We start from the raw sequence: 57,671 nt of genomic DNA on the forward strand, positions 1-57,671 counted from the left end.
AACTGGCATCGAAAGCATCAACGGAGTTTTGCGGACGAGGGAAGCGTGACCTCGTCACGCGGTGGAGCAAAACTGGCATCGAAAGCATCAACGGAGTTTTGCGGACGAGGGAAGCGTGACCTCGTCACGCGGTAGAGCAAATAGTCTTCGAAATGCGTCAACGGGAGAGGGGGCGTGAATAAGGCTCTGTCTGGGGATAAGCTGCCGCACCGGAGCCGGCCCGCAGCAGATGCTTCGCATACGCTACGGGATGGAGTGCGGCACGGTAGCTCTCCTGGCGCTGCTGGAGGCGGTGGAACACGGACCTGCCGGGCTTGGTGTTCACCTCGATGATCCAGACCCGGCCGTTCCGGTCCACGCCAAGATCGATTCCGAGCTCCGCCATCCTCCCGTTAGAGGCTTCCAGCGCCGGGGGGATGCGCTCCGACAGAAAGCGGAGCTTGCCGGCGATGTCGGCGGCCCGGTCCGAACCGAACTGGCGCTCGAGGAACGGCAGCACCTCGAAGGCATCCCCGCCACCGTGGAGGTTGGAGGTGATGCTGCCGGTGCCGCCCAGGCGCACGGCCATGCCGGTCAGCTCCCACAAGCCCTGCCCGTTCTTCTGGACGAGGGAGCGGACGTCCCAGGCCGTGCCATCGCCGGATTGAAGCTCCAGATATTGCTGGAGCAGATACTTCCGATTGCCGGTGAAGGATCGAATCCATGCGGTCAGGCCTGCGGAATCGCGGAAGGTCCGCTCGATGGACCGGTTCGTAGAGTCCCTGGCCCGGACCCGATAGCCGGACGGGAGCCGCTCGGCCATGGCGGCTCCCTTGCCTTGGGAGCCCGAGAGCGGCTTCAGGAACACCCGCTCGGCGGTTCGGAGCCATTCGGCGGGCAGGCCGGGCCTCGCCAGCTTCACTGTCTTCGGCAAATAAGGCCGAAGCTCGGGATCCCGTCCCAGGTAGACGAGAGCCTCCCATTTGCTCTTCAGCCCATGCCCCAGACAGGGAGTCGCCTTCAGCTGTTGAAGCCGCCGGACGGCCGCCTTGTGGCGGAGATAATCGCTCCGGTTCACGAAGAAGGAGCGGTCATAGATCAAGTCGGGAAGGGGGAAGATCCCTTCCTCCCAGCCGATTCCGTTCCGGCTAATCGTGAAGCCGCGGACCTGCATACGCTCCGGATCCACCCAGAGCGGGGAGAAGACATAGACTTGAAGCCCGAGGCCCCGCCCTAACCGGCACAAGCGGGCACAGAAGGGGGCTTCGCCGAAGGGCGGAATCCCATCGATATCGTGGGTCATAATGCCAAGAAAGGGTTCGACCGGATTCGAGGCCATAGGGTCACCTTAATCCCGCCGCGTATTGGGAATAGTGGACCAGCTGCTTGACGGAAGGGCGGATCTTGCCGTCCCCGTTGGGCGTATTGTCGTCCTTCGACGGCTTGGAGTTGACCTCCAAGAGCCACACCCGGCCTCCCGAATCCACAGCAAGATCCACGCCCAGCTCGGCGAAATGTCCTTCCATCTGGTTTTCGATGCCTTTGGCGATGTTGACCGCCGCGTTCCGGAGCCGAGGCCCTACCGAGGAGCGGCTGCTCGGCGGAAGATTGGACTTGGCGACGGCTTCGGAGACGGTGCTCAGGGTACCGCCCCGGGCCAAGTTGGAGACGAAAGTGTTGTTGGCGGCGATCCTCGCCATGACCGACGTAATGGCCCACTGGCCCTGCTGATTGCGCTGGACCAGCGCTCGGAAGTCCACGGGGCGTCCGCCGACCTCCATCAGCTTCAGACCCTGCTGGATCTGGTAGCGCTTCGCCTTCATCTGGGAGGAGATCGAGGAGAACAGCTGGGTCAGGGTGGAGTAGTTGATCTTGCGGACTCCGCCCAGGCTGGTGTAAGAGACTTGGTATCCCCCTTCGGCCGGCCGGGTGATGCGGATGATCCCTTTGCCGAGACTGCCGGTTACGGGCTTCAGGAAGACATTCTGATACTTGTTACACATGGACTTCAGCATGGCAAAGTTCTTGAACAGATACGACTCCGGGAGCAGACCGGACAGGGCGCTCTCGTTGCGCAGCGCCTGGAACACATCCGTCTTGTTCAGGTACCTTTCGTTGAAGACGACGGCGTTGTAACGGGATTTTACATCTCGCATGAAATGCTGTACGATGGGTTTGTTCTCCAGCTTTCGCGAGGTCAGCCGGTTGTAGAGGACATCCGGTGCGGGCATGGTCCGCTTGGTCCAACGGCCGTGGAACACCCATCCCGGCACGCTTGACGTTCCGGCGGAGAGGTCCTCCGGCGTGAAGAAATACACGAATCCTCCGTACAGCTCACAGGCATCCGTCAGCTCTCTGCAGAAGGGTGTCATGGCCCCGAAGGGCCGGTCGGGCAGTCCGCTGTAGACACGGCTAACCAAGACCCCGATCAGCGGTCCCAGCACGAGCGTCTTCGTGGAGGGCCGATAGGCTGCGGTGAGGTGTACGCCATGATGCAGCCCCAAGCGCGAGGCCAGAGGTTCGGACATTCGAATGGATGCTGAGCCGGAGGGAACTATCCGGACTTCCTTGCGAACGGAACCGAAACGCAGAGTGACAGTTTGCTGGGAGGGCACTTTCCATTTTTTGATCAGACCCTCGCCGAGGGCTACGGTCTGGTCCTCCGGGTGGCTGCCGCTTGTGATATAGACCGGCAGTTTGATTTTGGCCATGCTACGGTCTCCTTCCCGGCACCTGGCGGTGTTGATCGTAGAAACGTGAACTACTCCATCATATGAGGACATATATCCCTTGGTGATTCGGAATCGGCTGGCTTACCCGCAAATTTAAGGGTACGGGCCCTACACGGTGCCGATAGCTGCCCGTGAATCGAAGGATCCAGAGGAGTCATTTCCCTGTAACGACAAGAAGGAGCGTGAGTGATATGAATCCGGTCCTAACGATCCTGATCAATGTGACGGTCGCCGGCTTCGTCGGCGGCATTACGAACCACTATGCGATTAAGATGCTGTTTCACCCTCGGGAGGAAAAAAGAATCGGGCGCTTCCGCGTTCCGTTCACCCCCGGACTCATTCCCAAACGGAAGGACGAGATCGGACGTTCCTTGGGGAAGGTAGTGGCGGATCATCTGGTGACGGCGGAGGGACTTCGGGGCCTCCTGTCGAAGCCGGCATTCCGCCAACGGATGGAGGAGCGGCTGGCTCATGTGCTCGACGGCTGGATGAGCCGGGAGGACACTGTAGAAGAGCTCCTGCTTCGCATCTGGTCCCGCGAAGAGCTGGAGCGGCGGCTGGACGGGCTGGCCCTTCAGGCCTCCGGGTGGACCAGGGGACAGCTCCGCCTGATGTGGACGGACGAGGGCTGGGCGGAACGCCGACTGGGCGGACTTGTTCCGGGATGGAGCGAGGAGCGGCGCAACACGCTCACCGAGCAGGCGGTGGTGAAGCTGATCGAGGAGCTCCGCAAGGAGCTGGAGTCTCTGCGCGGGGAGCGGATGCTGCGCCAGATCACCTCCTCCTTCATGGAGCAGGCGGGCGGCTTCCTGGGCTCGCTGGCCAGTATGTTCATGGATGCGGACAAGGTGACCGGCAGGGTCAAGGCCGCCTTGCTGGAGCAGCTGGAATCGCCGGCGATGATCGGCTTCGCGTACCGCTTCATTCAAGAACGGCTGATCCGCCTCGAGGAGACGAGCTTGGAGGATGCGGTCCGCTTGGCAAGGGCAGACGCAGAGCCTCTGGAGTGGTTGGAGGAGCAGGCAGGCCAAGCGGTGGCGGGCTTGCGCCGCTACGGCTGGGAGAAGCTCCGCCACCAGACCCTCCGCGGGCTGCTGGAGCCCCGGAGAGGCTGGCTGCAGGAGCGGATTCCCCTTGCGTCCGGCATGCTCCTGGACCAGCTGGTCCGGCACATGCCGCGATTGGTGGAAGCCGTGCAGCTCCCCCTGCTGGTGGAGGAGGAGGTCCGCAAGTTCCCCATCGAGCTGGTGGAGAACATCATCCTCTCCGTATCCGGCAAGGAGTTCCGGGCCATCACCTGGCTAGGCGTGCTCCTCGGCGGGATGATCGGCCTCCTCCAGAGTCTGTTCCTAATCTGGCAGTCATAAGGAAGCGTTCCATTCATAAACGTCTGCCCGTCCGCATAGGCTGTAGGGTGCTAAGCCTGTAAACAAGCCTTCCGGAAGGAGCGGATGTACAATGAAGCGTTGGAAAAATATTCTCTACACCGGACTGGCCCTGGGTATGCTGGGCTATGCCGTCCCTCGCCTGGGCACAGGGGGAGGCTTGACGTCCGAAACGGTCTTCTCCGCCGTATGGATCTGCTTCGCGCTCTTGGTCATCTCTGCGAATCTCCACCATGTGCTGGGGGTGGATGCAGAGGAGCGGGAGCGTCTGCGCCAGGTCAAGCGGATGCGAGGCTGGCAGGCCGAGCGGCGGATGATGTCCCGGATCCGGGTCGGCAAGACCCACTGAAGGGGTCGTCCGTTCCTCTCTCCGCCGCCTGTATCAGCTCGAAAGCCGCCGGAATACCGGTCCTCTTCCGTAAGGAGAAGGACTGGGCCGGCGGCTTTTGTTTTTGGGGCCGGTTGCGTTTTTTCATTGTGCGGCGCACGGTCTTATACTATAATGAACAATAACAGTGTGATACAGATTATAGGACCTGAGGTGTAACAGATGTCCAATATGATCCAAGAGGATTCGCTGACGAAGCACGAGCAGATCCTTCGCCATATCGAAGGACTCAAGGTCGGCAGCAAAATATCGGTTCGCAAGATCGCCAAGGATATGGAGGTCAGCGAGGGAACCGCCTACCGTGCCATCAAGGAGGCGGAGAACCAGGGCTTGGTCAGCACGAAGGAACGGATCGGGACCGTCCGCGTCGAGAAGAAGCAGCGCAACAACATCGACAAGCTGACGTTCTCCGAGGTGGTCAACATCGTGGACGGGATCGTGTTGGGCGGCGCCCAGGGCCTCGAGAAGACCTTGAACAAATTCGTGATCGGCGCCATGCAGGAAGAGGCCATGATCCGCTATATCGAGGAAGGCAACCTGCTGATCGTCGGCAACCGGGAGAAGGCTCACATCTTCGCCCTCCAGCTGGGAGCGGCTGTGCTGATCACCGGCGGCTTCGACACCTCGGACGAGGTGAAGCTTCTGGCCAACAAGATGGGCCTGCCCATCATCTCCAGCAGCTACGACACCTTCACGGTAGCCTCCATGATCAACCGGGCCATTGACGACCGTCTGATCAAGAAGAAGATCATGCTCGTCGAGGATATTCTCCCTGCGAGGGGACAGGTCTCCACGCTGAAGGGCTCCCACACCGCTGGGGAGATGAAGCAGCTTATCGAGGACTCCGGCCACAGCCGTTTCCCCGTCGTGGACGAGTGGAACCGGGTGGTCGGGGTGGTGACCTCCAAGGATATGCTGGGCGCCCATCCGGAGCAGACCGTGGACAAGATCATGACCCGCAATCCGCTGACCGTCCACCTGCAGACCTCCTTGGCTTCCGCAGCCCACTTGATGGTCTGGGAGGGCATCGAGCTCCTGCCGGTCATCGACTCCAACCGCAAGCTGATCGGCGTCATAAGCCGGAAGGACGTTCTGAAGGTCATGCAGTATATCCAGCGCCAGCCGCAGGTTGGGGAGACCTTCGAGGATCTGATCTGGGCCAGCTTCGAGGAGCACCGGTCTCCGGAGGGGGCCCTCGTATTCCGGGGCACCGTGACGCCGCAGATGACGAACCATCTGGGCTCCGTATCCGCCGGCGTGCTGACCACCATGATGAAACATTCGGCCGTCCGCGCCGTGCAGGAGAACAAGAAGGGCGACATGGTCATCGACAACATGTCCACCTACTTCCTGCATCCCGTCCAGATCGAGAGCGAGATCGAGCTGCGTCCCCGGATCATCGAGATCAGCCGTAAGTTCGGCAAGGTGGACGTGGAGGTGTATCACAACGGCAAGATGGTGGCCAAGGCCATGCTGACGGCTCAGGTATTCGACTCCTAAGACCCGCCGCCGGCGACGGCGGAACAAAAAGCCTTTCCCGTCTCCCGGCCGACAATTCGGCTGGAGGGGGAAAGGCTTTTTTTGGGGGGAATGGGAGCGTGTAATCAGCAGGATTACTTGCCCAGCGTCCTGTAGTAGGAGCGGTTCTTGAAGCCCGCGAACAGATTGAACAGGCCGATCAAGGCGAACAGGGTGGCCATGACCAGACGCAGCGTGCTCATCTCGAACAGGGTGGCCTGCATCAAGGCCAGCAGGAGCAGCAGGGCTCCCATGCTGATGTTCATCTTGGCGGCGGACAGCCCCTTGGCGGCGGGATCCCGCTGCCGGCGGTAACGGAAGCTGTAGAAGACCGAGCCGGCCAGAGCAATAAGGATAAGGGTGATGAAGAGCAGTTGGAACCATTGCATAGGGGTTGGATCTCCTCCGTGAACCGTCTTGTCCTTAGCGTACCGATTCCGGAAGGAAAAATCAATTCGGAGCGGGATTATATTCCCCGTACGAAATATAGAGCACGAAGTCCGTCTGGATGACCATCAGCTTCCGGACCGTCACCACGTAATCCTTCTCGAAGACCCCCCGGTACAGCTTCTTGTCCACATGGTCGTAAAAATGCTCCGGCGCCTCCTTCACGGCGCTGACCGAAATCCCGCTGACCTTCTTGATGTCGTTGTAGACCCGGCTCTTCAGCTCGTTCAGGACATTCACGTCGGTGGCGGCGGAGTTTTTGGCGTCGACCTCTACAATCACATCCACCTTGCCGATGTACTGCTGGTTCTTCTTGTATTTGTTCAGGCTCTCGAGGCTGTCCGCCAAGGTCTTGTTCTGGTTGGTCAAGGCTCCTACCTTCTGGTGAAGGATGGACATATTCTGCTGGAAGACGCTTAAGAACACGGCCGCGCCCACAATGCCTCCCGCGATGAAGATGCCGAAGCCGGACATCCAGCCCTTGTACCGTTCGAAGGAAGGGATGCGCATTATTGCACGCCGCCTTTGCAGATCATCTTGATGAGATCATAACCTACTTGGGCACCCGCGAAAGCGCCGGCAAAGAAGAGAATCTGTTTCAGAGCCGGGGAGAGATATCCCTCGGCGAAGTTGGTCTCGATGACCCGGAAAGGGTCGATGGTGCCTCCGACAGCTGCGACCATAGCCCAGACCTTGATGTTGTCGGCGATGGACATCATGGTGCTTGATGGCGGCTTCAGGAGCAGCACCGAGCAGATGCCCGACAAGAGACAGCCGCCCATGACAATGCCGAAGGCGACGAAGAAGTTCAGCCACAGCTTCCACAGAAACAGCTCCATGGGAAATCCCCCTAGTAGACGGTTGGCCTTGCGTGTCGGGTTGTCCCGCAGTACCAATCTATGCCCGTCCCGAAAGGGTTAGACCCGGTGATGAAGGTCAAGCCGCCGGGTGACGGGAACCAAATGGCGGAATCTGCCGAAAACGGATCAAATGTTCGCATCCAGGGGCGCGATGTGGTAAGATGAGGGGAGATGATACGGTCGGCTCGGGAGAAACGGAAGAATGAGGAGGAATGAGCCGTGGGCGGTTTTGTCCATTTGCATGTGCACAGTGAATACAGTCTGTTGGACGGAGCGGCGCGGATCGAAGAGCTGGCGTCCGAGGCGGCGCGGCTGGGGATGCCTGCGTTGGCGCTCACGGATCACGGGGTCATGTACGGCGCAGTGCCGTTCTACAAAGCCTGCGTGAAGCACGGCGTCAAGCCGATCCTGGGCTGCGAGGTCTATATCACCGCGGGCTCCATGGCCGACAAGCTGTCTCGCCAGGAGCAGCGGATCTATCACTTGATTCTGCTGGCGAAGAATGAAGTAGGCTACCGCAATCTGATGGAACTGGTCTCTCAAGCCCATCTGCGCGGCTTCCACTATAAGCCCCGGATCGATTTCACCCTGCTGGCGGCTCATGCGGAGGGACTCGTCTGTTTGAGCTCCTGCCTGGGCGGAGAGATCTCTCAAGCGCTCCTGCAGGATCGGTACGAGGACGCGAAGCGCATCGCACTGCGCTACAAGGAGCTGTTCGGTCCCGATTATTACCTGGAGCTTCAGGATCACGGCCTCTTGGAGCAGAAGAAGGTGAACCCGGGTATTCTCCAGCTGGCCCGGGAAACCGGCATCCGGACGGTGGTCACCAACGACGTGCATTATATCCGGCGGGAGGACCAGGAGGTACAGGACATTCTCGTCTGCATCGGCACGGGGAAGACGGTGGAGGACGAGGAGCGGCTGAAGTTCCATACGGACCAGATGTACTTCAAGAGTGCGGAGGAGATGGCGGAACGGTTCGCTTATGTCCCGGAGGCTTGGGAGAGCACCCTGGAGATAGCGGAGAAGTGCACGCTGGAGCTGGATTTCGGACGCTCCATCCTGCCGGAGTTTGCACCCCTGCCGGAGGGCCTCGATGCAGCTGCCTATCTGGAGGAGCTGTGCCGGGCCGGCATGGCGGAGCGGTACGGGAACAAGCCGGAGTGGGGGCAGGAAGAGTACCGCCGTCAGGTGGAGGAGCGGCTGGCGTATGAGCTCCGCGTCATCGAGCGGATGGGATACTCCGATTACTTCCTGATCGTATGGGATTTCATCCGCTTCGCCCATGAGCACGGCATCGCCACGGGACCGGGACGGGGCTCCTCTGCGGGCAGCCTGGTCGCCTACTCCCTGCGTATTACGGATGTGGACCCCATCCAATACAAGCTGCTCTTCGAACGGTTCCTGAATCCGGAGCGGGTCAGCATGCCCGATATCGATATCGACTTCAGCGACGAGCGCCGGGATGAGGTCATCGATTACGTGGTCCGCAAGTACGGCAAGGAACGGGTGGCTCAGATCATCACCTTCGGCACCATGGCGGCCAAGGCGGCGGTCCGGGACGTCGGGCGCGTGCTGAACCTGCCCTACGGGGACGTGGACAAGACGGCAAAGCTCATCCCGAACCAGCTGGGCATCTCCTTGGAGGAAGCGCTGCAGCTGTCACCGGAGCTGAAGGCTCATACTGTGCAGAATGCCAAGGTCTCCAAGCTGATGGAGCTGGCCCGCAAGGTGGAGGGGATGCCCCGGCACGCCTCGACCCATGCCGCCGGCGTCGTCATCTCGAAGGAGCCGCTAACTCGGTATGTGCCTTTGCAGGCAGGAACGGAGCAGACGGCCCTGACCCAGTTCACGATGGAGAATCTGGAGGCCGTCGGCCTTCTGAAGATGGACTTCCTCGGTCTTAGGACTCTCTCCATTATCGAGCGGACCCAGGGCTGGATCCGGGAGGCGGAGGGAGCTCCGGTGGATTTCGGCCGGGTGCGGGATAACGATCCCGTGACCTATGAGCTTCTCGGACGCGGCGATACCACGGGGGTGTTCCAGTTGGAGTCGCCCGGCATGCGCCGGGTGCTTAAGGAGCTGAAACCCACCGATTTCGAGGATATGATCTCCGTTCTGGCCCTGTACCGCCCGGGTCCCATGGAGTTCATCCCGAAATTCATCGCGGGCAAGCACGGCACGATCCGGGTGGAGTATCCGCATCCCTCCCTGGAGCCCATTCTGGGAGACACCTACGGGATCATCGTCTACCAGGAGCAGATCATGCAGATCGCCTCCCGGATGGCGGGCTTCAGCTTGGGCGAGGCAGACCTGCTGCGGCGCGCCGTCAGCAAGAAGAAGCGGGAGGTGCTGGACCGGGAGCGGAAGCACTTCGTCGAAGGCAGCGTCCGGCAGGGATATTCGGAGGAGGACGCCAACCGGGTGTACGACATGATCGTCCGGTTCGCGGACTACGGCTTCCCCCGGGCTCATGCCACGGCTTATGGTGTTCTGGCGTTCCAGACGGCTTATCTGAAGGCCCACCATCCGGTTCCCTTCATGGCCGCCATGCTGACGGCCGTTATGGGCAGCCACCGGAAAGTGGCGGAATACGTGGACGACTGCCGCCGCTTGGGAATGGAGGTCCTGCCTCCGGACGTGAATGAGAGCGGCGTAGTGTTTACGCCGGTGAAGAGACAACCGGAAGAGGCCGGCACCGATGCGGCGGGGCAGGGCTCCCGGGGCCGGATCCGTTTCGGCCTGGCCGCCATCAAGAACGTGGGCACTCAAGCTATCGAATCCATTATGAAGGAGCGGGCGGACGGCGGCCCCTTCGAGAATCTGCTGGACTTCTGCCGCAGGGTGGACCTGCGGGTCTGCAACAAGCGGGTCATCGAGTCCCTGATCCAGGCCGGAGCATTCGATTCCATGCAGGGGCACCGGGCCCAGCTCCTGGCCATGCTGGACGAGACCGTGGAAGCGGCGCTCAAGTGGAAGAAGGAGCGGGAGGACCTCCAGCTGCACCTCTTCGGCTTCACGGAGGAGGTCAATTGGCGGATCGACTACCCGGATATCCGCCCGTACTCTCAGGGCCAGCAGCTGGAGCTGGAGCGGGAGTTATTGGGGCTCTACCTCTCCGGCCATCCGCTGGATGCCTATGAAGAGCTCCTGGCGCCGCTGGAACCGGTCCCGCTCCACGAGCTGGCGGAGCATCCCGACGGCAGTGAGGTGATGTCTGCGGGCAGGGTGGTGGCCCTGAAGACGATCACCACCAAGAAGGGCCAGACCATGGCCTTCGCCGAGGTGGAGGACCGGATCGAGCGGGTGGAGCTGGTGCTCTTCCCGGAGAGCTGGAAGCGGTATAGCTCCCACATGGAGAAGGGCAGCTTGGTGCTGGTCCGGGCCAAGCTGCAGCATCAGGATGAGGAGGAGCCTGCCAAGCTCCTCGCCGAGCACGTGGTGCCGCTGCACGAGGGCTTCGACCCGGCGCCCTTCGTGCGCTGGCGGCAGGCGGCGGCGGGGGCCAAGCCCCAGCGGGCCTCCGGCGGCGCGAGGCCGGGCCAGGCCGGCCGCCCGGCAGCTGGCGCCCCGGCGGCGCAGGGCCGCGCACGCCCCGCCGCAGCGGCAGGGAGGCCCGCCGCAGCGTCGGCGCCCGCGGCCCAGGCTCCCGGCGGCTCTGCGGCCCGCACGGCCGCTGCTGCAGGCCCGGCGCCCGCGGCCCGGCAGCGCCTCTTCATCAAGATCGGCGAGCAGGAGGAGCAAGCCGGCGTGCTGCCCCGCCTCCAGGCGCTCTTGAAGATGAGCCCGGGGCCACTCCAGACGGTACTCTTCTATGAGCGGGGCCAGCGCACACTTGCCCTGAGCGAGCAATACAACGTCAAGCCGAACCCCGAGCTTCTGAAACGGATCGAGCAGCTTCTCGGTCCCGGCTCGGCTAAAGTGAAATAAACCCGAAACCTCCCGCATACATTTATATCCTAAAGAGCCTCACCGCCCGACAGCTTGTCCGGCGGGAGGCTCCATCGGGATAGGGGAGGTTTTTGTCATGACGGAACGCCATATTATCGAAACCCTGGAAGCGCGCGGCGTGCGGATTCCACAGATTGCGGAGATCGTCTATCGGCTCCAGCTGCCCTATAATCCGGAGCTCACCATGGAGGAATGCGAGGAGAGCGTGCGCGAGGTGCTGAAGAAGCGGGAAGTCCAGTTCACCCTGTACACCGGCATCGCCCTCGACCAGCTGGCGGAACGCAAGCTGCTGCCGGAGCCCCTGCAGTCCATTCTGGAGGCGGATGAGCCGCTCTACGGCGTAGACGAGACCGTGGCCCTCGGCATCATCCATGTGTACGGCATGATCGGCCTGACCAGCTTCGGCTACCTGGACAAGGAGAAGAGCGGGATCATCCGTCAGCTGAACGACGATAAGAACGGAATCCACGTATTTCTGGACGACCTGGTCGCCGGCTTGGCGGCGGCCGCCAGCGCCCGGATCGCCCATCAGAACAAGAACGTGCGCAAGTACTTGGAGAGCTAACCATCGGGGAAGAACCGTCCGGAATTAGGTGCCGAATGGCCGTCCACTCTGTTGCGGGTACAGGTCCTCTGTGATATCATCCATTATATGGCCTAAAATGAGCATCTTGTGTTTCGACAACTGTTTTTCATCCTTTCATATGAAAAACGCCCAGGAGGACCCATTGCATGTGGACGGTAATCTATATTGCTCCGACCGAGAAGATTGCGGACCGGATCAAGACGAAGCTCACAGAGGAAGGATTTCTCGTACAAGTCCGTTCCATCAACTTGACCAAGAACCAGTATGAGATTCTGGTCCCCGAAGGCGAGCTGCAGGATGTGCAGGAAGTGCTGAACTCGATTCTGCCCCAACGCGATTATTGAGAATAAGACCGTCCAACCCTAACATAGGCGGCGGTTTAATCGTCTCCCGGCTTGCGGTTTTCGGTGATATCAGCCCTGGTGAGGTGTAACTGTGTTAAAGGATATCTTTCAGAAGAAAAGAAAATACGCCACCATCCCTTCGGAAAAGACGAAGCGGGAAATTCCCGAAGGGCTTATGAACAAGTGCGGCAAATGCGGGAAGATTCAAACCTCCATCGAATTGGAAAAGAATCTGAAGGTGTGCACGAGCTGCGGCCACCACTTCATCCTGAATGCATACGAGCGAATCCAGCTCGTGCTGGATGAGGGCCGGCTGTTCGAATATGACAGTGAGATGACGGCGGAGGACCCGTTGGGATTCCCCGGCTACAAGGACAAGCTGGCTGCGGCCGTCGAGAAGACGGGACTGAAGGAAGCCATCGTTACCGGCGAGGGTACCATCGGAGGCTTTCCTGTGGTGATCGGCGTCATGACCTTTGAATTTTTCGGAGGCTCCATGGGTGCCGTCGTCGGCGAGAAGATCGTACGTGCCGTGGAATCGGCCATCCAGAAGAACTATCCGCTCATCCTGTTCTCCACCTCCGGGGGAGCCCGGATGCAGGAGAGCCTGATGTCGCTTATGCAGATGGCCAAGACCAGCGCGGCGCTGGCCAAGCTGGCCGAGAAGGGCGGACTGTACATCTCCTTCCTGACGGATCCGACTTATGGAGGCGTTACCGCCAGCTTCGCCATGCTGGGGGACATCATCCTGGCCGAGCCCGGAGCGAACATCGGGTTCGCGGGCAAGCGCGTCATTGAGCAGACCATCCGCCAGAAGCTGCCGGATAATTTCCAGACCTCGGAGTTCAATCTGGAGCATGGTCAGATCGATATGGTCGTGCACCGCAAGGAGCTGCGTTCCACGCTGATCAAGCTTTTGGACATGCATTCGCAGAAGGGTGGGGTTGCAGTTGGCCGGTGAGTTGCCTTTTGAGCAGCCTCTCGCGGAGCTGCGCGGCAAGATCGAGGAATTGAAGAAATTCGGACAGGAGAAGGGCATCGACTTCACCGACGAGATCCAGCGTATGGAGGAGAAGTACCTTCGGCTGTCCGAGGAGATGTATGCGGAGGTTAAGGTCCATCAGAAAATTCAGATCGTCAAGACGCCCCAGCGGCCCACGACGATCGATTACATCCAGAACATATTCACCGACTTCATCGAGCTTCATGGCGACCGTCTCTTCGGCGACGATCTGGCCATAGTCGGCGGACTGGCCAAGCTGAACGGCGTTCCCGTAACGGTCGTCGGCCACCAGAAGGGCAAGGATACGAAGGACAACATCGCCCGGAACTTCGGTATGCCCCACCCGGAGGGCTTCCGTAAGGCGCTTCGGCTCATGAGGCAAGCGGACAAATTCCGCCGTCCGATCATCACGCTAATTGACGTGACGGGAGCTTATCCCGGAGCAGCGGCGGAGGAACGGGGCCAATCGGAGGCCATCGCCCGCAACCTGCTGGAGATGTCCACCATGCGGGTTCCGATCATCTGCGTGGTCATCGGCGAGGGTGGCAGCGGAGGAGCCTTGGCATTGGGCGTGGGCAACCGCGTTCTCATGCTGGAGCACTCCATCTACTCCGTCATCTCTCCGGAGGGAGCCGCCTCGATTCTCTTCAAGGACTCCAGCAAGGCGCCGCAAGCGGCAGAGGCGATGAAGATTACGGCCCAGGACATCCTGAGCCTCGGATTGATCGACGATATCGTGCCCGAGCCGACCGGGGGCGCCCATAAGAACCTGGAGCAGCAGGCCGAGACGCTGAAGACCTACCTGTGGAAGCACCTGGAGGAGCTGATGAAGCTCTCCGACGAGGAGCTGCGCGAGGGACGGTATCAGAAGTTTCGATCATTTGGCAAATATCGCTTATATCAGCCGGTTTGATGGGGAATCCTATGACAAAAGTCATAGGATCTTCCTTGTGTATGATGGTATTTTTGATGTGTTTGAAATCCGTAGCGTATTGTGCCGAACGGTGTCATATGGTACGGTTTCATAGATGAATAGCGCAGAATCGGACGAGAAAGCCGCACAGGTTTTACTGCCCCCGCTTCTGTCAACCCATGTACAAGCTATACGCGAATCTTAGGAGGATAAGGAAACCATGCGCAAAACAAAAATCGTCTGTACCATCGGCCCGGCCAGCGAATCCCTCGAGAATCTCAAGAAGCTGATCCATGCCGGCATGAACGTATGCCGCTTGAACTTCTCCCACGGCGACTTCGAAGAGCACGGCAACCGCATCAAGAACATCCGCCAGGCTGTGAAGGAAACCGGCAAGAACGTAGCGATCCTGCTGGATACCAAAGGTCCGGAGATCCGTACCGGCAAGCTGAAGGAAGAGCCGATCGAGCTGGTGCAGGACGAGACCCTCGTATTGACCACCGAAGAAATCCTGGGCGATAAGAACCGCATCTCCATTACATACAAGGAACTGCCGCGCGACGTACAGGTGGGCTCCACCATCCTGATCGACGACGGCTTGATCGGTCTGACCGTAACCGACGTACAAGGCACCGAGATCGTAACCCGCATCGTGAACGGCGGCACCATCAAGAGCAAGAAAGGTGTCAATGTGCCGGGCGTTAAGATCTCCCTGCCGGGCATCACCGAGAAGGATGCCAACGACATCGTATTCGGCATCGAGCAAGGCGTGGACTTCATCGCGGCTTCCTTCGTCCGCAAAGCCAGCGACGTGCTGGAAATCCGCGAGCTGCTTGAGAAGCACAACGCAAACTATATCCAGATCATCTCCAAGATCGAGAACCAGGAAGGCGTAGACAACCTGGACGAGATTCTGGAAGTATCCGACGGCTTGATGGTTGCCCGCGGCGACCTGGGCGTCGAGATTCCGGCCGAGGAAGTTCCGCTGGTACAGAAGTCCATGATCAAGAAGTGCAACCGTGCCGGCAAGCCGGTTATCACAGCAACCCAGATGCTGGACTCCATGCAGCGCAACCCGCGTCCGACCCGTGCGGAAGCAAGCGACGTGGCCAACGCCATCTTCGACGGCACCGACGCCATCATGCTGTCCGGTGAAACCGCCGCCGGCAAGTACCCGCTGGAATCCGTACAGACCATGTCCCGCATCGCAGAGCGTGCCGAATCCGCTCTGGAATACCGGGAGATCTTCCTGAAGCAATCCCAGTCCCAGCAGACCTCCGTCACTGAGGCTATCAGCCAAGCGGTTGCCAACTCTGCGCTGGACCTGAACGCTAAGGCGATCGTGACCTCCACCGAGAGCGGCTACACCGCCCGGATGGTATCCAAGTATCGTCCGAAGGCGCCGATCATTGCGGTTACGCCGAATGAGCAAGTGATCCGCCGGTTGGCACTGATCTGGGGCGTCATCCCGGTGCTGGGCCAAGAAGCCGCCAACACCGACGCTTTGATCGAGCAAGCCATCGACAGCAGCGTTAATGCAGGCTATGTGAACCTGGGCGACCTGGTCGTCATCACCGCAGGCGTGCCGGTGGGCCGTTCCGGCACCACCAACCTGATCAAGGTTCACCATGTCGGCGAGCTGATCGCCAAGGGCCAAGGTATCGGCACTCAGACCGCTACAGGCAAAGTGGTAACAGCTCGTACGCCGGAGGAAGCCCTGGCCAAGACTACCGAGGGCTGCATCCTGGTTACCGTCACCACAGATAAGGAATATATGCCCGCATTCGAGCGTGCCGGCGCCGTCATCACCGAAGTGGGCGGGATCACCTCTCACGCGGCGGTTGTAGGCCTGTCCTTGGGCATTCCGGTCATCGTCGGCGTGGAGGGTGCACTCTCCAAGCTGAGCGACGGTATGGACGCCTCCGTATACGCAGAGCTCGGCGTCATCTACTCCGGCAAACAAAGCGTGATGTAAGAAAAATGAAGCCCCGACCATTCCCTGGTCGGGGCTTTATTTTTGTATAAGAACGCCCCAGGTAGATTAGGGATTCCTTAGCAATCAAAGGCACAAATGCCTTTGGTTGCTACCGGATTAACGTAAAGTCCGAAATCAACGGCAAATCTGCCGCTTGTTACCACGTAGAAGGTAGCAAGGGGATACTCATTCACAATCAAAGGCAGAAATGCCTTTCATCGAGACTGATGAAGGGGAACATGATCAGCCAAAGGAAAATGTGCCGTTGATCCAGACGGAAGGGGGACGGCCAGCCCTAATGGAGCGCCTTTAGTCACCAACGGCTGAGCCGGTGGCAATCTCTAATCGGCTGGGCCGATATAAGGAACATAGGAAGGGGCGTCGAGCTGTGGACCGGTGACCAGCAGCCTGCTTCTGGAACCGATACCGGTTCCGTAATCCAGGCGGAACCGGTCCGGCTGCCCGCCGAAGGCTCTCGTGCGTTCAACTACGATGCGCCCGAAGGCCGCAAGCTCTTCATGATCCATCGGCTTACCCGTCAAGGTCAGCCAGATACTATCCTCCCGCCGGTAATCCTCCCGGACGGAGTAGAGGACGGAGACGATGGCTTCCACCTTTTCGAAGGGCCGGATGGATTGGGTCAAGAGATAGATCTTCATCTGCTGCTCCAGCTCCTTGCTCCGAACGGTATCCTCCACGGACTTCAGGCCCTTCCGCAGGAGAAGACGGTTCACCTCCCGGTCATCCGCATCCAGGACGGGAATCTCGAAGCGGCCATACGTAACGAGGTATGTGGCGTTGCCGGCATGGAGCGATTGTCCGGCATATTCCTGACGAAGGTAATCCTCCGCGATCTTGACGGCCTTCGAGGTGGAGAGGGGATTGCCGTTCAGGGTTCGGACGGCGGAATAGCCGGTGAAGAGGAAGAACGCCAGAACGGCGGCAGCGGCGAGGGCGATTCCTGTCTTTTGCAAGGCGGCAGCTCCTTTGGGGACGAGGGTGGCGGTCTCTTCTAGTTGTACCAGATCCCCCTCTTATCTACAAGCATATCGGCATGAGAAACAAAAACAACGGAATCCCGAGGAATTCCGTTGTTGTCGAAGATCCGTGATGCGGATTATTGCGCCGGTTCCCACTTACAGCGGATCGGAGAGACGATGGCGTTCTCCTTCTTCAGCTCCGCAAAGGCCTTATCCACCGACTTGCGGTCCAACCCTGTGGCTTGCTCCACCTCACCTGCGGTAACCGGCTTGCCGGCTGCCTTCATGGCGTCCAATACCTGCTCTTTCACGCTCATTCCCTGCACCTCCTCGCTCGGCTGCGATGAAGTCTGCTGCCTATGCCCCTATCATACGGGAACGGTTGTACGCATTCAATGTCCAAATCCCGAAAATTCTTCGAACATTTCCATGATGCTTGTGGCTGACCGGGACAGGCCGGTTTCCGGAGGCTTTTTACTTCGCCGGACCGGGGCATGTATAATGGAGAGAGGAACAGGAGGATGAAGGATGAATCCCTATTATCATACCCTTCGCGTCCGGTACGCGGAGACGGATCAGATGGGCGTGGTCTATCATGCCCGTTACCTGGATTGGTTCGAGGTCGGACGGACAGAGATGATCCGTGCCAGCGGCATGGAATACCGGACTCTCGAGGACAAGGGACTGCTGCTCCCCGTAGTGGATGCGACGATCCAATACCGGAAGCCGGCCCGCTACGATGACTGGGTGGAGATCAGAATCATGATGACCGGACACAGCCATATCCGGCTGGAATTTTCCTACGAGATCCGCAATAAGGACACGGAGGAGCTGCTGGTCACAGGTTCCACCCGCCACATGTGGGTGAACCGGCAGTGGAAGCCTGCACGGATCGACCGGGAAGCGCCGGAGCTCTACCAGTTGTTGAATCAGATTTCCGCCGAATCCGAGTAAGGGGGGCTTCACGATGCTGCGTGTGTTATTGGTCTTATTCATCCTGGTGCCGGCAACGGAAATCTTCGTCTTGTTCTCCATGGGCCGGTTGATCGGAGGCTGGGAGACCTTCGCGCTGATTCTCGTCAGCGGCTTTCTTGGGGCTTATCTGGCCAAGCGCGAAGCCCGCAGAGTGTGGGATTATGCGCAGCACCGCCTCTCCCGGGGCGAGATCCCCACGGACTCGATCCTGGACGGGATCTGCATCTTCGCCGGCGGCCTGCTGCTGGTGACGCCCGGGTTTGTGACGGACCTGGCCGGACTGTTTCTGGTCCTTCCTTTTACAAGACCGGTGGCGAAGCTCCTGCTGCTGTGGATCATCCGACGTATGATCGGTCGGGGGAATGTGAACTTCTACTGGCGGCGTTGACGGCCGCACACCAAAAAGCCGCTCCGCGGGAAGCGGAGCGGCTCTTAGGCATCGGAGGCTTTGCCGTGCCGGATGTATCTCCAGAGATCCCGGAATACGCCGGACCGCTGGAACGTCGTCAAGAGAATCAGGGTGACGGGACCGATAATCAGCCCCAGGAACCCGAAGAGCTTCAATCCCACATACATGGCGATCAGAGTCGGCAGCGCCTCCAGCCCGATGCTGGTGGCCAGAATCTTGGGCTCGAGGATCTGGCGGGCAACAAGGATGATCCCGTACAGAATGCTCAGGCCGATTCCCAGATAGTAATTGTCCTGAATGAAGCAGAAGATGATCCAGGGGACCATGGCAGCGCCTGTTCCGAGATATGGCAGCAGGTCAACGAAGCCGATCAGAAGGCCGATGGTAATGGCATACTCCACACGGAGGATTAATAATCCGATGATGACGAACATGGCCGTGATGGAGATCAGAATGAGCTGAGCCCGCATGTAGCCGAAGAGGGCCTTCTGAAGATCGATCCAGATCAAGCGGACGGGACGGGCGACGAAGCCGGGCGTCCACTCGCCGAGCTTGCGGTTCAGCCGGTTCCAATCAAAGCTGATCAGGAAGGCGGCCAGCAGGGCAACAACGGTGACGGTGGCCATATTCGGCAGGCTCGCGGCCAGGTAGAGCACGTTGTTGACCACGAAGCTCACGGCGCGGGATACGAAGTCGGTGACGGTTTTGCCGGTGGAGTTCAGGTTGGAATTGATGGTATCCTGATATTGCGGATTCTCATTATAATACGTCGTAATCCGGGTGATCAGATGCTGAATGTGGTCGGAGTTCACGAACGCCGTGAAGGAGGTTTTCCACTTCTCCATATTGCTCTGGATCAGGGCGGACAAGTCATTGATCTCCAGCACGATGTTCGTCACGGCTATGGTGATGAGTCCCACCGATATGCCGAGGAACAGGAGCAGGGATACGGTAACCGCCAGCCACCGGGGAGCCCGTGTGCGCTTCTGCAGGAAGTGCACCAGCGGATTCAGAATATAGGCGATCAGCCAACCGAACAGAAACGGCGCCACCAGCGGCGTCAAGTAGTACAAGGCGGCTACGGCTGCGAGCGCCCATAACGCCACCCAGAGTCCCCGCAAGAGCTGCTGCTGCAGGGTTCGATCCATAAGCATTCATCCTTTCGATAAAGGGACTGCAACGGTTTTGTATCATTGTACCATGCCGGGCAGGCGGACAGAAACTGCAGGAAGAAAGGATAAAAGCAGTGAATTGTTAATAAAATGTGAAGAGGGCTCGAAAGTTTACATGATTTTAACAAATCTTGGGTTGCAACTTTACATACTCAACGGATAATGGATTCATAGACATATTAGGACGAAATCCGACGGAGGCATTATGACAACGACCAAAACCCCGGCATCCAACTATATCAACCGCGACCTAAGCTGGATTGAGTTCAACTGGAGGGTGCTGCAGGAGGCGCAGGACAGCACGACACCGCTATTGGAGCGGGTCAAGTTCCTGGCCATTGTGTCCTCCAACCTGGATGAATTCATGAGCGTCCGGGTCGCAGGAATCTATGACCAGCTGAAGGCGGGCTATCAGAAGAAGGATTTCACCGGCTATCTGCCTTCCGGTCTCTTGAAACGGATCATGAAGCGGACGGGCCGCATGGTGGCCGAGCAGTACAAGACGTACCGGGATATCATGCGGCAGCTGTCCAAGGAAGGCATCTACATTACGGATTACGCCGATCTGACAGCCACGCAGAAGAAGGCCATGGACCAATACTTCCACGACATCATCTTCCCGGTGCTGACTCCGATGGCTGTGGACCAGTCGAGACCCTTCCCGCTGGTGCACACGCAGGCGCTGTATATGGCGGTGGTGCTGACGAAGGATGGGGAGGACCCAGAGGAGGAGCCGTATTTCGCCATCGTTCAGGTTCCCTCCAACCTGTCCCGGTACATCGCGATGCCCACCCGGAACAACAGCAAGAAGCATGAGTTCGTCCTGATGGAGGACTTGATCGAGGAGCATATCCATACCTTGTTCACTGGATATAACCCGGTGGCGGTGAACGCCTTCCGGCTGACCCGCAACGCCGACCTGACCTTGAACGAAGAAGGGGCGGAGGATCTTCTGGAGGAGATCGAGAAGGAGCTCCGGCGCAGGCGCTGGGGAGCCCCGGTCCGGCTGGAGGTGGAGAAGGGGATGCACCCGTATGCGCTGGAGATGCTGCGGGAGGAATTCGAGATCGAGGACAATGTGTTCGAGATCGACGGTCCCATCGACCTGAGCTTCTTCATGAAGCTGCAGTCCCAGCTGGAGGGGCTCGCCCATCTGCGTTACCCGGCGGTGGAGCCGGTCTATCCGAAGGAGTTCGACGACAACGACGATATCTTCGAGGTGCTCCGGCACCGCGATGTTCTGGTCTATCATCCGTACGAATCCTTCGAGGCCGTGGAGGACTTCATCGTCCAAGCGGCGTATGATCCCAAGGTGCTGGCCATCAAGATGACCCTGTACCGGATCAGCGGTCAGTCGGTGCTCGTGCAGGCACTGGCTAACGCCGCGGAGTCCGGCAAGCAGGTGACCGTGGTGGTGGAGCTGAAGGCGCGCTTCGACGAGGAGCGGAACATTGCCTGGGCGCGTAAGCTGGAGAAATCCGGGTGCCACGTGGTATACGGCCTGGTCGGATTGAAGACCCACGCCAAGATCACACTGGTGGTCCGGCAGGAAAATGAATCCCTCCGGCGCTACGTGCACGTAGGGACGGGCAATTACAACGGAAGCACCGCGCGCCTGTATACGGATGTCGGCCTGTTCACGTCCAACCCTTTGGTGGGCGAGGACGCCTCCGGCTTGTTTAATGAGATTACGGGGTATTCGACCCCGACCCATATGCAGACCCTGTCCGTTGCTCCGACCAATCTCCGGCACCGTCTGGAGGAGCTCTTCCGGCGGGAGGCGGAGCACGCCAGAGCAGGCAAGCCCGCCCGGATTATCGCCAAGATGAACTCGCTGTCCCATCAAGAGACCATCGACGAGCTCTATGTGGCGTCCCAGGCGGGCGTCAAGGTGGATCTGATCATCCGGGGCGTATGCTGTCTCCGGCCGGGCGTTGCAGGCTTAAGTGAGAATATAACGGTCCGCAGCATCGTGGACCGGTTCCTGGAGCATTCGCGGATCATCTACTTCGAGAACGGGGGGCAGCCGGAGGTGTATATCTCCAGCGCCGACTGGATGAGCCGGAATCTGACCCGCCGGGTGGAGCTGCTGTGCCCCGTCCTCGACATGCCGCTGCAGCGGATGCTGATCCGCATTCTGCAGATCTCGCTGTACGACAACGTCAAGGCCCGGGTGCTGCAGCCGAACGGCATGTACATCCAGCGGGAGCCTGAGGACCAGCCGGCCTTCCGGAGCCAATTCAAGTCGATGAATATCGGTTTGTGGAAGCGTCCGGATCATGCCGAAGCCGAAGGGTTAGTCCCCAGACCTTCTTGAATTCCTTCACAAGACCTTCTATTTCACGAATCTCAATGAGCGGAGTATGGCGGCTGACAAGCTGCAGCTCCAGCTCATTTTTTTTGTGCAGCGCGGTCAGATGGCGGATGGGCTGTGTCTCGCTCCGGTCCAGGGCCACGGCCAAGTGAAGCAGCATGCCCAGCCGGATGATCAGCTGGCAGTCGGATTCGGTCAGGATGTCCTTATGCTCCTGGTACAGCTGCCGGGTCCGGTTCTTATTCTTATAGGAAGCGATCAAGGCACAGATGAGAATCTCCCGGTGGGTCAGACCGTACAGTCGGGAATGGGCAATCAGATAATAGGTGTGCTTCGCATAATCATAATAGAAGACCGTCACCCCGATGCGGTACAGGAGGCTGGCCACATGCAGATAGGTTCGGGTCCGGATGGACAGGTGATGGTTATCCTGCATGTCGTCGAAGAGCTTCAGGGCCAGCCGGTTCACCTGCTCCACATGGCCCATCGGCACGGTCGGGTGGAGGGAGAGCAGGTTCCGCACGCTGTGCTCCAGAACGTTATCGAGCTGCGGACGAGAGGGGCTCAAGAATTCGAAGAAGAGACCGTCCCGAAGACCGGCGCCGCTGATCACATAGTGAGACGCTCCCGTATATTCGTACACCGTCTGTAAAATAATGAGACCGGGGACAATAATATCCGCCCGATTGCCGGTCATGCCGTCCACCTTCTTGCGCTTCTCGACGGGGAGGGGAGCCAGCTCCTCCAGCAGGCGGTCGACGGAGGCCCCATCCAAATGATAATGGTGGGTCGTAGGCAGCGAGTACTTCCGGGCGCGCTGGTCCAGCTTGCTGACGTTGCGCAGAGTGCCGCCGAGACCGATCAGTGGGAGGCCGCGGTGGCCCTTGATCCAGGGCTCCTTCTCCAGGGAGGAGAGCACCATCTGGCGCAGCTGCGCGATCTCCTCCGGGCTAATCTCTCCGTTACGGGTAAACCGCTTGGTGGTGTTGACGGAGCCGAACGGGAAGGAAACGCTATGCACCAGGGACCGGCCGAGGAAGAGAGAGACCTCGGTGCTGCCGCCGCCGATATCGATGACCAGGCCGTCCCGGATCTCCATGGTATTGATCATTCCGAGAAAACCGAGCCGGGCCTCTTCCTCGCCCGACAGTACCTCGATGCTGAGCCCGGTGCGCCGGTTCAGCGTCTCGACGATCTCGGAGGAATTGGAAGCGTTCCGGATGGCCGCCGTGGCGACCGCCCGGAGGCTGGTGGTCCGGTTCGCTTCACACAGCATTTTGAAATGATTCAGGGTCTGGATGATGGCGTCGATATCCTCTTCCTTAAGCCTGCCGTCGGAATCGATCCGTTCGCTCAGCCGGGCGGACTCCTTGCTCTCATCGATGACCCGGTAGGCGGCGAGCCCCGTCACCTCGTAGATCACGAGACGGATGGAGTTGGAGCCGATATCGATGATGCCGGTGCGCTGGGTGTCTGCCATGGGTGCCACTCCTTTTATGGTCGGTTATGGACATGAACATATTGGTATGTATTGTAACACAAAGAGGGGAGGCAATTGGAATGTTTCACCGAATCGTTCGACCGGGATCGACGAAAACCTCTTTTATTCTATGTTGCAGTGATATAAACCATAAAATTCTTTATAGAAGTGATAATAATCTTTAATGTCATAATTTGTTCACAAGTTCGCAAAAAAACGTTATTATGAAGTCATGGGTAAACGATAAAACTTGCTTATGGTTATGTTTGGCACATTGGGTGATCCTATTGTTTATGCCTAAATTCGCAAGCGCAAAGGAGAGACGTGAGAATGACGGCTACCAAAGGTTTGGAAGGCATAGTGGCGACCACTTCCTCCATCAGCTCCATCATTGACGGGGTCCTGACCTACCGCGGCATCGACATCGACGAGCTGGCGGAGCATGCTTCCTTCGAAGAAGTAATCTACTTGCTGTGGTTCGGCAAGCTGCCGAATGAATCCGAGCTGGCCCAGCTGAAGCGGGATCTGAACGCGCAAGCGGCGATTCCTTCGGCCATCGTGGAACAGCTGAAGCTGTTCCCCAAGGATACGAATTCCATGGCGGCTCTCCGTACGGCAGTATCGGCTCTTGCGCTTTACGATGCGGAAGCCAACGATATGAGCGCGGCTTCGAATGTGGCCAAGGCGATCAAGCTCCAGGCGAAGCTGCCGACCATCGTAGCGGCATTCGCACGGATCCGTGACGGTCTCGAACCGATTGCCCCTAAAGAAAACGCATCCATCTCCGAGAACTTCCTTTATATGCTGACCGGCAAGCAGCCGGATCCCGTCGCCATCGAAGCACTGGACAAAGCGCTGGTGCTTCATGCGGACCATGAGCTGAACGCCTCCACCTTCGCCGCACGCGTCACGGTGGCCACTCTCTCCGACATCTACTCCGGCGTCACCTCCGCCATCGGCGCGTTGAAGGGGCCTCTGCACGGCGGAGCCAACGAAGCGGTCATGGCTATGCTGGAGGAGGTCGGCACCGCCGATAATGTGGAATCCTATGTGAACCGCAAGCTGGAGAACAAGGAGAAGCTGATGGGCTTCGGCCATCGCGTCTACAAGAACGGCGACCCCCGTGCCAAGCATCTGCAGAAGATGTCCTACGAGCTGGGCAAGATGACCGGCAACCTGGAGTGGTACAACATGTCCGTCAAGATTGAGGATATGGTTGTCAGCCAGAAGGGCTTGAAGCCGAATGTGGACTTCTATTCCGCGTCCGTCTACACCATCCTGGGCATCCCGCGGGATCTGTTCACGCCGATCTTCGCCATCAGCCGCACCTCCGGCTGGACCGCCCATATTCTCGAGCAGTACGAGAACAACCGCTTGATCCGCCCGAGAGCGGAATACGTGGGACCGGTCAGCCAGTCCTATGTTCCGCTGGCGCAGCGTTAAGATGCAAGGGAATGCCGCTTGACGGGATTCCATCCATACATCATCAATAGCCGGGTTTTCACCCGGCTCCATCACATGTTCAGGAGGGTTTTGAATCATGCCACAATTTGAGCAGTACTCCTTGCCGACCGAGGGCCAGCCGATTACCATCGACAACGGCAAGCTTGTCGTCCCTAACAACCCGATCATTCCCTTCATCGAAGGGGACGGCACCGGTCCCGACATCTGGGCGGCTTCCAAGCGCGTTCTGGATGCGGCTGTGGAGAAGGCCTACAACGGCCAGAAGAAGATCGCCTGGTACGAGGTATTCGCCGGCGAGAAAGCCTTCAACCAATTCAACAACTGGCTGCCGGCCGACACGCTGACCGCCATCCGCGAATATATCGTTGCCATTAAGGGACCGCTGACCACGCCGATCGGCGGCGGCATCCGTTCCTTGAACGTAGCGCTTCGCCAGGAGCTGGACCTGTACGTCTGCTCCCGTCCGGTCCGTTACTTCGATGGCGTTCCTTCGCCGGTGAAGCGTCCGGAGCTGGTGGACATGGTCATCTTCCGCGAGAACACGGAGGACATCTATGCCGGCGTCGAATGGCAGGAAGGCACACCGGAAGTGAAGAAGGTCATCGAGTTCCTGCAGAAGGAAATGGGCGTGAAGAAGATCCGCTTCCCGGAGACCTCCGGCATCGGCATCAAGCCTGTCTCCCGCGAAGGCTCCGAGCGTCTCGTACGCGCTGCCATCGAGTATGCGATCCAGCACCAGCGCAAGAGCGTCACGCTGGTTCACAAGGGCAACATCATGAAGTTCACCGAGGGCGCCTTCAAGAACTGGGGCTACGAGCTGGCGGAGCGCGAATTCGCCGACCAGACCTTCACGTGGGGCCAATACGACCGCATCAAGGCCGAGCAGGGCCTGGACGCAGCGAACAAGGCTCAGAAGGATGCGGAAGCCGCCGGCAAGATCATCGTGAAGGACGCCATCGCGGACATTGCCCTGCAGCAGGTGCTGACCCGTCCGACCGACTTCGACGTCATCGCAACGCTGAACCTGAACGGCGACTACCTGTCGGACGCCTTGGCTGCCCAAGTCGGCGGCATCGGCATCGCGCCGGGAGCCAACATCAACTACGTGACCGGCCATGCGATCTTCGAGGCTACCCACGGCACCGCTCCGAAGTATGCGGGACTGGATGTGGTCAACCCGGGCTCCGTCATTCTGTCCGGCGTCATGATGCTGGAGCATCTGGGCTGGCAGGAAGCGGCCGACCTGATCTATAAGGGTATGGAGACCTCCATTAACAACAAGACCGTGACCTACGACTTCGCACGCTTGATGGAGGGCGCCACCGAAGTGAAGTGCTCCGAGTTCGCCAACCAGATCATCGCCAACATGTAAGCTCGTGACGACCGCCCGGCCCACTCGGCCGGGCGGTCTTTCGCTGTGGCGGACCACGTTTCGTTTGCGGCCCGTCCGGTGATTCGGTATACTACTACTGAGTTCAGGTTATGCCATTTTTTGCATTCCGCGATGGAGGGTTCCAAGTTTATGTACAAATTGATGTTGTTTTTGCACCTGTTGGCTTCCACGGGCATGGGCTTCTATCTGTTTCTTCCGTTTCTGGTCGGACGGCTCGGAGGCAAGGCGGATGCGGCACAGGCCGGCTTCGCCGGGCTGCTTGTGACCTTCAACCGGGTGGGGCAGTACCTTTTGATCGCCCAGCTCCTGACCGGCGGCTACCTGATCGGACAAGGCAGCTATTCCCACGTATGGGCCGGCGTCATCGGCGTGTTGTTCCTGGCCATGGCCGCTATGGCCGGCATGTTAGGCGGGCCGCTGAAGCGTCTGCGCGACAGCCTGTCCCAGAACAAAAACGCCGGAACGGATGCGGGTAAAATCCGCACGTTCGGCGTCCTGATCGGAGTGCTTTATTTCGTGATTCTCCTGCTTATGAAATATCCGGAATGGTTCTGATCCAGCATCAGTCCTGAGTTCCGGACAGCTCGTCCAGCGATTTCTCCAGACTGGGCGCCAGATGCTCCATAAAGTACCGCACTTCGGGCAGATCCAGCTCATCCAGGGTCTGTCCGATTTGTTTTTTCGCCGAGGCGAATTCCCGGTTGCCGGCGGATACCTCTGTCGTGCACTTGATATACGCGTCCAGCAGGTCCGCCGCCTTGATATAGATCAAGTGGGGGTCCGCATTCTTCTTCCCCTCCAGAAGCGGCTTGTATACGGGCTGAAGGGCCTTCGGCAGCATGCCGGAGAGCCGCTTGGCGGCCCGGTCCTCAATCTTGCGGAAGTTGGAGAGAATCTCCGGGTTGTGGTGCTTGACGGGAGTCGGGATATCTCCGGTGAACACCTCGGTGGCATCATGGAACAAGGAGGCGGAGACCAGCTGTCCTGTCGGGATGGACTTCCCGTAGATCTCATTGCCGATGGTGCACAGCAAGTGGGTCAAGAGCGCCACGTGGTAGGAATGCTCGGCCACGCTCTCGTGGGAGATATTGCGCATAAGGCTCCAGCGCTTGATATATTTCAGCCGGTACATGTAAGCGAGAAAATGGTTCTGATGGTCCATCTCGGATCATCCTCCTTTTTGGGGCAGCTTCATGCCCTCCGTATGGTCCACGTCGCTCCGCTCGGGAGGTTGGGTGGTGTACGTCTGGGTCGAAGCATCAAAGTATATCGGCAGCTTCAGAATCAGCTGCAGGTCCTGCAGATCGATGTAGCTCCGGTTGCCCATCACCTTCAGCGGCTCCTTCAGCTTGATCTCGGTCCCATCTGGGCCGATAACCGCAGACTTGTCCGGCCGGAAGCGGTAATCCATCCCGTTATATCCGATATGGAGACTGCCGTCCTCCTTGCCCTTGAACAGCTCGCCGCCGATCTGCTCCACCGTTTCCCGAAGGGGGACCGTATCGTGGGGATGCTTGACCGCCGATACCCGGCGCATGATCATATTGTGCAGCGTCTCCGGCTCCACATAGGGACTTCCCGCGTTGATTCTCGGGATCCGCATGGGGTCGGACTCGCGTGTGGTCATCTTCGGCATGATGGTGAAGGCCATCTTGATGCCTCCCGCCTTGAGAGCGTCCGCCGCCTCTTCATTGTAGATGCCGAAGGGGTAGGCCAAGGCGTTGCCGCTGCCCGGATAGACCTCGTTCACCTTCCGGACGCAGGCCTGCGCGTCTGCCGTAATGCGGCTCTTATACTCATCCGTGTTCTCCGTCCGGTTGCCGGACACGGGGATCCTCTGGGTCAGAAGCGCCTTGCCGTCCAGCTTGTCGTGAAGGGCATCCGTGTGGCATTCGATGTCCGCCACCCCCTTGGCGGCATAGAGGCTCTGCAGCTCCTTGCGGCTCATGAAGGGGATATTGCCGGATAAGGGATCGTCGATGGTCCCCGTGATGATGAAGTTCACGGCGGGAATATGGAGTTCGTTCAGGATGGGATATGCATTCTGGTAGAAGCTCTCATAGCCGTCGTCGAAGGTGATCAGCACGGCATTGGAAGGCACGGGAGATCCCTTCATGAACGCCTTGAGCTCGTCCAGCGTAATGAAATGATAGCTCTTGCTCTTCAGATAAGTCAGCTGGTCGCGGAACAGCTTGGTTGTGACCGTGCCGGAGCTCTTGTCCTGATCATGCACATGATGGTACATCAGAACCGCCACTTGGTCGCGGTAGAGCTCCTTCGGCCGGAAGACGCTGAGCGAAGTTACCGCAACCGTCCCTGACATGAAGAGAAGCAGGCAGATTCTCAATATAAATTTGACCATTATGTGACAAATCTCCTTGTTCTAAGATAGCGGTTTCCCCGGGAGTTCGTTATAATGAGGGGAGACATAAACCATTATAGGGGTATGGGGATCGAAAGACAATGAGAGGAGAGCTAGGGACGATGCAGCAGTTTCAGTTGAGCATGTACCGGCTGATCGTGGAAACCTCCACGAATCTGCCCGGCGACGTACGCAAGCGGATTAATGAAGCGCGGGAGAAAGAGGACCAAGGCACCCGGTCTGCCCTGTCCCTATCTACCATTGCTGACAATATCGAGATGGCGGAGTGCAATGTGTCTCCCATCTGCCAGGATACGGGGATGCCGACCTTCGTGGTCCACGTGCCGGTCGGCGCCAACCAGATCGCCATGAAGGAAGCTATCCGCGAGGCCGTGCGCCAAGCGACCAAGGACGGCAAGCTCCGGCCCAACTCCGTAGATTCTCTGACAGGCGCCAACAGCGGGGATAACCTGGGCCCCGGCACGCCGGTCATTCACTTCGAGCAATGGGAGAAGGACGAGATCGACGTCCGCCTCATCCTGAAGGGCGGCGGCTGCGAGAACAAGAACATCCAATACAGCCTGCCGTGCGAGCTGGAGGGCTTAGGCAAGGCCGGCCGGGATCTGGACGGGATCCGCAAGTGCATTCTGCACGCGGTGTACCAGGCCCAGGGGCAGGGCTGCAGCGCCGGCTTCATCGGGGTAGGGATCGGCGGCGACCGCACGACGGGCTATGAGCTGGCCAAGCAGCAGCTGTTCCGTTCCGTGGATGATGTGAATGCCAACGGGGAGCTGGCCAAGCTGGAGGAGTACATCCTGGAGCACGCTAACCGTCTGGGTATCGGAACCATGGGCTTCGGCGGTCAGGTGACCCTTCTGGGCTGCAAGATCGGCGTCATGAACCGGCTGCCGGCCAGCTTCTTCGTCTCCGTCGCCTACAACTGCTGGGCGTACCGCCGCCAAGGCGCCCTGATCGATCCCGAGACCGGCGCCATCAAGTCGTGGATCTACGGCGGCGAGGAGAAGGTCCCGATGGCGAAGCTCTCCGATAGCGAAGATGCCGCTCCGGCGGAGCGCCGTGAGGTGGTGCTGCAGACTCCGATCACGGAGGAGCAGATCCGCGGACTGAAGGTGGGCGATGTGGTCATCATCAACGGTCTCATCCATACCGGACGGGACGCCCTTCACCATTATCTCATGGAGCACGATTCCCCGGTGGATCTGGACGGGTCCGTCATCTACCACTGCGGTCCGGTTATGCTGAAGGACGATGCAGGCGAGTGGCATGTGATGGCCGCAGGCCCGACGACCAGCATCCGGGAGGAGCCGTACCAGGGCGACGTCATCAAGAAGTTCGGCATCCGGGCGGTCATCGGCAAAGGCGGCATGGGTCCCAAAACGCTGAAGGCTCTGGGCGAGCACGGCGCCGTCTATCTGAATGCCATCGGCGGAGCGGCCCAATATTACGCCAAGTGCCTGAAGAAGGTGGAGGGCGTCGACTTCCTGAAGGAATTCGGCATCCCCGAGGCTATGTGGCACCTTCAATGCGAAGGCTTCGCCGCCATCGTCACCATGGACTCCCATGGCAACAGCCTCCATGCCGACGTAGAGAAGACCTCCATCGAACGGCTGGCCGAGCTGAAGGAGCCCGTATTCAAGTAAGCGGATAGTCGAACACCGGACTCCGGTCAGGGCGAGAACGCCCGGCCGGAGTTTTCTTCTTTACGATTCCTTTACATGTTTCGACATGGAGGAGAGTGGATTTTACCGCTTCGACAAGGTACCATTAGGAAGATACCTGCAGCCGGGAATCGCGCTGCACGGACACTTATCCAACGATGGAGGCATTCATGCATAAATTTCGCGTTAGGCTGACCGTCATCTTCATGCTCCTGATCGGCTCGTCGGTGCTGCTGGCGGGCATCATCATGGCCAAGCTCCTGGAGAACTCCTACAAGGAGGCTCTTGTCATCAATATGGAGAGGGAGAGCCACCTCATCATCGCCATGATGGATTGGAACCGGAGCGGCTCCACGGAGGAGCTGACCCGGTATTACTCCGAAACGGCGCGGAGCCTGAAGAAATCTGCCGACGCCCGGGTAACCATCATCCGCTCGGACGGAACCGTCATCGGGGAGTCCGATGAGGATCCGGGTCATATGAACAACCACCTGGACCGGACGGAGGTCCGTGAGGCCGAGGCGAAGGGCGTAGGGAGCAGCGTCCGCTTCAGCAGCACGTTAGGCCACAATATGCTGTACGTGGCGGTTCCCATCCGCAAGGGAGAGAACGAGACCTTCGGCTATCTCCGGCTGGCCACGGACCTGATGGACGTGGAGAAGGCCGTGCGCAAGCTGTGGATGTTCCTGCTGGCCGGCTTAGGCATCCTGTTCGTCGTCGCCGGGATCATCAGCTACCGGATCGCTTTCGGCTTGACCCGTCCCTTCGAGAAGATGACGCGGGTGGCGCGTCAGATTTCCAATATGAACTATCAGTCCCGGGTGACGATCCGGACCAAAGACGAGATCGGCGAGCTGGGGGAGGCCATCAATACCATGGCGGACAGCCTGCAGCTTCAGGTGAACCGGATCAAGGAGAATGAGGGCCGGCTGAAGAGCGTCCTGGAGAACTTAATGAGCGGGGTGCTCATGATCGACCGGGAGGAGCGGATCGCGCTCTTGAACCGTTCGGCGGAGGAGATTCTGGGCTTCACCCAGGAGGAGCTGCTCGGCCGGAAGTACAATGAAGCCAAGCAGCCCTTCGAATTCACCCAGCTCATCGGGGAATGCATCCAGACCAAGGAGCCGATCCGCGATGAGATGATCTTCTACTTCCCGGAGGAGCGGATTCTGGAGGTCAACCTGAATCCCATGTTCCAGTCCCAGGAGGAATGGGCGGGGATCCTGATCGTGCTTCACGACATTACGGCCGTGCGGAGGCTGGAGCGGATGCGCAGCGAGTTCGTCGCCAACGTCTCCCACGAGCTGAAGACGCCTATCGCGGCGGTCAAGGGCTTCGCGGAGACGCTGCTGGCAGGAGCCTTGAACGATACGGAGACGGCCCGGTCGTTCCTGCAGATCATCTTCGATGAGAGCGAGCGGCTGAACCGGCTCATCGGGGATATTCTGGCCCTGTCGAAGATCGAGTCGAAGCGGATTCCGCTGCATTTTTCCCCCGTGCACGTGAAGAGCTTCATGGAGAATACCGTGAACGTCATGCGGGCGGAGGCCGCCAAAAAAAGAATCGACCTGGAGCTCCAGGCCGAGGACGATCTCTATATGGAAGCCGATGAGGACCGGCTGCGCCAGATCATGATCAACCTGCTCTCCAACGGCATCGCCTATACGCCGGAGGGGGGCAAGGTGAAGGTCCGGATCTATGCCGCCGACGGCGGGGAAGGCCAGGATCCGGAGACGATCCGCTTCATCATCTCGGACACGGGCATCGGCATTCCGAAGAAGGATCTGCCCCGGATCTTCGAGCGGTTCTACCGGGTGGACAAGGCCCGTTCACGCAGCTCCGGCGGCACCGGACTGGGACTTTCCATCGTGAAGCACCTGGTGGATCTGCATAAGGGACACATTGCCGTAGAGAGTCAAATCGGCGCAGGGACGACTTTTATCCTCGATCTGCCTGTCCTTCATTGACAAGTCGTTCCAAACGGCTATACAATTTTAATAGATTCTAAATAATTCCGGCATCCCAGCCGGATACCGAATAATTTGGGGGATCCCATGGCGCAGAACATATTGGTCATCGAAGACGAACCGACGTTAGCCCGCCTCTTGTCTTATAATCTGTCGCAGGAGGGTTACGACACCAAGGTGGTGGACCACGGCGGAGAAGGGCTGCAGGAGGCATTGCAGCAGTCTTACGATCTTATCATATTGGATATTATGCTGCCCGGCATGAACGGCTTCGAGGTGCTGACGAAGCTCCGGCAGAAGGGCTCCAAGACGCCGGTCATCATTCTGACCGCCCGGAATGCGGAGGAAGAGGTGGTCCAGGGGCTGAAGTGCGGGGCTGACGACTACATCACGAAGCCCTTCGGGGTGGCGGAGCTGCTGGCTCGTGTGGCGGCCGTTCTCCGCCGCAGCTCCTCCGAGGATGAGGGATCATCGGACAAATCCGCTTCCTCCGAGAAGGTCATCAAGGTCGGAGACCTGCGGATCTATCCGGAGAAGTACGAGGTACAGCTGAACGGGGAGCTGATCCCGCTGCGGCCCAAGGAGTTCGAGGTGCTGCTCTATCTGGTCCAGCGGCCCGGCGTCGTGGTGACGCGGGACGATCTCATGAACATCGTCTGGGGCTTCGATTACATCGGCGGCCAGCGGACCGTGGATGTTCACGTGAGCTCCCTGCGCAAGAAGCTGGAGATGAACCAGCAGTCGGTCCAGATCGACTCCATCCGGGGCGTCGGCTACAAGCTGGTTACCCAGGCTGTCATGAAGCCGTAGCCCGGAGCGCTGCGGCAATCGTTAGATACAGCAAGAAGGCCTTCGGTCCGCACGCAGCGGAACGAAGGCCTTCTTGCTGCCGGCGGTAAGGCGAACCCGACGTAAGCTTGAAGCGGTCAGGCATTCCAGCCCCGCTTCTTCCGGTATTCGTTGGGCGAGATCTGGTTGATCTTCTTGAATACCTTATAGAAATGGGCCATGTTCGGCATGCCGATGCTCTCCGCCGCCTGGGCGACGCTGACGTCCTGGGTCAAGAGAATGCGCTCGGCCTTTTTGATTTTCTTGTAATTCACGTATTCGAGGAAGGACATGCCCATGACCTTCTTGAAATATTTGACAAAATAGAAATAGCTTACGTTGGCCACCCGGCACGCATCCTCTACCTGGATCCGTTCGTCCAAATGGGCCTCCACGTAATCCAGCACGGGTTTCATGCGAAGCAGCTCCCCCTGCTCCTTGAGCCGGATCAGCTTGCGGCTGTCGCCGCGCAGCAGAACCAGGACGATCCTCTTGATCAGGAGGCTGACGGCCATCTCGTAGCCCTCCCGCTTCTCCTTCACTTCCTGCTGAATCTCCTTGATCGTCTCGAACAAGGTCCGGCGCGCCTCCGGATTCTCCCGGAAGATGTAGTTCAGCCGGTGCAGCGGGAAGCCCGGGTCCGATATGGCACGGTAATAGGGAAGCGTGCTGTTCTCCAGATACTGCTCGATGTCGAATTGGAATACGATGTAGGAGAGGCCGTGCTCGGCGAACGAACGGTCTCTGTGCAGCTCCTTGGCGCCGATCAGAACCACGTCCCCGGACTGAAGGGTGTAATGGTCATCCTCCACATCCAGCTCCAGCAGTCCGTCCCGAATGATGATGATCTCCAGCTCCTTATGGTAGTGCCACTTGGTGCCGCCGTCTCCCTTGGCGTCCAGCTCGAAGACCCGGACGGACATGAAGGGATTCTCATAGGCGATCTTTTCGTTGTAGGCTTGCTCGGGCGTAAGCTGCATGACCAACCTCCAAATGGCAAAATAGCATACAAGGACAACCAGAACGGCAATTTCTTTTTGCGGTTGGCGGGTCTATACTACAATTGTAGTCGGAACAAGACATCTTTTAAAGTGGGATTCAAAAGGAGGAGCTTCATTCCATGGCACAAAAGCTGAAAGTAGCGATTATCGGCTGCGGCGGGATCGCCAACGGCAAACACCTGCCCGCACTTGCGAAGCGAGACGACATCCTGGAGCTGGCCGCGTTCTGCGATATTATTCCGGAGAGGGCCGAGAAGGCAAAGGCCGAATACGGCACGGAGGAATCCCTTGTCGTCGCGAATTACAAGGAGCTTCTTGACAACGCTTCCATTGATGTGGTGCATGTCTGTACGCCGAACGATTCCCATGCGGAAATCACCATCGCCTTCCTGGAGGCCGGCAAGCATGTCATGAGCGAGAAGCCCATGGCCAAGACAGCCGAAGCCGCCCGCCGCATGCTGGAGACAGCTGAACGCACCGGAAAGCTCCTGACTGTCGGCTACAACAACCGGTTCCGTCCGGACAGCCTGTACCTGAAGACCATCTGCGAGCAGGGCGATCTGGGTGAGATCTACTTCGCCAAGGCCCATGCCCTCCGCCGCCGCGCCGTCCCAACCTGGGGCGTATTCCTCGACGAAGAGAAGCAAGGCGGAGGCCCGCTTATCGATATCGGCACCCACGCGCTGGACCTGACCCTATGGCTTATGAACAACTACGAGCCGAAGGTGGTTCTGGGCAGCTCCTTCCGCAAGCTGGCGCAGCGTGAGAACGCCGCCAACGCCTGGGGTCCGTGGGATCCGAAGGAATTCACCGTGGAAGATTCCGCATTCGGCATGATCACCATGAAGAACGGCGCTACCGTTTATCTGGAATCGAGCTGGGCGCTTAATATCCGCAAATCCGGCGAAGCCATCGTCACGCTTTGTGGCACCGAAGCCGGAGCCGATATGTGGGATGGCCTCTACATCAACGGCGAGAAGCACTCCAAGCAATATGTGGAGGAGATCCAGCTGGGAGCAGGCGGCGTGGCTTTCTACGAAGGCAAGAGTGAGAACAATGTGGACGTAGAGATGCGCTGCTGGTATGACTCCATCCTGAAGGGCTCTCCGTTGGTGGTTACACCGAAGCAGGCGCTGGTCGTATCCGAGATTCTCGAAGCAATCTATGAGTCCTCCAACACCGGGAAGGCTGTGAGCTTCGAATGATGAAGCTGGGAATCATCGCCGAATGCAAGGTGGAGAGCTTCGAAACCGCCCAAGCCAAGGGACTGGAGTTCGTCGAGTTCTGCATCAATGTGGGGCAAGATCCGGCCATCCTGAGAGATCAGATTCCCGCATTCAAGGAAGCGATCGCCCGGACCGGCGTCACCGTCGGCTCCATCGGGCGATGGGGCTCCAACCGCATTGCGGAGGACGGCTCCCTGGTGGAGGAGGAGCTTCAAGCCTCCTATCGGCTGATCGATGCGGCTGCGGAGCTGGGCTGCCCCAACTTCGTCTGCGGCGTCAACTACGTGGAAGGCCTGTCATTCTATCAGAACTGTACCTCCGCCATCGCTTACTTCTCCACCCTCATCGGGTATGCTTCCGCCAAGGGCGTGACCGTGTCGGTCTACAACTGCCGCTGGAATAACTACGTGCACAGTCCGGACACCTGGAGGATCATCGCGGGCCATCTGCCGGAACTCGGGATCAAGTACGATCCGTCCCACTCCCGTTATGACGGCGGCGATTATCTCCAGGAGATGAAGGAATGGGGACATCGCTTCAAGCACGTTCACATCAAGGGCTCTGTACGCATCGGAGGCGAGCGCTTCGACGATCCGCCCGCCGGTCTGGACCAGACGGATTGGGGCACGTTCATGTCCATTCTATACGCCAAGGGCTACGACGGAACACTCAGCATCGAGCCTCATTCCAAGACTTGGTCGGGGGAGCTTGGCGATAAGGGCGTTCAGTTCACGATCGATTATATGAAGAAGCTGCTGTTCCGATAAAGTCTCTTATATCCAAATTTTCCGTTGTAAACGGAGGATGGTACGGGTACAATAGAGGGGAATAAGTGTTTCGAGGAGATGGATGTATGTCCGGGGTCGTTCTTAACTAAGCGAATTTCATATTCCGATTGCTTGGATAGGCCGTTTGAGCTTGCCGTTGTTTTCCTTGTCAAGACGAGGGGGTACGGTACGCTTCTATGACGATGCCTCACTCCGGGTAGCGGTATGATTTCCGGTTAAGAACATACGGACCCTGATCCATATCCGAGGCAGCCTGCTTCGAAGGATGAATCAAGCCGTGCTCTTGCGCACGGCTTTTTTGTTTTATCCTTCCGCACGACAGGTTTGCCCGGTGTATACGAGCAGAGGACGGATGGCCGTTCTCTGCTTTTTGGCGTTTCCACTAATATATTGCGGAGGGATTCGAACATGATGAAAGAAAGCATGCTGCTGCGTTTGGAATATCACAAGGTTACGGCCAGATTAGCCGAATACACGGTGTCGGACATCGGAAGAAGAACGGCGGAGGGCTTGACGCCCTCCAGCATGCCCGGCCAGATCCAAGCGCGCTTGGATGAAGCGGAGGAAGCCTTGGATCTCTATCACAGAAGCAGCAGCATTCCGCTTCCTTCCATGGAGGGTATGGAGTGGGTGCTGGGCCATCTAGGCAAGGGGTATGTGCTGGCGGAGAACGATTTCGCCTCGGTGCTGACCTTTCTCCGGTCCGTGTCGCAGCTGAAACGGTTTATGTCCCGATGGGAGAGCGTCTCCCCCAGCGTCAGCCTGTATGCCCGCTCGCTTCGGGATTACAGCAGCCTGGCGGAGGAGCTGGAGCGCTCGATCCGCAACGGACGCGTGGCCGATGCGGCAAGCCCGGAGCTGTCTAAGGTGCGCAAGATGATTATGGTCCAGGAGGAACGCCTGAAGAAGAAGCTGGATTCCATCCTGAACAAGCACAAGAAGCTGCTGCAGGAGACCATCATCAGCCAGCGCAACGGCCGTTACGTCATCCCCGTGAAGAAGGAACACCGGAAGCTGCTTCCCGGTACGGTGCTGGATGAGTCGTCCAGCGGGCAGACCGTATTCATCGAGCCGGCGGAGCTGGCGGTTGTCCAAACAGAGATGAACGAGCTCCGGTTCCAGGAGAGCATGGAGGAGCAGAAGGTGCTGGCCCGTTTGACCGAGCTGGTGGAGCAAGAGGAATATGCCATACGGTCGGACATGGAGACGGTGGGCCATTACGACTTCCTGTTCGCCAAAGCCAAGCTGGCAACGGACATGGGCGCCCGCTCCGTACGTCTGAACGAAGAGGGACGGATCGTCATCCGGCAGGGGAGGCACCCCCTTCTCGGAAGCAAAATGGTGCCGCTGGATTTTGCCATCGGTGGTGATTGCAGGGCACTGATGATTACCGGCCCCAATACGGGGGGCAAAACGGTGGCGCTGAAGACCGTGGGTCTCCTGACCCTGATGGTCCAATCCGGCATGCTGGTTCCCGTACAGGAAGGCAGCGAGTTCTCCGTCTTCCGGGCGGTGGAGGCGGATATCGGCGACGGCCAGAGCCTGGAGCATTCGCTCAGCACCTTCTCGGCCCATGTGAAGCAGCTCATCACCATATTGGGTGAGGCGGACGCGGGCACCTTGATTCTGCTCGACGAGCTGGCTACGGGAACCGATCCGGGGGAGGGCATCGGACTGTCCATCGCCGTGCTCGAGGAGCTGTACCGCCGCGGCGCCACCATTATCGCCACTACTCATTACAATGAGATCAAGGATTTCGCCGCCGTGACACCGGGCTTCCGGAATGCCCGGATGGAATTCGATACGGAGACGCTGTCCCCGTTATACCGCCTGACCATCGGAGAAGCGGGCTCCAGCTATGCGTTCCAGATCGCGCTGAAGCTGGGGATGGACCCGGCCGTCATTGAGCGGTCGAAGGAGATCACAGGGGCCAAAGCCCGGAACACGGACGTCTTCCAGGTCCCCCCGCCGTCCACCGCACCCGGCACCCTGCAGAAGAGGACGCAGCCCGGCCGGAAGGACGGTAGTCCGAAGCGGGAGCAGGAGAAGGAGCGGATGCAGCAGGAATTCGCGGTCGGGGACAGCGTATGGATTCATCCGCTGAAGCGGGCCGGCATCGTGTACCGTGCCGCCGACGAGAAGGGAATGGTCGTCGTGCAGGTGAAGAAGGAGAAGCTGGTGTTCAACCGGAAGCGGCTCGCCCCCTATATTCCGAAGGAGGAGCTGTACCCCGGAGCGGACTATGATCTGGATATCGTCTTCGAAAGCGTGGATGTCCGGAAGGCCAGAAAGCAGATGGGCAAGAGACATGTAGAGGGGCTGCAGATCGAGCAAAACTTTTCGATTGACGAGTGACATTCATCACAGATAACGAATCTTGGGCCATCGTATACTGACTTCGAAATTATTTTCCGATGCTGGGAATTTTTCGGGGGGTGTGGGCTTGCAGGAACGGGATCTTTATTACAAGCTAGAATTGCTTACAGACAAGCTCCACCGGATTGTGGATGAGAAGAAGGGAAACCTGCGCGACCCCGGCGTCCTGGAGGTCAGCCAAGAGATGGACCGGCTGATCGTCTCCATCCAGAAGAGCCGCTTGCAGCTTCTGAAGCCCTGAAGTGCCCATGATCCGGTTCCCCCTGCGCCCGCTGCGGCATACGATGTAGGGTCATACCATATAGACGGGAGACCTGCCGGATGGAAGCCTGCCGCTTGCCTTTATTGGTGTTGGTTTTGTTTGTTTTGTTGGTGCTGGTTCTTATACTGTGGATGTAGCTGCAGCTTCGGCAGCCCGGGTAACCGGGCTGTTTCTTTTTTGGTATTCATAAATCTTGAAGCGGCTGTAAACAATTAGTGAAACAGCATCTGTACAGAAAGGGAGTAACGCTACAGTGCCGGACTGGGGATATATGGCCGTTCGGGCTCTCGGCTCGATCACGTTTCTGTTTGTCTTGACTAGAATCCTCGGGAAGAAGCAGATCTCTCAGCTCACGTTCTTCGAGTATGTCACCGGCATCGTCATCGGCGATTTGGCGGGCTTCATGTCCACGGATCTGGAGAATAACTACTGGCATGGAGTTACCGCCATGCTGGTCTGGTTTATTGTGCCGCTGGCTGCTGAGAAGCTGGCCATGAAGAGCAGACGGGTCCGGGGCTGGCTGGAGGGACGCGGGACGGTAGTGATCCAGGACGGAAGGGTGCTGGAACGCAATCTCGGGAAGGAGCGGTATACTGCAGACGAGCTGCTGGAGCAATTGCGGACGAAGGGGGTCTTCAACCCCGCAGATGTGGAATTTGCCATTCTCGAGGCAAGCGGAGAGCTAAGCGTCCTCTTGAAGGATGAGAGACAGCCGTTGACTCCTGCCTCCCTCGGTATGAAGCCCGGCCGCAAGAAACCCCCGCAAGCGGTTATGATGGACGGGGAAGTGCTGGAAGATGGGCTTGAATACCTGAATCTGGATCGCACCTGGCTGATGAGGGAACTGGAGAAGCGGCAGTTTGTGCCAGGTCAAATCTTCCTGGCCGTAGCGGACCAGGACGGCGGCTTGTATATCGATGTATACCGGGATCAAGTGCCTCCCCGGAAGCGTCGGCGGCTTCGCAAAAACAACTGGTGAAAGGAGCGGGGAGTCTTGGGAAACGGGAATGGATCGGGCAAAAAGCAGCAGCGGGAATACCAGAAGCTGGCGAAGGAAATGGAGCCGAAACGGCCGGTTTTGCGCAATTGTTTGGTCGCTTTTGTGGTGGGAGGCCTCATCTGCATCTTGGGTCAAGCTTTGATGGAGCTGTTTATTCGCATCTTTCATTTCAGTGAGAAGACGGCCGGCAATCCTACGGTAACCACCTTGATCTTGATCTCGGTGATTCTGACGAGCCTAGGCGTCTACGATAATATCGCCCAGAAGGCGGGGGCCGGTACGGGGGTTCCGGTTACGGGCTTCGCCAATTCCATGTGCTCCGCAGCGCTGGAGCACCGGAGCGAGGGCTTGGTGCTGGGCGTCGGGGGCAATATGTTCAAGCTGGCCGGGTCCGTGCTGGTATTCGGTACCGTTGCTGCGTTTTTTGTAGGCTTGCTGCATTGGATCTTTACTTACGGAGGGTGATGCGGGATGCTGGTGGGACGCCAGAGCTGGAGCTTTGACCGGGGCCCTGTAATTCTCGGGGCAGCTGCCGTGGTCGGTCCGGAGGAAGGAAAAGGGCCTCTCGGACAGGATTTCGATATCGTGCATGACACCATGGAGATCGGCGAGAAAACCTGGGAGAAAGCGGAGAAGAAGCTGATGCTCGACGCAGCTGACGAAGCGGTAAGGAAATCTGGAGTGGATCGGGATTTCATCAACTTCTATGTCGGCGGGGACCTCCTGAACCAGATCATCAGCAACAGCTTCGCGGCGCGCACATTGGGGATTCCTTACTTCGGCATCTTCGGGGCATGTTCCACCTCCATGGAGGGACTCGCCTTAGCCTCCATGATGGTCCATAAGGGCGCGGCCCGGCATGTCCTTGCGGGTACCTGCAGCCATAACTGCACGGCGGAGAAGCAGTTCCGCTATCCGACGGAGTATGGGTCCCAGAAGCCCCCCTCGGCGCAGTATACGGTAACGGGGGCGGGTGCGGCGGTCATCGGCACGGAGGGGGACGGGCCCCGGGTCGTACGGGCGACGATCGGCCGGATCGTCGACTTGGGAATCAAGGACCCTTTCAATATGGGGGCCGCCATGGCTCCTGCTGCTGTGGACACGATCATGACCCATTGCCGGGATTTCGGCATCACTCCGGGGCATTATGATCTGATTGTGACCGGAGACTTGGCGGCTGTAGGGTACGACATCGCGCGGGAGCTGTTCGCCCGCCATCATTTTCCCATCGGAGAGACGGATTACCGGGACTGCGGCCTCATGATCTTCGACCGGGAGAGGCAGTCCGTTCAAGCCGGCGGGAGCGGGTGCGGGTGTTCAGCCACCGTCACCTATGGCCCTCTGCTGCGCAGGCTGCAGGCCGGAGAACTGAAGCGGATCCTGGTTGTGGCGACCGGGGCGCTATTGTCGCCCATCTCCTTCCAGCAAGGAGAGAGCATCCCGGGCATCGCCCATGCGGTGGCCATTGAGAGCGGGAGGGGGTGAGAACGTGGATACCGTCATGATGTTCGTAAAGGCCTTTCTTGTCGGCGGCGCCATCTGTGTCATCGGCCAGCTCATGATGGACGTGCTGAAGCTGACGCCGGCTCATACGATGAGCACCCTGGTGGTAGTCGGTGCGCTGATCGACGGCTTGGGCTGGTACGATCCGCTCATCACCTTCGCGGGTGCTGGGGCAACCGTGCCGATTACGAGCTTCGGCAATGCGTTGACCCATGGGGCTCTGGAGCATGCGGACCAGCACGGCTTCATCGGCATCGTCATGGGCATTTTCGAAACGACCAGCGCGGGTATATCCGCCGCTATCGTCTTTTCCTTCCTGGCGGCATTGTTTTTCCGGCCCAAAGGTTGATGCAGTAATATTAAACGACAAAATTCGATAATAATTGTCATGAAGCCCACCCGGAAAGCAGGAGTGAGGCTTTTTTTGTCGTATACAATTAGGGAGTCGATACCGTTCTAAAAGGAGAGGATCATCATTGCTATAACGACCGAGTACCTCTTCTTTGCCGTCATTCTTGGAGTCATCTTCGTGATCCTCCATCTTTCGGTTCTCCGAATGTACAGGGCGGAAATGCGGAGCAACGGAATTCACCTTCCGTTTCGGAGGCCCTTCTTCACTGCTCTTTCAGCCCTGCTGCTGCTGACCGCCGCGGGGACAGCCTTAGCCGGGGCGCTGGAAAGATCGGAGCGTGAGGAGATGAAGCGCTCCGTCGAAGCATTGGCCGTTGCCTACGCCGGCATGCTGAGCCAATTCGAGCTGGAGCCGTTGAATGAACGGACTCCCGACGTCAGCAACTACTACACATACTTGAATGAGATGCTTCGCAAGTGGATGATGGAGCAGCCCGGGATCCAATCCATGTATGTGTTGAACAAGGACGGTTCGGGGAGACCCTATTACATATTGGGACCGGAAAAGGATTATAACCGGAATGGACGCATTGACGGCCGGAGGGAAAGCAGAGTGCCTCTCGGAATGCGCTATTACGCCCGCCTTCCAGAGCTTGACCATGCGTTCGCCGGATTGACCAGCACGCAGAGCAAGCCCACCGATGACGACCGGGGACTAAGCTTAAGCACCTTCGCCCCAGTCCGAAGAGATGACGGCAGCGTTGCCGCTGTCATAGCCGTCGGACTGGACGGCAAGAAGGTGAACGCTCAAATGGGGATGGAGCGGTTGAAGGGCTACGGCCTGCTCCTGATCCCTTATCTCGTGATCTTGGGTACATACTGGCTGTATCTGCGGACAAGAATGGAGAAGCTGATCCTGTCTTCCAAGCAGCGGGAGCTGCTTCGGCATGAGGAACGATACAAGACGTTGTCTGATTCCAATGTGGAAGGCATGGTCATCCACCGCAACGGTGTTATCCTGGAAGTAAACCGGGCGCTCTGTGCCATGTTCGGCTATACCGCCGGCGAGATGATCGGCAGCACGATCTTCCCGCTGATCCTGCCGGAGGACTACCCGATCATTGAATCGAAGATGAAGGCGAACGTCCAGGAGGTCTACCGCCTCCGCGGCCGACGCCATAACGGCGAGGTTATGGATCTGGAGGTTCATGTCAACATCTGCCTCTTCAACGGCGAGACGGCGAGAGCGGTGGCGCTGCGTGACATCACCGACCGGCGGAGGCAGGAGGAGACCATTTATCGTCTGGCGTATTACGACGAACTGACTGGCCTGCCCAACAAGAAGCGGTTCCTGCGCAGCTTGAACCGCTGGCTATCCGCGGCAGGGGAAGGGCGGGCGGCGGTTTTCTTCATGGATCTGGACAAGTTCAAGCCCATCAATGACAGCCTGGGCCATTCGGCAGGCGATGCCGCCCTGAAGGCCTGCACCGAGCGCTTGTTGAAGGAGCTGCCCAAGGGGGGGCGGCTGGCCCGGTGGGGCGGGGACGAGTTCATCGTTCTGCTGCCGGATGTTCTGGGACGCAGGGAAGCGGGGGAATTGGCCGCCCGGTTTGTCCGGGCGCTGGAAAGGCCGATTTATTGCAAGGATATCCCCGTGAAGGTGGGGATCAGTGTGGGGATCAGCCTATACCCGGAGGACGGAACCGATGAGGAGACATTGATCCGCAAGGCAGATGCGGCCATGTACATCGGCAAGAGAACAGGCGGCGGATCGGTTCGATTCTACGATTCGAGCCTGCAGGAGAAGGCGGAGCAGCGGGTTCGGCTGGAGCAGGAGCTAAGATTGGCGCTTGCGCAGGGACAGTTTGAGCTGCACTACCAGCCCCAGGTGCTGATGGAAACCGGGGAGATCACGGCGGCCGAAGCCTTGATCCGGTGGAAGCACCCGGCCAAAGGGTACATTCCGCCAATGGAATTCATCCCGATCGCCGAAGAAACCGGGCTGATTCTGGAGATCGGCGATTGGGTGCTCCGTCAAGCCTGCCGCGATATGAGCCAGATGCAGCGGGAAGGACTGTCTTCGCTTCGAATTGCCGTGAACTTGTCCGCCCTGCAATTCGGCAAGGAGGACCTGGCTGATACGGTCCGTTCCGTTCTGCAGGAGACGAAGCTTGAGCCCCGGCTGCTGGAGCTGGAGATTACGGAGACGATGATGATGGATCCCGTCCATGCGCTGGGGGTGCTGGTGCAGCTGAAGAACTTGGGGGTCCGGATCAGCATCGACGATTTCGGAACAGGGTTCAGCTCGCTGCACTACCTGAACCGGTTCCCGATCGACAAGCTGAAGATCGACCGCTCCTTCGTCACCGACCTGAACGGGGGCGAGGCGCCGATTACGACGGCCATCGTCTCGCTGGCCCGGACGCTCCGGCTCGAGACCATTGCGGAGGGGGTCGAGACCCCTACCCAGGCGGAGCATCTTCAGAAGCTGGGCTGTACGCTGGCCCAAGGATACTTGTACTACAAGCCGATGACGAAGGAGCAGCTGTTCCAGCTCCTTCACAGCCGGCTTGCCGGATGACGGAGGGCCTTGGGCCCTCCGTTTTCCATTGAACTCAAATCCGGCCCCGGCCGGATTTTTTGCATGTCCGGCGAAACGGCGCGTCAGCGGGCGGGCCCGGTGTTTTGTGCAAGATGACGAAAAATCTCAAGGGCCGGATGGAGATTCCTACAAAGTTTTTGCCAATGCCTGCTTGTATACGAACTTATTACAAATCTGTAATATAGAAATGATATAATGAGAAAAACTTCATCGGACCAACGGGAGCAGACAGACGAGGAAACGGGATGAAGGTAATCTTGCCATAGATGCTACAGCATTACACACGAGGAGGAACAGACATGGAGGCCGTACTGCAGGAAGACATCCTGATGATGAATCAGATCAAAGCGAATCTCGAAGCCTGTATTATGGGAAAAAGTCAGGAAATCGGACTTCTTCTTACCGCGCTATTGGCGGGAGGCCATGTGCTCTTGGAGGATGTGCCCGGAACCGGGAAGACGGTCCTGATCAAGGCGCTGGCCCGTTCCATCGAAGGTCAGTACCGCCGCATCCAATGCAATCCCGACCTGCTTCCTACGGATATTACAGGCGTTTCCATCTATCATCCGAAGAATGAAGCGTTCTTGTTCCGGCCGGGCCCGATCATGACCAATGTGCTGCTGACGGACGAGATCAACCGTGCGACGACCAAGACCCAGTCTGCCCTGCTGGAGGCCATGGAGGAACGCCACGTGACCGTGGACGGAGAATGCTATGAGCTGCCGCAGCCGTTCCTGCTTCTCGCCACCCAGAACCCCATCGACTTCGAAGGGACCTATGTGCTGCCCGAGGCCCAACTGGACCGGTTCATGATGAAATTCAGCTTGGGATATCCGGATGAAGCGACGGAGAACAAGATGATCTTCTCCCAGAGCAAGGGCCATCCGATTCATGAATTGAAACCGGTTGCGGCCGCTGAGAAGATTCTGGAGCTCCAGGACAAGGTGCGAGCCCTCCACATGGATGAGGCCGTCGGAGAATATACGGTGACCCTGGTCCGCAAGACCCGGGAGCACCCCTCCGTCTTCCTTGGGGCCAGTCCGCGGGCCACCCTTGCACTGGTCCAAGCCGCGAAGGCGTATACGTTCCTGCAGGGACGGGATTACGTCATCCCCGACGACGTCAAGGTGCTGGTGCCGTTCGTCTTGGGCCACCGCATCCTGCTGCATGTGGAAGCCCGGATGGACGGAGCGACGGTGCAATCCGTTCTGGAGTCCATTTTGGGGCAGGTACGCGCACCGGTCCGATTGGAGCGTTGATCGTATGATCTCCCATGCCAAGATCGGAGTCCGGCAGCCCGCCCGTTCGACGGCCAGAACCGTGCTCGTGCTCGGATGTCTGGGAGCCAGCCTTTTCTTTATGATGTTCCAGGGCGGCAAGCTTGCCTTGATGGTGTTCGTCATCGTAGCGGTATTGAACTTATACTTATTCTTGGGCCGGTACAGCGGGATCACCCGGGTGTCCGGACAGCGGATCTTGGACTCGGAGTCGGCGGAATCCGCCGTGGAAGCGGGCTCTCCCGTGCGTGTCCGGATCAAGCTGCAGATTCCCGGCTTCTGGCCGGTGCCCTATGTGATGATCCGGGACCGGCTCGTGCGCAAGAACGGCGGAGGCCATGACTTCGAAGCCTCGCTCATTCCGGATTGGAGCCGGAAGGGGGAGCTGGAGTACCAGACGCCGCCTCTCATGCGGGGATATTACCATTTTGAAGGAACGGACTGCTCCACGCAGGATATCTTCGGCATCTTCGAGCACAGCGGCAAGCTGAACCTGCCGCTCTCGTTCACGGTGCTTCCCCAGACCGTGCCCGTTAAGGAGTGGAAGCAGCTCCACCGGATGCTGAAGGGCATGCACCACCATACCGTGACGACCCGGGCCAACCGGGAGACCACGCAGATCAACGGCGTGCGCGAATACAGCTACGGCGACCGGCTGTCCAGGATTCACTGGAACGCCACCGCCAAGACGGGGACTCTGAAGTCCAAGGAATTCGAGAGGGAATCCCTTCCCAAAACGGTGGTGCTGCTGGACCGGCAGCAGAGAAGCTACAAGAATCCGGAACAGTTCGAGCTGGCTGTGTCCGTGGCAGCCTCCTTGCTTCAATACGGGAAGAACCGGGAGCTCTCACTGGGCTTGCTCTCCGTAGGCTCGGACTCGGTGTACTTTGAGCCGAAGGGAAATCAGCACGGTATCCGGAGCATGCTCTACCATCTTATCGAAGTCGCTCACGACGGCTTCCACCCCCTTCAGAGGGTGTTGGAGGACCGGGTCCGCTTGTTCGATCCCGGCAGCTGCATGATCCTCGTCACACCCCAGAAGGGGGAGGCGGTTCTGAAGGCGCTGGCCTGGCTGAACCAGCGTCAGATGGTTCCCTGCCATATCTGGCTGAACGGCTCCGCCGAGGAGGGAAAAGCCTGGTGCAAGCAGCTGCAATCCATGGGCTATATGGGCTACGCGGTCCGCTCGCTTGACGAGCTGCCGGCCGCTCTGGGAGGTGCAGCCGTTGGATAAAGAAGCGTTATGGATTCGCGTCCTGCTGCAGGATTGGCAGAGGCGGCTGACCGCTATCCTCACGCTGGCTTTCCTGATGCAGTATGTGTCGTGGCTCGCCTCCGAGGAAGGGCTATGGTGGCCCGAAACGGTCACGATGGTCAAGTGGAGTCTATTCCTGACCTTCGCCCTGGAGCTCCTGCCCCGGCGGAACCCTTGGTTCATCCGGTGCTCCCAGGTTATGGTGCTGCTTGCGGCCAATGCCATATTCAGCGATTATAAGCCGGTCTTTTATAAGCTTCACAGCATGAAGGACTTCGGCGATTGGGTATACGACAATTTCTGGCAGCTTCATCCCTTCATCTGGTTCAGCTTGGGAGCCTGGCTGGTCTATGTGCTCTCCGTATGGATGATGTCCTCCCGGATCCGCATCGGCATCTTGACGGTAGGCAGCGTTTTGGTGTTGGCCGTCCGGGACTCCTTCAGCCTGCTGGTGCTCTGGGAGGAGACGGCTATGGTCATTTTCTGCGGCCTGATGCTCCTGACGGTCCAGCACTTCGGCGGCTTGAAGAAGAGGAATCCGGCCGGCTGGGCTTATCTCGCCGAGTACCCCGGAACCCTGCTGGCCACCATCGCCCTGCTGATCGGGTTAACCATCATCCCGGGTCTCCTGATGCCCAACATCCCGCCGATGGTGCGAGATCCGTATTCCGCCTATCTTATGTGGAAGGGAGAAGAGGTGCCGTCCTTCGGCAAAGCGCTGTTCGGGGAGAACGGCATCTTCTCCTCTCCGGGAAGCTCCGAATCCGGATACAGCCGGAATGACAGCAGCTTGGGCGGAGGCTTCGATTTCGATTACTCTCCGGTGCTCTCGGTGGAGACGGACCACAAGAGCTATTGGCGGGGGGAAACCCGGTCCTTGTACAATGGCGAAGGCTGGCTGCAGAGCGAGGGCGACAAGCAGTCGCCGACGGGTGTTGTTCCGCCAGGAGCGGAGCTGGCCAAGGACCCCCGGTTCAACACGAGCCTGCTGAAGACCGTTACGGTCCGCCAGACCATAAGCATCCTTCGGGATGACGACACGTTCCCGGTTCTCTTCGGGGCGTTCCCCATCAGCAAGGTGGAGAGTGTGAACGGCGAGAAGACGGTGCCGGACCGGGTCCGTTGGGCTTCCCGGCAGTCGGAGCTGCGCTTCAATGAGTCGGGCAAGGCTGCTTATCCCAAAACCTATGTGGTCGAATCCCAGGTGCCCGTCATCGACGGAGAGGAGCTGAAGAAGATTCCGGATATCCAGAACCGGAATCAGTTCAACGAATATCTGCAGCTCCCCCGTGACCTGCCCGCCCGGGTGCGGCAGCTGGCTCAGGACGTGACGGCCGGCTCGGCCTCCCCGTACGAGAAGGCCAAGCTTCTGGAGGAGTATCTGCAGAAGACCTACCCCTACACGAACAAGCCGAAGACGGAGCTGGGCAAGAGCAAGGACTTCGTCGACCGCTTCCTATTCGAGGTTAAGGAAGGGTATTGCGACTACTTCTCCTCCGCCATGGCGGTCATGAGCCGTTCGCTGGGCATCCCCGCCCGCTGGGTCAAGGGCTACTCGACCGGCTACAATGAGCTGGAGGACCTCTCCTTCGGCCAAGTTCCGATCGAGGCGCTGCAGGATCCGGACGGAGCCGGCACGTATACGGTCCGCAACTCCGACGCCCACTCTTGGGTGGAGCTGTATTTTACCGGATACGGATGGATTCCGTTCGAGCCCACTTCGGGCTTCGTGCTCCCCCGTGCCCAGCAGAAGGTAGAATTGGATCTGGAGAGTCTGACTCCGGCGACCGAGACCGACAATGCGCCGGCTGATGCCGGAGAGGCTGCCTCGAGCCGCTGGATCTGGGTGAGCGCCGCCGTCATTCTGGCCGCTGCAGGGATCGTGCTGTGGATCTTCCGCCGCCGTCTCCCCCGGCTGCCTTGGGCCGGGAAGCTGGCGCTTCCGGCAAGACGGACGGCCGATCCGAACCACAAGGTGGTCCAGATCTATACGAAGCTGATGAACAAATTCCGCCGCCGGGGCTTCCCCGTCTATGAACACGAGACGGCGCGGGAAACGATTGTGCGGCTGAAGAAGAAGGATCTGTGGCTGTCGCCGGACCTGGAGCAGCTGCTGCTCCTGTTCGAGAAAGCCAAGTACAGTCCCCATGGTGTGACCGGCGAAGAATGCAGCCGTGCCGAAGCCATTGCGGAGAAGCTGAAGAAGGCCATGTAATCTGCGTTCAAGCGTCCGCCGACCCGCCTGCCGGGAAGGCGGACGCTGCGCGTTCCAGGGGATGGTGTCGAACGGTGAAAGCCCGCTTTGCAACAAAAAGGATATGTATGGTATAGTTTCACGTATAGACAAGAAGGATGCTCGGGGGGAACTATGGGGTTCTTGAATATGCTGCTGCCGCGGATGAACGCGGATACGATTTATGATATTCCGCTGGAGACCCTGTGGAAGCAGGGAATCCGGGGAATCATTACCGATCTGGACAATACCTTGGTCGGTGCGAAGGAGCCTCTGGCCACGCCGGAGCTGGTGGACTGGCTCAAGCTGGTGAAGGATCGGGGCTTCCAGGTGGTGATTGTCTCGAATAACAACAGGCTGCGGGTGAGCGCTTTTGCTGACCCTATTGTCGTTCCTTTCATTCCCAGTGCAAGGAAGCCCATGAATCGGGCGTTCCGCCAAGCTATGGAGCGGATGAAGCTGAATCCGGGACAAACGGCAGTCATCGGAGACCAGATGCTGACGGATGTGCTGGGCGGCAACCGGCTGGGGCTGTATACCATACTGGTCAAGCCGATCGCGTCGGCCGACGAAGGCTTCTTCACCCGGATCAACCGGCGCATCGAGCGGATGGCCATCAAACGGATGAAATAGAATACGGGGGTACGTTCATGTTAGAAACCGAAGAGAAGCTTCATTGCGAGGGCTGCGGAGCCCATCTGCAGATGGAGGATCCGAACGCCATCGGCTATATTCCGGAGTCGGCGCTGGCCAAGGTGCCGATCATCTGCCAGCGCTGCTTCCGCATCAAGCACTATAATGAAATGTCCAGCGTAACGCTGAACCAGGACGATTTCCTGCATATGCTGGGCTCCATCGCCTCGAAGAAGGCGCTGGTCATCCATATCGTGGATGTATTCGACTTTGAGGGAAGCCTGATCGGGGGGCTGCAGCGCTTTATCGGCAACAATCCGGTGCTCCTGGTCGTAAACAAGATCGACCTTCTACCGAAGGTCAGCAATTGGAACCGGATCCGCAACTGGGTGCAGAAGCAGGTGAAGGAGAACGGGCTCAAGGTGGTGGAGACCATTCTGGTCAGCGCCCGGAAGAACCAGGGCTTCGACCGGTTGCTGCCGGCGGTGGATGAGTTCCGCCAAGGCCGGGACGTATATGTGGTCGGCGCTACCAACGTGGGCAAGTCCACGCTGATCAACCGTCTGATCCACGATTACAGCGATCTGGAAGCGGAGCTTACCGTGTCCCAATATCCCGGAACGACATTGGACCTGGTGGAGATTCCGCTGGAGGATGGCCGTTCCATCATCGATACGCCGGGAATCGTCTACCGCCACCGGATGACGGAGCTTCTGCCGAAGCGCTACATCAAGTCCGTTCTGCCGGACAAGGCGATGAAGCCCATGGTGTACCAGCTGAACGAAGGACAGACCCTGTTCTTCGGCGCCATGGCCCGGTTCGACTTCATCAAAGGCGACCGGCAGTCCTTCACCTGTTACATGTCCGGTGGCGTCAACATCCACCGGACCAAGCTGGAGCGGGCGGACGAGCTGTTCGCGGAGCACAAGGGTGAGCTCTTGACGCCGCCTGTGCTGGAGGATGTGGAGGCTCTGCCCGAGTGGACCAAGCACCCGATCCGTGCCAAGCAGGGGGCGGAGACGGAGATTCTCATCTCCGGTCTTGGCTGGATTACCGTGAACAGCACCGTCGGGGCCGACCTCGTCATCCACGCGCCGAAGGGCGTGAAGGTGGCTGTCCGCTCTCCGCTCTTGTAAAACCGCCGGGACATCCCATGGGGAGGGGATAGAAGCATGGAAGAGATCGTGAAAACACCGGGTATCCGGGCCATTGACAGCCGCACCGTCATGTACGGGGTGTTCGGGGATCCCATCGGCCATTCCAAATCGCCGCTGATGCTGAACCGGGCCTTCGAGGCGGCCGGAATCAATGCCGCTTACGCAGCATTCCATATTCGTCCGGGCACCTTGAAGGATGCCGTGGCGGGAATCCGGGCCTTGGGCTACCGGGGCGTAAATGTGACCATTCCGTACAAGGTGGAGGTCATGGAGTACTTAGACGAGATCGATGAAGGGGCACGGGCCATCGGTGCCGTGAACACGATCGTCAATGAGAACGGCACGTTAAAAGGGTATAATACGGATGGGATCGGCTATGTGCGTTCCCTGAAGGATGAAACGGGCGTCAAGCTTAATGGAGCCAAGGTGCTGCTGCTGGGCGCCGGCGGCGCTGCCAGGGGCATCGTTTATGCCCTGGCGAAGGAGGGTGCGGCCCGGATCACCATTGCCAACCGTACCGCCGAGAAAGCGGTGGAGCTGGCCGCCGATATGTCGGCCTATGCTGCAACGGAGGGCATCGGTACGGCCGGGTTGGATTCCCGGCAGCTTACCGCGGCGGATATCGTCATCAACACGACGGCAGCGGGCATGTCCCCGAAGGTGGACGAGCTGCCGATGGACACCGAGCTTCTGCATGGCGGCATTCTGGCCAGCGACCTGGTGTATAATCCCCGGATCACCCGTTTTCTCCGGGAGGCGGAAGCGAAGGGGGCCCGAATCCACGGCGGTCTGGGCATGTTCATCCACCAGGGAGCCTATGCGTTCGAATATTGGACGGGCCGGCCGGCGCCCGTAGAAGCAATGCGGGAGATTGTGGAGCGCTCCTTGGCCGAATAATCGGCAATCCTGCTCACATATACATATAGACAGAATTGAGGGACGGCTATTATGCTGACAGGCAAACAAAAACGATATCTCCGTTCGGAGGCCCACCATCTGGATCCGATCTTCCAGGTCGGCAAGGGCGGCATTAACGACCACATGCTGAAGAGCATCGCCGAGGCACTGGAGGTTCGGGAGCTCTTGAAGGTTTCCATCCTGACCAATAACGACGACGACAAGCATGCTGTGGCGGAAGAGCTTGCGGAAGGAACCGGCGCCGAGCTGGTCCAGCTCATCGGCAAGACCGTGGTGCTCTACAAGGAATCGCGGGACAACAAAAAAATCGTGCTCCCCTGATGGTTCAGGCGGTTGAAGGAGGGGTTCGGATGAGGGTCGGGATTATGGGCGGCACCTTTGATCCGGTCCACCTGGGGCATCTTCTGGCGGCGGAGCAGGCGAGGGAGGCGGCGGGACTGGACGAGGTATGGTTCATGCCCTCCTATGTGCCGCCGCACAAAGCTCATGGCCCTCTTGCCTCCGCGGAGGAGCGGCTGGAGATGGTCCGGCTGGCGGTGGAGGGCCATCCCTCCTTCCGCGTCACGGATATCGAGATACGGAAAGGCGGCACCTCCTATACGTACGACACGTTGGCGATCTTGACCGCCGAGCACCCGCAGGTGGACTTTTCTTATATCATCGGTGCGGATATGGTCATGTATTTGCCAAAGTGGTACCGGATTACAGATCTCACGCGAATGATCGGCTTCATCGGTCTCGCGCGTCCGGGCTGGAAGGCGGAGCTTCACCTGCTGCCGGAGGAGATCCGCAGCAAAGTGATGCTGGTCCCGATGCTTCAGATGGAGCTGTCCTCCACCGAGGTTCGGAACCGCCTGCGTGAAGGACGCTCGATCTGGTACCAGGTGCCGGATCCGGTCCGGCGGTTTATCGAGGGGAGGGGCTTGTATGGCGCTCGGCATGGATAGTCTGAAGGAACGGGTGAGGAGCCAGATGCCGGAGAAGCGGTGGGCTCATACCCTTGGGGTCATGGAGTCGTCCGTGGAGCTGGCTGGCCGCTTTGGCGGCGACCCGGTCAAAGCGGAGCTGGCGGCCCTGCTGCATGACTACTGCAAATATTGGCCCGTGGACAAGCAAAAGGATGCGCTTCTCCGGCATAACGCGGCGGGAGATCTGCTCGGGCATGACAAAGCCTTATGGCATGGTCCGGCTGCCGCAGCCGTTATTCCCGGGGAGCTGGGCATTACGGACCCGGAGGTGCTGGATGCCGTACGCTGGCACACCTCGGGCCGAGAAGGCATGACCCTGCTGGACAAAATCGTCTGCTTGGCCGATTATATCGAGCCTGGACGGGACTTTCCAGGGGTGCATAGAATACGCAAATTAGCTGAACATAGCTTAGAGAATGCTTTGGTGGCGGGCTTCGATTCCACCATCTCCTTCCTCTTGGAGAAGGGGAGCGCCATTTACCCGCTGACCGTGCTGTCGCGCAACGCACTGCTGGAGGAATTGAAATCTAATCAAGCGAATCGGGAGGATACCCTATGAAGCATAAGCCGGATTCCGTCATGACCATGGTCGTGGACGCCGCCGAGGACAAAAAAGCGATGGATGTCGTCGCCTTGAACCTGGAGGGCCTGTCTATGGTCACCGACTATTTTGTCATCTGCCATGGTAATTCCGAGACCCAAGTGCAGGCCATTGCAACCGAAATCCGCAAGCGTGCCGACGAGAAGGGCATTCTGGTCCGCGGCATCGAAGGTATGAATACGGCCCGCTGGGTGCTGGTGGATCTGGGCGATGTAGTCGCTCATGTGTTCCACCGGGATGACCGGGAGTACTATAATATCGAGCGTCTGTGGTCCGACGCGAAAGTGGTTGAGCGGGTATGAGTCTCGAAGCGGGCACGAAAGCCAGGCTTCAGGTGGCCCGGGAGAAATCTCCCTTCGGCTACTTCTTAACGGACGGTGACCGGGACGTGCTCCTGCATTACTCCGAGACCGTAGGCAAGATCCAGCAAGGGGAGCACATCGAAGTGTTCCTCTTCCATGATACGGAAGACCGTCTGGCCGCTACAATGAAGGAGCCTCTCATCCGTCTGGGCGAGACGCAGCTCCTTGAGGTGGTGGACATCCACCAGCGGTTCGGTGTATTCCTGGATATGGGGATCGGGCGCAATCTGCTCCTGCCCTTCCGGGATCTGCCCGAGCTGAAGGAGCTCCGTCCCGAGGTGGGGGACAAGGTATTCGTCACCTTGGGCCATGACAAACAAGGCCGGATGCTGGCCCGTCTGGCCGGTGAGCGGGAGCTGGCTCCCAAGGCCTTCCCCGCTCCTTCCTCCTGGAAGAACCAGTGGGTGGAGGCCCGGGTGTACAAGCCCCTGCAGGATGCCACCTTCGTTCTGATCGACGGGGGCGTGCTGGGCTTCGGAGCTATCGGGATGATCCACTCTTCAGAGAGAACGGGGCTCTTGCGGCTGGGACAGACCGTGAAGGCCAGAGTCGTCTTCGTCCGCGAGGACGGACGGGTGAACCTGTCCACGCGGCAGCCTAAGCATGTGGGCCGGGATGAGGATTCCGAGGCCATCCTGAATGTCATGAGGGAGCGGCCTAACGGGGCGATGCCCTACTCGGACCAGACGCCGGCGGACATCATCCTGAACCGGTTCAAGATCAGCAAGGGCGCATTCAAGCGGGCGCTGGGCAAGCTGATGAAGGAAGGACTGGTCTATCAGAAGGAGAACTGGACCTACCTGAAGCCGGAGGCGCTGGAGCAGCTGCAGGCGGAGGAAGCCGCAAGAGCGGCGGAGACAACCGGGGCGGCGGAGCAGGGGCCGGAGTCGGCCACATAAGGTTTGTTGGGAGAACGGCTTTGGCCTTAACGGGGTTGAAGCCGTTTTTGATGCGATGGAATTTCGATGGTTGGGACAAAAAGGAGCTTTCACCAATGGCGTATGGGAAATTTGCGTCGGTCTATGACCGATTGATGGCGGACATGCCTTATCAAGATTGGATACGCTTCGCGGAAGAGTGCTTCCGCCGATACGGGAAGCCGCGGACCTTGGCGGATCTGGGCTGCGGCACCGGCAGCATCGCCATCCCGCTGGCGGGACTGGGGTGCCGGGTGTACGGCATCGACCTGTCGGAGGAGATGCTGGCCATCGCCCGGGAGAAGAGCGACCGGACCCGCCGGCAATCCGGCTTCGGCAGCGGGGCGGATGACCCCATGTGGCTTCAGCAGGACATGCGGGAGTGGGAGCTGGACGAGCCGGTGGATGCGGTCGTCTCCTTCTGCGATTCGGTTAACTATCTGACCGAACAGGAGGATGTGGCGGAGCTGTTCGCCCGCACCTACGAAGGGCTGAAGCCCGGCGGCTGGTTCGCCTTCGATGTACACACTCCCGGTACGCTGGAGGAGTATGCGGAGAACCAGCCCTTCGTGCTGAACGAGCCGGACATTGCATACATCTGGCTCTCCGCTTTGGAGGAGGAGACCTGCACCATCGAGCATGAGCTGACCTTCTTCGTCCGGGACCCGGCCGACGGCAAGTTCAGCCGGTTCCGGGAGATCCATGAGCAGCGGGCATACCCGCTGAAGACGCTTCGTAGCATGCTGGAGGAAGCCGGCTTTGGGCGGATCACCGTCTACTCCGACTTTGGGTGGGACGAGACGGACGAAGACACGAGGCGGGCTTTTTTCGTGGCGGTGAAGGTGGAATAACAGGGACTTGACGCGTCCCTTGACAAGTACCGCGGAAAAACACTATAATTTTTCCATATATGCGCTTTTCCTATTGGATAGGAGTCAAGCGGCATCGGCATTGAAGAGGAGCAGTAGTTCCGGAATCGGCTAAGCAGAGAGCCGGCGGGGGTGGAACCCGGCAGCGCGGACGGAACGAACTCGCCTTGGAGCCGGAAGGATGAACCGTGCGGCGATGGAAGCCGGCCGGCGGCAGTCCGACCGTAGAGCCTGCGTTAAAGGCTGTGAAGAGGGTGCGTATCCGAATGTGCGATGCCTGCTGCCGGTCACGTCCATATAGGGGCGGTCTGGGCTGCATACGCGAGAAGGAAGCACCAATCAGGGTGGTACCGCGGGAAGTGGATCTCTCGTCCCTGGCAACATTAGGTTGCTGGAGGCGGGAGTTTTTTCGTTTTCCAGACCGTTAAGCCAATCTGCAGGAGAACCGATTAGGAGGAAGAGACGATGGCGGAAGAAGTGAAGACCGGGGGCTACAACCCTCTGGCGGTGGAGCCCAAGTGGCAGAAGTATTGGGAGGAGAACAAGACCTTTAAGGTGCTGGATGACGACGCCAAGCCCAAGTTCTATGCGCTGGATATGTTCCCGTACCCGTCGGGGGCGGGACTTCATGTAGGCCATCCGGAAGGCTACACGGCGACGGACATCGTGTCCCGCTATAAGCGGATGAAGGGCTACAACGTGCTGCACCCGATGGGCTGGGACGCCTTCGGCCTGCCGGCGGAGCAATACGCCCTCGACACGGGCAATGACCCCCGCGATTTCACCAAGAAGAACATCGAGACGTTCAAGCGGCAGATCAAATCCCTGGGCTTCTCCTATGATTGGGACCGGGAGATCAGCACCACGGACCCGGAATACTACAAGTGGACCCAATGGATCTTCATCCAGCTGTACAAAAAAGGCCTGGCCTATGTGGACGAAGTCCCGGTCAACTGGTGCCCCGCACTGGGCACAGTGCTGGCCAACGAAGAGGTCATCGACGGCAAGAGCGAGCGCGGCGGCCATCCGGTTATCCGCAAGCCGATGCGCCAATGGGTGCTGAAGATCACCGAGTACGCGGAGCGCCTGCTGGAGGATCTGGAGGAGCTGGACTGGACCGAGAGCATTAAGGATATGCAGCGCAACTGGATCGGCAAGTCCAAGGGCGCCGAGGTGAAGTTCGCCATCGACGGCCACGAGGGTCTGGAGCTGAAGGTATTCACCACCCGGCCGGACACCCTGTTCGGCGCCACCTATTGCGTTCTGGCACCGGAGCATGAGCTGGTGGCCAAGATCGTAACCGCGGAGCAAGCCGGGGCCGTTGCGGAATATCAAGAGAAAGCCGCCCGCAAGAGCGACCTGGAGCGGACCGATCTGGCCAAGGAGAAGACCGGCGTCTTCACCGGAGCATATGCGGTTAACCCGGTCAGCGGCGGCAAAGTGCCGGTCTGGATCGCCGATTACGTGCTGGCCGGCTATGGTACGGGCGCCATCATGGCGGTGCCGGGCCACGACGAGCGGGACTATGCGTTCGCCAAGCAGTTCGGTCTGCCCATCGTCGAGGTAGTGCAGGGCGGCAATCTGGAGGCGGAAGCCTATGCGGGCGACGGCGCCCACGTGAATTCCGGCTTCCTGAACGGTCTGAACAACGAGCAGGCCATCTCCGCCATGATCGAATGGCTGGAGAAGAACGCCAAGGGACAGGGCAAGATCACCTACCGCCTGCGCGATTGGCTCTTCAGCCGCCAGCGCTATTGGGGCGAGCCGATCCCGATCCTGCATCTGGAGGACGGCACCATGAAGCCCGTACCGGAGTCGGAGCTGCCGCTCCTGCTGCCCCAGGTGGATTCCATCCGCCCGTCCGGCACCGGGGAATCCCCGCTGGCCAACGTGGAGGACTGGGTGAACACGGTGGATCCGGAGACGGGCATGAAGGCCCGCCGCGAGACCAACACCATGCCGCAATGGGCCGGCAGCTGCTGGTACTATCTGCGATTCATCGATCCGCGCAACGACCAATCGCTGTGCTCCAAGGAGCTGGCCGACAAGTGGCTGCCCGTGGATCTGTACATCGGCGGCGCGGAGCATGCGGTGCTCCACCTCCTGTATGCCCGCTTCTGGCATAAGGTGCTGTACGACATCGGCGTGGTCAACACGAAGGAGCCCTTCCACAAGCTGGTCAACCAAGGCATGATCCTGGGCGAGAACAACGAGAAGATGTCCAAATCCAGGGGCAACGTCATCAATCCGGACGACATCGTGGGCGAG

At 59.1% G+C, this 57,671-nt stretch carries 52 protein-coding genes (1 of these 52 running past the window's edge); 40 read left to right on the plus strand and 12 right to left on the minus strand.

What is annotated here, in order from left to right; all coding sequences use genetic code 11:
• Positions 1-157: 157 nt before the first annotated feature.
• Both ACSEXW_RS10690 and ACSEXW_RS10695 read right to left on the minus strand, forming a co-directional pair.
• Positions 158-1,318 carry a YheC/YheD family endospore coat-associated protein gene (locus ACSEXW_RS10690; RefSeq protein ID WP_438446137.1) on the minus strand — a complete coding sequence of 387 codons (1,161 nt, stop codon included), beginning with the start codon at positions 1,316-1,318 and terminating at the stop codon, positions 158-160.
• A 4-nt stretch (positions 1,319-1,322) separates the two neighbouring features.
• Positions 1,323-2,690, minus strand: coding sequence for a YheC/YheD family endospore coat-associated protein (locus ACSEXW_RS10695; protein WP_438446138.1), 1,368 nt, complete (start codon positions 2,688-2,690; stop codon positions 1,323-1,325).
• 212 nt (positions 2,691-2,902) lie between these two features.
• Here ACSEXW_RS10695 and ACSEXW_RS10700 point away from each other — a divergent pair, with 212 nt between their 5' ends.
• From ACSEXW_RS10700 to ACSEXW_RS10710, 3 genes are all read left to right on the plus strand, one after another.
• Positions 2,903-4,078, plus strand: a complete 1,176-nt coding sequence (locus ACSEXW_RS10700; RefSeq protein WP_438446139.1) for a DUF445 family protein — start codon at positions 2,903-2,905, stop codon at positions 4,076-4,078.
• Positions 4,079-4,169: 91 nt separating this feature from the next.
• Complete coding sequence (locus tag ACSEXW_RS10705) at positions 4,170-4,445, plus strand: hypothetical protein (RefSeq protein ID WP_438446140.1); 276 nt, start codon at positions 4,170-4,172, stop codon at positions 4,443-4,445.
• 201 nt (positions 4,446-4,646) lie between these two features.
• Positions 4,647-5,984, plus strand: a complete 1,338-nt coding sequence (locus tag ACSEXW_RS10710) for a DRTGG domain-containing protein (protein ID WP_438446141.1) — start codon at positions 4,647-4,649, stop codon at positions 5,982-5,984.
• A gap of 113 nt (positions 5,985-6,097) precedes the next feature.
• Here the strand turns inward: ACSEXW_RS10710 and ACSEXW_RS10715 are convergent, their stop codons facing one another.
• From ACSEXW_RS10715 to ACSEXW_RS10725, 3 genes are all read right to left on the minus strand, one after another.
• Complete coding sequence (locus ACSEXW_RS10715) at positions 6,098-6,391, minus strand: YtpI family protein (RefSeq protein WP_438446142.1); 294 nt, start codon at positions 6,389-6,391, stop codon at positions 6,098-6,100.
• 61 nt (positions 6,392-6,452) lie between these two features.
• On the minus strand, positions 6,453-6,959 hold the full coding sequence (locus ACSEXW_RS10720; RefSeq protein ID WP_438446143.1) for a sporulation membrane protein YtrI: 507 nt from the start codon (positions 6,957-6,959) through the stop codon (positions 6,453-6,455).
• Positions 6,959-7,288, minus strand: coding sequence for a YtrH family sporulation protein (locus tag ACSEXW_RS10725; protein WP_438446144.1), 330 nt, complete (start codon positions 7,286-7,288; stop codon positions 6,959-6,961). Before ACSEXW_RS10725 ends, ACSEXW_RS10720 begins: the two co-directional genes overlap by 1 nt.
• Positions 7,289-7,528: 240 nt before the next feature.
• On the opposite strand from ACSEXW_RS10725, the gene ACSEXW_RS10730 reads away from it, so the two are divergent.
• The 6 genes from ACSEXW_RS10730 (at position 7,529) to pyk (ending at position 16,081) form a co-directional block, all read left to right on the plus strand.
• Complete coding sequence (locus ACSEXW_RS10730; RefSeq protein WP_438446145.1) at positions 7,529-11,239, plus strand: DNA polymerase III subunit alpha; 3,711 nt, start codon at positions 7,529-7,531, stop codon at positions 11,237-11,239.
• A gap of 97 nt (positions 11,240-11,336) precedes the next feature.
• The gene (locus ACSEXW_RS10735) at positions 11,337-11,825 is read left to right on the plus strand and encodes a phosphatidylglycerophosphatase A family protein (RefSeq protein ID WP_438446146.1); all 489 of its coding nucleotides are present in this window, start codon (positions 11,337-11,339) and stop codon (positions 11,823-11,825) included.
• A 167-nt stretch (positions 11,826-11,992) separates the two neighbouring features.
• Complete coding sequence (locus tag ACSEXW_RS10740) at positions 11,993-12,190, plus strand: glutamate decarboxylase (RefSeq protein WP_438446147.1); 198 nt, start codon at positions 11,993-11,995, stop codon at positions 12,188-12,190.
• Between the two features lie 91 nt (positions 12,191-12,281).
• Positions 12,282-13,151, plus strand: coding sequence for an acetyl-CoA carboxylase, carboxyltransferase subunit beta (gene accD / locus ACSEXW_RS10745; RefSeq protein ID WP_438446148.1), 870 nt, complete (start codon positions 12,282-12,284; stop codon positions 13,149-13,151).
• A complete protein-coding gene (locus ACSEXW_RS10750) occupies positions 13,141-14,106 on the plus strand; it encodes an acetyl-CoA carboxylase carboxyltransferase subunit alpha (RefSeq protein WP_438446149.1) in 966 nt (321 codons plus the stop codon). The genes accD and ACSEXW_RS10750 overlap by 11 nt, the downstream gene beginning before the upstream one ends.
• Before the next feature lie 220 nt (positions 14,107-14,326).
• Positions 14,327-16,081 carry a pyruvate kinase gene (pyk, locus tag ACSEXW_RS10755; RefSeq protein WP_438446150.1) on the plus strand — a complete coding sequence of 585 codons (1,755 nt, stop codon included), beginning with the start codon at positions 14,327-14,329 and terminating at the stop codon, positions 16,079-16,081.
• Between the two features lie 341 nt (positions 16,082-16,422).
• On the opposite strand, the gene ACSEXW_RS10760 is transcribed toward pyk, so the two are convergent.
• On the minus strand, positions 16,423-17,055 hold the full coding sequence (locus ACSEXW_RS10760) for a YfjL-like protein (protein WP_438446151.1): 633 nt from the start codon (positions 17,053-17,055) through the stop codon (positions 16,423-16,425).
• Positions 17,056-17,198: 143 nt separating this feature from the next.
• The gene (locus ACSEXW_RS10765; RefSeq protein WP_438446152.1) at positions 17,199-17,378 is read right to left on the minus strand and encodes a transcriptional regulator; all 180 of its coding nucleotides are present in this window, start codon (positions 17,376-17,378) and stop codon (positions 17,199-17,201) included.
• A 211-nt stretch (positions 17,379-17,589) separates the two neighbouring features.
• Here ACSEXW_RS10765 and ACSEXW_RS10770 point away from each other — a divergent pair, with 211 nt between their 5' ends.
• Positions 17,590-18,015, plus strand: a complete 426-nt coding sequence (locus tag ACSEXW_RS10770; RefSeq protein WP_438446153.1) for an acyl-CoA thioesterase — start codon at positions 17,590-17,592, stop codon at positions 18,013-18,015.
• 13 nt (positions 18,016-18,028) lie between these two features.
• Positions 18,029-18,424: an FxsA family protein gene (locus ACSEXW_RS10775; RefSeq protein WP_438446154.1), complete on the plus strand. Its 396-nt coding sequence runs from the start codon at positions 18,029-18,031 to the stop codon at positions 18,422-18,424.
• A gap of 44 nt (positions 18,425-18,468) precedes the next feature.
• Here ACSEXW_RS10775 and ytvI read toward each other — a convergent pair whose 3' ends face one another.
• Positions 18,469-19,593 (minus strand): sporulation integral membrane protein YtvI, encoded by a 1,125-nt coding sequence (ytvI, locus tag ACSEXW_RS10780; protein WP_438446155.1) that lies wholly within the window; start codon positions 19,591-19,593, stop codon positions 18,469-18,471.
• A 229-nt stretch (positions 19,594-19,822) separates the two neighbouring features.
• Here ytvI and ppk1 point away from each other — a divergent pair, with 229 nt between their 5' ends.
• A complete protein-coding gene (gene ppk1, locus ACSEXW_RS10785; RefSeq protein WP_438446156.1) occupies positions 19,823-21,934 on the plus strand; it encodes a polyphosphate kinase 1 in 2,112 nt (703 codons plus the stop codon).
• On the opposite strand, the gene ACSEXW_RS10790 is transcribed toward ppk1, so the two are convergent.
• Positions 21,858-23,411: a Ppx/GppA phosphatase family protein gene (locus ACSEXW_RS10790; RefSeq protein ID WP_438446157.1), complete on the minus strand. Its 1,554-nt coding sequence runs from the start codon at positions 23,409-23,411 to the stop codon at positions 21,858-21,860. The two genes, ppk1 and ACSEXW_RS10790, sit on opposite strands and share 77 nt — an antisense overlap.
• 330 nt (positions 23,412-23,741) lie before the next feature.
• Here ACSEXW_RS10790 and citZ point away from each other — a divergent pair, with 330 nt between their 5' ends.
• From citZ to ACSEXW_RS10805, 3 genes are all read left to right on the plus strand, one after another.
• Complete coding sequence (gene citZ, locus ACSEXW_RS10795; RefSeq protein ID WP_438446158.1) at positions 23,742-24,854, plus strand: citrate synthase; 1,113 nt, start codon at positions 23,742-23,744, stop codon at positions 24,852-24,854.
• A 97-nt stretch (positions 24,855-24,951) separates the two neighbouring features.
• Complete coding sequence (icd, locus tag ACSEXW_RS10800) at positions 24,952-26,247, plus strand: NADP-dependent isocitrate dehydrogenase (protein ID WP_438446159.1); 1,296 nt, start codon at positions 24,952-24,954, stop codon at positions 26,245-26,247.
• Positions 26,248-26,397: 150 nt separating this feature from the next.
• Entirely contained in the window at positions 26,398-26,823 is a 426-nt protein-coding gene (locus tag ACSEXW_RS10805; protein WP_438446160.1) for a hypothetical protein, read from the plus strand.
• 7 nt (positions 26,824-26,830) lie between these two features.
• On the opposite strand, the gene yfbR is transcribed toward ACSEXW_RS10805, so the two are convergent.
• Together yfbR and ACSEXW_RS10815 are read right to left on the minus strand one after the other, a co-directional pair.
• Positions 26,831-27,430: a 5'-deoxynucleotidase gene (gene yfbR / locus ACSEXW_RS10810; RefSeq protein ID WP_438446161.1), complete on the minus strand. Its 600-nt coding sequence runs from the start codon at positions 27,428-27,430 to the stop codon at positions 26,831-26,833.
• Between the two features lie 6 nt (positions 27,431-27,436).
• The gene (locus ACSEXW_RS10815; protein WP_438446162.1) at positions 27,437-28,630 is read right to left on the minus strand and encodes a polysaccharide deacetylase family protein; all 1,194 of its coding nucleotides are present in this window, start codon (positions 28,628-28,630) and stop codon (positions 27,437-27,439) included.
• Positions 28,631-28,752: 122 nt separating this feature from the next.
• Here ACSEXW_RS10815 and ACSEXW_RS10820 point away from each other — a divergent pair, with 122 nt between their 5' ends.
• The 3 genes from ACSEXW_RS10820 to ACSEXW_RS10830 all read left to right on the plus strand — a co-directional run bounded on the left by ACSEXW_RS10820 (position 28,753) and on the right by ACSEXW_RS10830 (position 33,086).
• A complete protein-coding gene (locus ACSEXW_RS10820) occupies positions 28,753-30,291 on the plus strand; it encodes a fumarate hydratase (RefSeq protein WP_438446163.1) in 1,539 nt (512 codons plus the stop codon).
• Positions 30,292-30,479: 188 nt separating this feature from the next.
• Positions 30,480-32,276: a two-component system histidine kinase PnpS gene (gene pnpS / locus ACSEXW_RS10825; protein WP_438446164.1), complete on the plus strand. Its 1,797-nt coding sequence runs from the start codon at positions 30,480-30,482 to the stop codon at positions 32,274-32,276.
• 87 nt (positions 32,277-32,363) lie between these two features.
• Positions 32,364-33,086, plus strand: coding sequence for a response regulator transcription factor (locus tag ACSEXW_RS10830; protein ID WP_438446165.1), 723 nt, complete (start codon positions 32,364-32,366; stop codon positions 33,084-33,086).
• A gap of 116 nt (positions 33,087-33,202) precedes the next feature.
• Here the strand turns inward: ACSEXW_RS10830 and ACSEXW_RS10835 are convergent, their stop codons facing one another.
• Positions 33,203-34,084 (minus strand): helix-turn-helix domain-containing protein, encoded by an 882-nt coding sequence (locus ACSEXW_RS10835; RefSeq protein WP_438446166.1) that lies wholly within the window; start codon positions 34,082-34,084, stop codon positions 33,203-33,205.
• 140 nt (positions 34,085-34,224) lie between these two features.
• On the opposite strand from ACSEXW_RS10835, the gene ACSEXW_RS10840 reads away from it, so the two are divergent.
• From ACSEXW_RS10840 to leuS, 22 genes are all read left to right on the plus strand, one after another.
• Positions 34,225-35,310 (plus strand): Gfo/Idh/MocA family protein, encoded by a 1,086-nt coding sequence (locus ACSEXW_RS10840; RefSeq protein ID WP_438446167.1) that lies wholly within the window; start codon positions 34,225-34,227, stop codon positions 35,308-35,310.
• Positions 35,307-36,098, plus strand: a complete 792-nt coding sequence (locus tag ACSEXW_RS10845) for a sugar phosphate isomerase/epimerase family protein (RefSeq protein ID WP_438446168.1) — start codon at positions 35,307-35,309, stop codon at positions 36,096-36,098. The genes ACSEXW_RS10840 and ACSEXW_RS10845 overlap by 4 nt, the downstream gene beginning before the upstream one ends.
• A gap of 432 nt (positions 36,099-36,530) precedes the next feature.
• Positions 36,531-38,474, plus strand: coding sequence for an endonuclease MutS2 (locus ACSEXW_RS10850; RefSeq protein ID WP_438446378.1), 1,944 nt, complete (start codon positions 36,531-36,533; stop codon positions 38,472-38,474).
• 88 nt (positions 38,475-38,562) lie between these two features.
• Positions 38,563-38,736: a Spo0E family sporulation regulatory protein-aspartic acid phosphatase gene (locus ACSEXW_RS10855; RefSeq protein WP_438446169.1), complete on the plus strand. Its 174-nt coding sequence runs from the start codon at positions 38,563-38,565 to the stop codon at positions 38,734-38,736.
• 274 nt (positions 38,737-39,010) lie between these two features.
• Entirely contained in the window at positions 39,011-39,736 is a 726-nt protein-coding gene (locus ACSEXW_RS10860) for a DUF421 domain-containing protein (protein ID WP_438446170.1), read from the plus strand.
• Between the two features lie 15 nt (positions 39,737-39,751).
• Complete coding sequence (gene spoVAC, locus ACSEXW_RS10865; protein WP_438446171.1) at positions 39,752-40,222, plus strand: stage V sporulation protein AC; 471 nt, start codon at positions 39,752-39,754, stop codon at positions 40,220-40,222.
• A gap of 6 nt (positions 40,223-40,228) precedes the next feature.
• Positions 40,229-41,242 carry a stage V sporulation protein AD gene (spoVAD, locus tag ACSEXW_RS10870; RefSeq protein WP_438446172.1) on the plus strand — a complete coding sequence of 338 codons (1,014 nt, stop codon included), beginning with the start codon at positions 40,229-40,231 and terminating at the stop codon, positions 41,240-41,242.
• 16 nt (positions 41,243-41,258) lie between these two features.
• The gene (gene spoVAE / locus ACSEXW_RS10875; protein WP_438446379.1) at positions 41,259-41,609 is read left to right on the plus strand and encodes a stage V sporulation protein AE; all 351 of its coding nucleotides are present in this window, start codon (positions 41,259-41,261) and stop codon (positions 41,607-41,609) included.
• 348 nt (positions 41,610-41,957) lie between these two features.
• The gene (locus ACSEXW_RS10880; protein ID WP_438446173.1) at positions 41,958-44,192 is read left to right on the plus strand and encodes a bifunctional diguanylate cyclase/phosphodiesterase; all 2,235 of its coding nucleotides are present in this window, start codon (positions 41,958-41,960) and stop codon (positions 44,190-44,192) included.
• Between the two features lie 320 nt (positions 44,193-44,512).
• On the plus strand, positions 44,513-45,472 hold the full coding sequence (locus ACSEXW_RS10885; RefSeq protein WP_438446174.1) for an AAA family ATPase: 960 nt from the start codon (positions 44,513-44,515) through the stop codon (positions 45,470-45,472).
• Between the two features lie 4 nt (positions 45,473-45,476).
• A complete protein-coding gene (locus ACSEXW_RS10890; RefSeq protein ID WP_438446175.1) occupies positions 45,477-46,724 on the plus strand; it encodes a DUF58 domain-containing protein in 1,248 nt (415 codons plus the stop codon).
• Positions 46,717-48,960 carry a transglutaminase TgpA family protein gene (locus ACSEXW_RS10895; RefSeq protein ID WP_438446176.1) on the plus strand — a complete coding sequence of 748 codons (2,244 nt, stop codon included), beginning with the start codon at positions 46,717-46,719 and terminating at the stop codon, positions 48,958-48,960. The genes ACSEXW_RS10890 and ACSEXW_RS10895 overlap by 8 nt, the downstream gene beginning before the upstream one ends.
• Positions 48,961-49,113: 153 nt before the next feature.
• Positions 49,114-49,611, plus strand: a complete 498-nt coding sequence (locus ACSEXW_RS10900) for a YqeG family HAD IIIA-type phosphatase (protein WP_438446177.1) — start codon at positions 49,114-49,116, stop codon at positions 49,609-49,611.
• A 17-nt stretch (positions 49,612-49,628) separates the two neighbouring features.
• The gene (gene yqeH, locus ACSEXW_RS10905; protein ID WP_438446178.1) at positions 49,629-50,747 is read left to right on the plus strand and encodes a ribosome biogenesis GTPase YqeH; all 1,119 of its coding nucleotides are present in this window, start codon (positions 49,629-49,631) and stop codon (positions 50,745-50,747) included.
• Positions 50,748-50,783: 36 nt separating this feature from the next.
• Positions 50,784-51,665: a shikimate dehydrogenase gene (aroE, locus tag ACSEXW_RS10910; RefSeq protein WP_438446179.1), complete on the plus strand. Its 882-nt coding sequence runs from the start codon at positions 50,784-50,786 to the stop codon at positions 51,663-51,665.
• Positions 51,666-51,716: 51 nt separating this feature from the next.
• Positions 51,717-52,007 (plus strand): ribosome assembly RNA-binding protein YhbY, encoded by a 291-nt coding sequence (gene yhbY, locus ACSEXW_RS10915; RefSeq protein ID WP_438446180.1) that lies wholly within the window; start codon positions 51,717-51,719, stop codon positions 52,005-52,007.
• A gap of 29 nt (positions 52,008-52,036) precedes the next feature.
• The gene (locus ACSEXW_RS10920) at positions 52,037-52,633 is read left to right on the plus strand and encodes a nicotinate-nucleotide adenylyltransferase (protein ID WP_438446181.1); all 597 of its coding nucleotides are present in this window, start codon (positions 52,037-52,039) and stop codon (positions 52,631-52,633) included.
• On the plus strand, positions 52,614-53,213 hold the full coding sequence (yqeK, locus tag ACSEXW_RS10925; RefSeq protein ID WP_438446182.1) for a bis(5'-nucleosyl)-tetraphosphatase (symmetrical) YqeK: 600 nt from the start codon (positions 52,614-52,616) through the stop codon (positions 53,211-53,213). Before ACSEXW_RS10920 ends, yqeK begins: the two co-directional genes overlap by 20 nt.
• Entirely contained in the window at positions 53,210-53,557 is a 348-nt protein-coding gene (gene rsfS, locus ACSEXW_RS10930; protein ID WP_438446183.1) for a ribosome silencing factor, read from the plus strand. Before yqeK ends, rsfS begins: the two co-directional genes overlap by 4 nt.
• Positions 53,554-54,516, plus strand: coding sequence for a CvfB family protein (locus ACSEXW_RS10935; protein WP_438446184.1), 963 nt, complete (start codon positions 53,554-53,556; stop codon positions 54,514-54,516). Before rsfS ends, ACSEXW_RS10935 begins: the two co-directional genes overlap by 4 nt.
• A gap of 95 nt (positions 54,517-54,611) precedes the next feature.
• Positions 54,612-55,385 carry a class I SAM-dependent DNA methyltransferase gene (locus tag ACSEXW_RS10940; RefSeq protein WP_438446185.1) on the plus strand — a complete coding sequence of 258 codons (774 nt, stop codon included), beginning with the start codon at positions 54,612-54,614 and terminating at the stop codon, positions 55,383-55,385.
• A gap of 483 nt (positions 55,386-55,868) precedes the next feature.
• Positions 55,869-57,671, plus strand: partial view of a leucine--tRNA ligase gene (leuS, locus tag ACSEXW_RS10945; protein WP_438446186.1) — the 5' portion only. Its footprint extends 642 nt past the window's final position; the window shows 1,803 of its 2,445 coding nt (coding positions 1-1,803); its start codon is at positions 55,869-55,871; its stop codon lies beyond the right edge, outside the window.

The sequence above is a fragment of the Oryzibacillus soli genome (genome assembly GCF_051594765.1).
Lineage (GTDB): Bacteria > Bacillota > Bacilli > Paenibacillales > NBRC-103111 > Paenibacillus_AR.

Excerpts from the sequence above, each read along its gene's own strand:
- ACSEXW_RS10935 (WP_438446184.1), top strand. The coding sequence starts at position 53,554 with ATGAGTCTCGAAGCGGGCACGAAAGCCAGGCTTCAGGTGGCCCGGGAG.
- ACSEXW_RS10900 (WP_438446177.1), top strand. The coding sequence starts at position 49,114 with ATGGGGTTCTTGAATATGCTGCTGCCGCGGATGAACGCGGATACGATT.
- ACSEXW_RS10695 (WP_438446138.1), bottom strand. The coding sequence starts at position 2,690 with ATGGCCAAAATCAAACTGCCGGTCTATATCACAAGCGGCAGCCACCCG.
- ACSEXW_RS10850 (WP_438446378.1), top strand. The coding sequence starts at position 36,531 with ATGAAAGAAAGCATGCTGCTGCGTTTGGAATATCACAAGGTTACGGCC.
- icd (WP_438446159.1), top strand. The coding sequence starts at position 24,952 with ATGCCACAATTTGAGCAGTACTCCTTGCCGACCGAGGGCCAGCCGATT.
- ppk1 (WP_438446156.1), top strand. The coding sequence starts at position 19,823 with ATGACAACGACCAAAACCCCGGCATCCAACTATATCAACCGCGACCTA.
- ACSEXW_RS10735 (WP_438446146.1), top strand. The coding sequence starts at position 11,337 with ATGACGGAACGCCATATTATCGAAACCCTGGAAGCGCGCGGCGTGCGG.
- ACSEXW_RS10700 (WP_438446139.1), top strand. The coding sequence starts at position 2,903 with ATGAATCCGGTCCTAACGATCCTGATCAATGTGACGGTCGCCGGCTTC.
- ACSEXW_RS10820 (WP_438446163.1), top strand. The coding sequence starts at position 28,753 with ATGCAGCAGTTTCAGTTGAGCATGTACCGGCTGATCGTGGAAACCTCC.
- ACSEXW_RS10765 (WP_438446152.1), bottom strand. The coding sequence starts at position 17,378 with ATGAGCGTGAAAGAGCAGGTATTGGACGCCATGAAGGCAGCCGGCAAG.
- ytvI (WP_438446155.1), bottom strand. The coding sequence starts at position 19,593 with ATGGATCGAACCCTGCAGCAGCAGCTCTTGCGGGGACTCTGGGTGGCG.
- pyk (WP_438446150.1), top strand. The coding sequence starts at position 14,327 with ATGCGCAAAACAAAAATCGTCTGTACCATCGGCCCGGCCAGCGAATCC.
- ACSEXW_RS10770 (WP_438446153.1), top strand. The coding sequence starts at position 17,590 with ATGAATCCCTATTATCATACCCTTCGCGTCCGGTACGCGGAGACGGAT.
- aroE (WP_438446179.1), top strand. The coding sequence starts at position 50,784 with ATGGAAGAGATCGTGAAAACACCGGGTATCCGGGCCATTGACAGCCGC.
- ACSEXW_RS10725 (WP_438446144.1), bottom strand. The coding sequence starts at position 7,288 with ATGGAGCTGTTTCTGTGGAAGCTGTGGCTGAACTTCTTCGTCGCCTTC.
- ACSEXW_RS10705 (WP_438446140.1), top strand. The coding sequence starts at position 4,170 with ATGAAGCGTTGGAAAAATATTCTCTACACCGGACTGGCCCTGGGTATG.
- yhbY (WP_438446180.1), top strand. The coding sequence starts at position 51,717 with ATGCTGACAGGCAAACAAAAACGATATCTCCGTTCGGAGGCCCACCAT.
- ACSEXW_RS10880 (WP_438446173.1), top strand. The coding sequence starts at position 41,958 with ATGAAGCGCTCCGTCGAAGCATTGGCCGTTGCCTACGCCGGCATGCTG.
- spoVAE (WP_438446379.1), top strand. The coding sequence starts at position 41,259 with ATGATGTTCGTAAAGGCCTTTCTTGTCGGCGGCGCCATCTGTGTCATC.
- ACSEXW_RS10715 (WP_438446142.1), bottom strand. The coding sequence starts at position 6,391 with ATGCAATGGTTCCAACTGCTCTTCATCACCCTTATCCTTATTGCTCTG.
- ACSEXW_RS10920 (WP_438446181.1), top strand. The coding sequence starts at position 52,037 with ATGAGGGTCGGGATTATGGGCGGCACCTTTGATCCGGTCCACCTGGGG.
- ACSEXW_RS10710 (WP_438446141.1), top strand. The coding sequence starts at position 4,647 with ATGTCCAATATGATCCAAGAGGATTCGCTGACGAAGCACGAGCAGATC.
- pnpS (WP_438446164.1), top strand. The coding sequence starts at position 30,480 with ATGCATAAATTTCGCGTTAGGCTGACCGTCATCTTCATGCTCCTGATC.
- ACSEXW_RS10845 (WP_438446168.1), top strand. The coding sequence starts at position 35,307 with ATGATGAAGCTGGGAATCATCGCCGAATGCAAGGTGGAGAGCTTCGAA.
- yqeH (WP_438446178.1), top strand. The coding sequence starts at position 49,629 with ATGTTAGAAACCGAAGAGAAGCTTCATTGCGAGGGCTGCGGAGCCCAT.
- ACSEXW_RS10740 (WP_438446147.1), top strand. The coding sequence starts at position 11,993 with ATGTGGACGGTAATCTATATTGCTCCGACCGAGAAGATTGCGGACCGG.
- ACSEXW_RS10835 (WP_438446166.1), bottom strand. The coding sequence starts at position 34,084 with ATGCAGCTTACGCCCGAGCAAGCCTACAACGAAAAGATCGCCTATGAG.
- ACSEXW_RS10790 (WP_438446157.1), bottom strand. The coding sequence starts at position 23,411 with ATGGCAGACACCCAGCGCACCGGCATCATCGATATCGGCTCCAACTCC.
- ACSEXW_RS10720 (WP_438446143.1), bottom strand. The coding sequence starts at position 6,959 with ATGCGCATCCCTTCCTTCGAACGGTACAAGGGCTGGATGTCCGGCTTC.
- rsfS (WP_438446183.1), top strand. The coding sequence starts at position 53,210 with ATGAAGCATAAGCCGGATTCCGTCATGACCATGGTCGTGGACGCCGCC.
- ACSEXW_RS10940 (WP_438446185.1), top strand. The coding sequence starts at position 54,612 with ATGGCGTATGGGAAATTTGCGTCGGTCTATGACCGATTGATGGCGGAC.
- ACSEXW_RS10805 (WP_438446160.1), top strand. The coding sequence starts at position 26,398 with ATGTACAAATTGATGTTGTTTTTGCACCTGTTGGCTTCCACGGGCATG.
- ACSEXW_RS10690 (WP_438446137.1), bottom strand. The coding sequence starts at position 1,318 with ATGGCCTCGAATCCGGTCGAACCCTTTCTTGGCATTATGACCCACGAT.
- ACSEXW_RS10815 (WP_438446162.1), bottom strand. The coding sequence starts at position 28,630 with ATGGTCAAATTTATATTGAGAATCTGCCTGCTTCTCTTCATGTCAGGG.
- yqeK (WP_438446182.1), top strand. The coding sequence starts at position 52,614 with ATGGCGCTCGGCATGGATAGTCTGAAGGAACGGGTGAGGAGCCAGATG.
- ACSEXW_RS10890 (WP_438446175.1), top strand. The coding sequence starts at position 45,477 with ATGATCTCCCATGCCAAGATCGGAGTCCGGCAGCCCGCCCGTTCGACG.
- ACSEXW_RS10775 (WP_438446154.1), top strand. The coding sequence starts at position 18,029 with ATGCTGCGTGTGTTATTGGTCTTATTCATCCTGGTGCCGGCAACGGAA.
- yfbR (WP_438446161.1), bottom strand. The coding sequence starts at position 27,430 with ATGGACCATCAGAACCATTTTCTCGCTTACATGTACCGGCTGAAATAT.
- ACSEXW_RS10830 (WP_438446165.1), top strand. The coding sequence starts at position 32,364 with ATGGCGCAGAACATATTGGTCATCGAAGACGAACCGACGTTAGCCCGC.
- ACSEXW_RS10885 (WP_438446174.1), top strand. The coding sequence starts at position 44,513 with ATGGAGGCCGTACTGCAGGAAGACATCCTGATGATGAATCAGATCAAA.
- ACSEXW_RS10840 (WP_438446167.1), top strand. The coding sequence starts at position 34,225 with ATGGCACAAAAGCTGAAAGTAGCGATTATCGGCTGCGGCGGGATCGCC.
- citZ (WP_438446158.1), top strand. The coding sequence starts at position 23,742 with ATGACGGCTACCAAAGGTTTGGAAGGCATAGTGGCGACCACTTCCTCC.
- spoVAD (WP_438446172.1), top strand. The coding sequence starts at position 40,229 with ATGCTGGTGGGACGCCAGAGCTGGAGCTTTGACCGGGGCCCTGTAATT.